The organism is Lentilactobacillus farraginis DSM 18382 = JCM 14108 (genome assembly GCF_000583655.1).
Taxonomy (GTDB): Bacteria; Bacillota; Bacilli; order Lactobacillales; family Lactobacillaceae; genus Lentilactobacillus; species Lentilactobacillus farraginis.
Genome location: NZ_BAKI01000020.1, coordinates 1 through 45,664 on the forward strand (window position 1 = coordinate 1; position 45,664 = coordinate 45,664).

Here is a 45,664-nt window from a genome sequence, read left to right on the forward strand (position 1 = left end):
TTTACTTAAATTCTTTGCTAATATCAAGTTTATATATAAAAAATCGGCCAATTTTAGAATATTTATTATACTCATTATTAATAATTTAAAACCGGTAATTCATTATTTTAACCACGCTTAAATCAAAAATCAGTAAGGCCGGTTTATGAAATTATCATTGGAAAAACGAGACTTTTTCATCAAAATATCATTTTTACTTTCAAAAGTAGTTGACACAATCTTCCAAGTTATGTATATTAAGAACAACAAAAATTTCGGAGGTGTCACTATGACTCAATCAATGTTTCATGCGATTAATTGTTGCTGTCGAACAACGCGTTTTTGGCGATGTTCGGCCTGTTAGCATTGACATTTTTTGAGGAATAATGACCTTAAAGAGTTCAATGTCCACCTGGCTGGAGTTGAACTAAGGGCGCGAAAATTCTGTTTTTTCAGGATTTCGCGCCCTTTTTATATCTTCAATAATCAAAGTTGCTTTTTTTAAATGCTGGCAGTCGAACCAAATCCCAATTGCTACAGAAAGGATCCTGATTTTTCTATGCTAATCAAGTCAGTTTCACAGCTAATTGGTCACACGCCGTTGATCGATTTGCAAATTGATGTCCCAAATCACAGCCATATCTACGCTAAACTGGAAATGTTCAATCCAGGCGGCAGTATTAAAGACCGTCTCGGTCAGTACATGATTCAAGATGCCATTAACCACGGCGATGTAATCGAAGGAACCACCACTATCATTGAGCCAACCGCCGGCAATACCGGCATTGGCGTCGCACTTGCTGCTCAACAGCACCATTTGCCAGCTATCTTGGTGGTGCCCGAAAAATTCAGCTTCGAAAAACAACAGTTGATGAAAGCTTTGGGCGCAAAACTAATCAATACCCAAGTGACCAAGGCATCAAGGGTGCGATTAAAGAAGCATACCGGCTCCATGAACAAACGCCTGACAGTTTTGTTCCAATGCAGTTTAAAAATCCGGCAAATCCGGCTGCTTATTACCACACATTGGCACCGGAACTGGTAAAAGAAATCGACGGCCCCATTGATGCCTTCGTTGCCGGTGCCGGAAGCGGCGGTACATTTGCCGGGATTGCCCGCTACCTCAAAGAACAGAACCCGGCGACCCGAACAATCGTGGTTGAACCCGAGGGCTCAATCTTAAACGGTGGGCCTGCTCACGCCCACCGAACTGAAGGAATCGGCGTCGAATTTATCCCACCTTTCTTCGAGAATGTTCAAATTGATCAAACACTAACCATCTCAGACGCAGATGCATTTGACCAAGTCAAAAAAATGGCCCGGACCCAGGGCCTATTCATAGGCAGTTCCAGTGGTGCGGCCTTGGCAGCCAGTTTAAAGGTTGCCGCTCAACTTCCAGAAAACAGCCGAATCGCAACAGTTTTCCCGGACAGCAGTGAACGCTATATGAGTGAAAATATTTACGACTAAAAATTCAATCAAAAACAGAAAGAGGTTATTCATTATGGAATTCGATACAAAATTAATTCATGGCGGCATCAGCGAAGACAAGACAACGGGTGCGGTTTCCGTTCCGATTTACATGGCTTCCACTTTCCATCAGCAAAAAATCGGTGAAAACAAGTATGAATATTCACGTTCAGGTAACCCAACCAGAGAGGCGGTTGAAAAATTAATTGCCGAGCTCGAAGGCGGGACTGCCGGTTTTGCCTTTGCATCCGGGTCAGCTGCCATTGACACGGTGTTCTCGATGTTTTCTGCCGGCGATCATTTCGTTATCGGTAACGATGTCTACGGTGGCACCTTCCGGCTGATCGACGCGGTTTTAAAACGCTTTGGCATGACATTTACAGTTGTTGACACCCGAGACCTGGCAGCCGTTCAAGCCGCCATCACTCCCGAAACCAAAGCCATTTATCTCGAAACACCGACCAACCCGCTGCTAAGGGTCACCGACATCGCTGCTGTCGCCAAAATTGCCAAGGCCCATCATATTCTAAGTATCATTGACAATACATTCTCCTCACCTTATGTTCAGCGGCCCTTAGAGCAGGGCGTCGACATTGTCCTTCACAGCGCTTCCAAGTATCTCGGTGGCCATAGTGACGTCATCGCCGGCCTGGTTGTTACAAAAGACGAAGCATTGGGTGAAAAAATCGGTTATCTGCAAAACGCAATTGGTGGTATTTTAGCTCCTCAAGAAAGCTGGTTACTTCAACGCGGCATCAAAACGCTTTCACTTCGCATGCGAGCCCATCTGGCAAACGCGGAAGCCGTCTTCGACTACCTCGCCAACCAACCACTGGTAAGCAAAATTTACTATCCCGGCGATCCGGATAATCCCGATTACGAAGTTGCCAAGAAACAAATGCACGGCTTCGGTGCCATGATCTCATTTGAACTTCAAGACGGTCTCGATCCAAAACAATTCGTTGAGCAGCTTCACGTTATTACGTTGGCAGAAAGTTTGGGAGCCTTAGAAAGCCTGATTGAAATTCCTGCTCTGATGACCCATGGCTCCATTCCCCGCGATATCCGGCTAAAAAACGGCATCAAAGATGAATTAATCCGGCTTTCCGTTGGTGTTGAAGATCAAAAAGACCTGCTGGCAGATTTGGCACGCGGTTTCAATCAGCTTAAGGGGAGTCAAAAAAATGTTTCAGACAGCAAGATCCATTCTAAAGCGTGATCCGGCAGCCCATAGCCTTTTAGAAGTTATTCTAACCTATCCTGGTATTCGTGCGCTGTTTTGGCATCGAATTGCCCATTTCTTGGCCTTTCACCGTTTCTATACGCTGGCAGCTCTTTTAAGTCAACACGCCGCTAAAGTCACCGGAATCGCCATTTCGCCCGAAGCCCAAATCGGCAGGCGGGTGTTTATCGACCACGGCATTGGCGTTGTGATCGGTGCCACCGCAATTATTGAAGATGACGTTACCATTCTACACGGCGTTACCTTGGGTGCCAGGCGGGCCGTTACCGGCCGCCGGCATCCCTATGTTAAAAAAGGGGCGTTTATTGGTGCCAACGCACAATTATTGGGTGCTATTACCATCGGTGCATCGAGTAAAGTCGGTGCCGGGGCCATTGTTTTACACGATGTCGCCGACCGGACAACGGTTGTCGGTAACCCGGCCCGAAGCGTTGAGAAGCCAACTAAAGTCATTAACGTTACTTTTGCCGAGTTAAATACCGGCAACAAAAATCACTAACCAAAAACATCTTGGCAGTTTCCATTAATTAATTGGAAACTGCCAAGATGTTTTTTCGTACATAAATTATAAGAGCAGTGATTATCAGTTTACCGCGGCTTTTCGCGGCAGTTCTTCAATTAATCGTGCCACGTAATCACCAAAGCCACTGGTAGTCAGTACCGTGGCGTCCGCATTTTTGGCAAAGTCGACGGTCACGTGATGCGACTTGATGGCTTGAGAGATTCCCGCCCGGATTAAATCGGCAGCGGCCGACCAGCCAGATAGTCAAACATCATTGCACCGGATAGAATAATCGACGTCGGATTAAGTTTGTTTTGACCGGCAAACTGAGGCGCCGTGCCATGCGTTGCTTCGAAAATCGCATGTCCGGTTTGATAATTAATATTGCCGCCGGGAGCAATTCCGATACCACCGACTTGAGCAGCCAACGCGTCCGAAATATAATCGCCGTTTAAATTCATCGTTGCCACAACTTCAAAATGTTCCGGATAAAGCAGTGCTTGTTGAAAAAAGTTATCCGTAATGACGTCATTGACAATCAATTTCTTGGCTGCCCGGGCTGCTTGATAGGCCCTTTCAGCAGCTTCAGTGCCTTGGTCAGCTTTAATTTGATTATATTGATTCCAAGTAAATACCTTATCACCATATTCTTCAGCTGCTTCATAACCCCACTTTTTAAAGCCGCCTTCAGTTTTTTTCATAATATTTCCCTTGTGAACCAGCGTCAAGGTATGCCGATTGTTAGCAAACGCATAGTCAATGGCGGCCTTTACCAACCGGGTCGAACCCTGCTTGGAAATCGGTTTAATCGCAAACGCGGACGTATCGGGAAAACGAACTTTGCCCAGCTTACCCTGCTTGGCGAGTAACGCTTTCCAAGCTTTCGCATCATCAGTATCAACATCGCTTTCAATCCCCGCATAAATGTCTTCGGTATTTTCCCGAAAGACATCAATATTAACGTTTTCCGGGTGAACAACCGGTGACGGGGTACCGGCATAATAAGTTACCGGTCGAAAGCAGGCATATAAATCAAGCTTTTGTCGCAACGTGACATTAATGGAGCGATGGCCAACGCCAATCGGAGTCGTCAAAGGTCCCTTAATCCCGACTAAATAGTCTCGTAAAGCGGTCAGTGTTTTATCCGGCAGCCACTGTCCCGTTTGCTTATAAGCTGTTTCACCGGCCAATAATGGCAGCCATTTAACCTGCTTTTGACCATCAAAAGCCTTTTTAACTGCTTCATCAAAAACGGTTCGCGCTGCCCGCCAAATTTCGGGGCCAATCCCATCGCCTTCAATGAAAGGAATTGTCGGTTGATCGGGAACCTGAAGCCGGCCATTATTCATTGTTATTTTTTCTTCAGTCAATAATTTTTTCCTCCTTATCGGCAAAATAATGTCGATTGGTTTCACCCACGTATTCAGACGACGGCCTAATTAAACAGCCTTCCGACTGCTGTTCAATGATATGCGCCAACCAGCCAGCCGTTCGACAGGCCGCAAACATTGTGGTGAATGTCTGCCTGTCAAGGTTAAAGCAATGATAAATCAATGCCGTATAGTAATCAACATTTGGGTGCAGACGCGTTGTTTTAAACATATAATCTTTGATTTCTTCCTGAAGCGCAAAATAATCGTCGTTGCCCGTTTCATGAGCGGCTTGCCGGGCAATTTCCCGCAGAATTGCTGCCCGCGGATCACCGTTTTTATAAACACGATGACCGAAGCCCATTATCTTATGACCACCAGCCATTCTTTGGGCAACATATTGAATCGGATCCTGACCCGTTTGCCGGATCTTTTCGAGCATCTTGAAAACCTGCTCATTGGCACCGCCATGTAAGGACCTTTCAATGCACAAATCGCAGCGGTCAGGCACGAATAATCATCCGATTTGGTTGATGCAACCACGCGGGCAGTGAATGTCGATGCATTAAACTCATGATCGGCATGCAGCACCATAACCGTATTAAACTGAGCTACCTGCTCAGGTGTCGGCCGGTTACCCGAAAACATATAAATAAAATTTTCAACAACGCCCCATGCTTTATGAACGTGCTTAATTGGCTGATCGTTTCGAATTCGAATAATGGCGGCAATTGCCGTTAACATCTTGGCTAAAATCCGAGGTGGGTCATCTCTTTCGATATCATTGGTTGTCCCAAGCAGCGAGACTGTCGTTCGCAAAATACTCATGGGGTGCTGCGGTTCCCTGGCAATTCGTGCCATCAACTGAACCGTTTCGTACGGCAGCACCATTTTAGAAACCAGCAGCTTTTTAAAATCATTCAACTCTTCTGCGCTTGGCAGCCGCGCGTGCCACAGTAGAAAAACCACCTCTTCAAACGGTGCATTTTTTAGTTCTTTAATCGAATAACCTGCATACGTTAAAACAGCGCCCTGAGTCGAGCTGACCTTTGTCTGGTCAACCACCACGCCTGCAAGTCCTTTTGGTAGTGTCATGGGTCACCTCCGAGTATTAAACTCATTCTTTTTGAGCAGCATCTTTAGCCGATGCCAGCTTATTTTCAACAATCATTGGCATAATGCCGCCATCTTTGTAGTAGGTCCAATCCACCGGCGTATCAAAACGAACAATCGTATCGAATTTTATCTGTCGACCAGACTTTTCAGCCGTCACATGAGCAATTGGCCCATCCAAGTCAATCGAAAAAGTTTCGGTGCCATCTAATCCCAACGTTTCCGCGGTTTGGCCGTCACGGTACTGAAGCGGCACAACGCCCATCATTGCCAGATTAGCCCGATGAATTCGTTCAAAGCTTTCAGCAATAATTGCCTTTACACCTAATAACTTAACGCCTTTAGCTGCCCAGTCACGCGAAGATCCCATACCATAATCCTTACCAGCCAGAATAACCAAACCGGTCTGATCAGCTTGGTATCGCTGGGCGGCTTCAAAAATAGTTGTTTCTTCACCCGTTGGCAGGTATTTGGTAAAACCACCTGTTTTATCGGGTGTCAATTGATTTTTTAATCGGATATTAGCCAAAGTTCCCCGCATCATCACTTCATGATTACCCCGGCGGGAACCATAAGAGTTGAAGTCTTTAATGGCGACACCTTTAGACTTTAAATAACGACCAGCCGGTGTCTGTGAACCGATATAGCCGGCCGGTGAAATATGATCGGTCGTAATCGAATCCCCCAGTTTGGCAAGCACGCGAAGCCCCGATAAGTGTTGACTGCCGGCAATGCCGTCAAAAAATGGCGGAGACGCGATATACGTGGAATTCGGATCCCACTCATAAGTTGCTGATTCGGGGGCAGGAAGTGCGTCCCAAGTAGCGTTTTGGTTCAAAATCGATTGATAATTCTTTTTAAATTCTGCTGGTTTTAAATATTTTCGACTTAGCTTGGCAACCGCTTCATCTGTCGGCCACAGATCCTTTAGATAAACCGGCTGACCATCTTGGCTTTTTCCGACTGGTTGGGTTGTTAAATCAATATCGCAAGTTCCAGCCAATGCATAAAGAACAACCAACGGTGGGGACGCTAAATAAGTATCTTTAATTAACGGATTAACCCGGCCCTCAAAGTTTCGGTTACCGCTCTCAACTGCCGCAATCGGATAAGGGTCTTCAGTCAAGCGGGTCTGCAGGTCTTCCTTCAGCTGACCGGAGTTGCCGATACATGTCGTGCAACCATAACCAACCAGATTAAAGCCCAGCTTATCCAGATATGGCTGAAGTCCGGCCGCCGCCAAATACTGAGTCACAACCCGTGACCCGGGTGCCAACGATGTTTTCACATAGTCCGGTACTTTTAGTCCCAACTCAACGGCTTTTTTAGCGATTAGACCGGCTGCCAGCAACACTTCTGGATTAGAGGTATTCGTACAACTTGTAATGGCTGCGATTCCTAATGAGCCTACCCGGATATTAAATTTCTTACCATTGACTTTGATTGGATAATCCGGTATTTGCCGACGATCATCAAACTGTTTTGGCATATCTTTTAAAAAGACAGTATCCTGAGGACGGTTGGGGCCCGCTAAACTACTTTGAACCGTTGTCAAATCAAGCAAAACCGTTTCTGTATAGTGACGGGCTGCCTTATCGTCGTAGAACAGATGATTAGCCTTGGCGTATGCCTCAACCAACTCAATTTGTTCAGCAGGTCGGTTTGTTAATTGCAAGTAATCAATGGTTTGCTGATCAATTGGAAAGAACCCGCAGGTAGCACCATATTCCGGGGCCATATTGGCAATGGTTGCCCGATAAGCCAACGGTAGATTCTGCGCGCCACCGCCGTAAAATTCAACAAACTTTCCAACCACATCGTGCTCTCGCAATAAATGGGTTAACGTTAGTGCCAGATCCGTTGCTGTAATCCCTTCCCTTAGCTTTCCGGTCAGTTTTACACCAACTACTTTTGGCATTGGCATATAAGTTGCCGCTCCAAGCATACTGGATTCAGCCTCGATTCCGCCGACACCCCAGCCAAGAACCCCCAACCCATTAATCATCGTGGTATGGGAATCTGTACCGACCAATGTGTCCGGAAATGCTTCATAGCTACCGTCCGTTAATTTTTTAGCATGAATGACGTCTGCCAGATATTCCAAATTTACCTGATGAATAATCCCGGTATCAGGTGGGATCACCGTTAGATTTTCAAAGCTGTTTTGAGCCCACTTTAAAAACGTATAACGTTCACTATTTCGTTTAAATTCCTGCTGGATATTATACGAAAAGGCATCCTCATTTCCAGAATGATCGACTTGAACCGAGTGGTCGATTACAAGATGAACCGGCACTTCCGGATTGATCGAATCAACGTCTCCGCCTCGCCTGGCAACAGCATCACGAATTGCCGCTAAATCAACCAACGCCGGTACGCCCGTGAGGTCTTGGAGAATGACCCGTTCCGGTTGATGGGGAATATCTTTATCATGCTGATGGTCCCAATCGTTAAAAGCGGAAAGGACCTGTTCTCTTTCGGGGGTTTCGCTCGCGTGCCGCAGCGCTTCTTCCAGCAAAACTCGGATGCTGTAGGGAAGTGTTTCAACGTCCTGTCCCTGATCTTTTAAATAAGCATCAATATTATAAAACTGGTAGGTACCGCCCGTTAGCTTGAGTTGTTGCCGGTACGAATTGTTCATAAAAAGTCCACCATCCTTCAAAGGTGCCGGCGAATAATGCCTTTAATGTTGATCAAAAGCGAACAATCTGTGCTCTTGTCAATTAAATCGTCAATGATTCGCCTAATTTTAATGTTATTTTCATGTATATTTAATCTAACCGTAAGAACAGGACGATGTCAAGGCCACTTTGTATATTTATGTATTAATCAAGACAAAAATAGAAATAAATCCACTATTGCAAATTGTCTGCTGAAAACAGGACCTTAACCTAAAAAGGCATCTAGACCAATTATGATCCAGACGCCTAAAAATAATATTTAATTTTTTGCTCAATTACCATTTATAATCTTAGTGTTTATAGCCATCGACCGAAAAATACCAGTGAACATGATCACCCGGCTTAACGCGCTTTTCACCGGCCGACTTGTCAACATATTTACCGTTGACAGAATACATCCAGCCACTTCCTACCCGGACATCATTTTCTTTTAAGCCGTTAATCGCACTGACATAGATGTCGGGATTCCGGGTATACGTGACTTTTAAATGGGCCTGCATTAAAAGCGAAAAGGCAGTTGTTTTGCCGGTAATTTTTTGCCAGCCGGCATAAAATTGCTTTTTATAACCGGAAACCTTGAGATAGGCTTTCTTGGTCGACGTAGCGTGCCAATTTTTTTTAGCCGGCTTGGTGGTAGCCTGTTGCGCGGTTGCCTTGGCTTTTTTAACCGACTGCTTTTTTCGAGTCGGCTGCTTGGCAGTGCCACTGGTTTCATGGTTCTGCCGGGTGGATTTAGTCGCCGGCCGGCGAGCCGACCGCTTTGGCTTATTTTTTGATGCATCACTAGCAGTCGGTTGTTTAGCCTTTTTAGTCGCGCTAACCGTCGTTTTGCCGGTTGCTGCCCGAGACTTTTTCTGTGATTGATGACTGCCGGCCCGCTTATTAGCCGTTGACGTAGCTGAACTGGCTTTGCCCGCCTTTGAGGACGAAGCTGGTTTTGCGGTTTTCTTAACCGTGGCGGTTGATGGCTGATCAGCGGCTCGATTGGCAACAACTTCCCGAATGCCCACCGCCAATCCCACTACTAATACAACCGCGATGATGAGCCCGACGATTTTTTTCATTTAAACCACCCTGGCCGCTTAATTTAGTGTATAAACCGACCGCTTTTGCTGCGCCTGTCGGTAAGCCGCATTTGCCAGGTTAACCTGCCCCACGCCCAGTGTTTGACTGGCGGCACCCTTAATGGAACCGGTTCGGTTGACATAGCTTAACATTGCCCGCAACGGTGAAGCGGTTTGGCCGACTTTAAAACTGCCGTTAACGTATTTCAATGTGTTTAATTTGGTTGAAAAGGCAATTACGGCTTCGGCGGTTGAGTTGGCATTCGGAATCTGCTTGCCGTTATAAGTGTAACCATAGGCGCCGTTTGAGTAAGCCGCGTTCTTTAAGTAAGCCTGACCGGTCTGCAGCGCCGTCTTTACCGTAGTGGTATTGGCTTTCCCACGGGCCAAACTGATAATGGCCATTGCCGTGGTGTCACTGTCAACGGCCGCCGCGGTATTGTTATACGCCCACCCGTGATTACTTTGCTGGTGCTGCACAATCAACTTACTCAAACTGCTCTTGGAGAATTTGGCAGCTGCCGGGCGCTTAAAGTGGCGGCTCATGGAAACCGCAATTAACGCCTGACTTTGAACGTTGACGGTTTGCTTGGTCATGGTCTTTTGATACAGGGCACGCACCAGGTTGACCTTTTTTCGCGAACCGGCCAGTGTGAAACGCTGCGGATTATAGCCCACTGCTTTTAATCCCATAATGGCATTAGCCAAGTCGGCCGGCGTACTCTTTTTATTTAACACCAGGTTTTTCGCCACTCGCTGGCGTTGGGTCTTGGTAAAATGATAGCCTAATCCCTTTAGCCCCAACAAGAAATCCGAGTACCCCGCCGCAGCCCCGGTGGCTGGATAGGCTTTCCGGCTAAACAGCGCGGTGGTCTTCCCGGACAAACCGGTCTTATTTTTCACCAGCATCTGCTTGGCATAGCGATAACTGGCCTTAACCTTGGCCTTCTGATAGGCCGTTGAGGCTGTTTGAACACTTGCCGCCTGCACCTGCGTCACCGGTGCCGCAGTACTCAGGCTAATAGGCCCACTGCCGATAATAACAACGTTTTCTTAAAATGTTTCATTCTTCAAAACTCCCTTTTATTTTTGAGTCGGTAAAAAATCATACTTATCATTTAAGCGTTGAAACAGCTGCTGCCATAAGTTCGCAAACAGGATTAAAAATATGACGTTGGCCGCCGCGTGATAAGCGTCAAACTTAACGCTTACCAAAGCCGCCGTTAAAAAGGCCTTTCCGGTTAACGGCTGGACATATGCCAAAACATACCAGGCATCCATGAGCCAGCCGAAGCCAAATCCCCAAAGACCGCCAAAAATTGCCAGGGGCAGGCGGCGCTTTCCAATCACCGTATGGGCAATCAACGCCGCGGTAAAGCCCATTAAACCCCAGGCAAACATCTGCCAGGCGTCCAAGGTCCCTGCCCCAGAAATAAATTAGAGACCAGCGCGGTGGTTGCACCGACCACAAAGCCCAATTCCGGTCCCAAGGCCATGCCGCCCATGATAATCACAAAACTGGCCGCCTGGAAACTGGGAATGGCAGCGAAGATCAGTCGACCGATTACCGCCAACGCAATCAGCGTTGCCATAAACATTAAGGTGGTCGTCTTGATGGCTGGTGTTCAAATCGCCAGTAAACCAAGAGCAACGCCGAAAATAAAATCATGAAACTAAACATAAAATAATGCTTGCCATGCAATTGTAACGCCAGTGTCAAAAATATTCCCATGATGGCCAATCCCAGCAGCCAGCGAAAAATCATTAATTTGGAAAATCGTCGTTTCAAGTGGTCGCCTCCTTGGTTGCCCGCACATCACTGACCAACACGGCTGATGGAACCTGATCACCGACCAAACGATTAACCGCCGTCGTGAAGAAAGAATTCTGTGCAAAAAATTGTCGCCGCGGTAAAATCGTTTCCACGCGATGATCAAACATAAAGCTGCAGGTCGTGGAAAAGTTTGCGGCAAAGGCCATGTCATGAGTCGCCATGACGATGGTGCCCCCACGTTGCTGATAGGTCTTTAATAATCGGCCGACATAAAATTTAGTGTTGGGATCCAACCCATTGGTCGGCTCATCCAAAATCAATACCTTGGGCCGGGCCAGCAACGCGATCGCCAGGCCCAACAACCGTTGTTGGCCACCACTCAAATCAAACGGGTTATGATCCTTCAGTTGGGTTAAATGAAACGTCCGCAACAGTTCCTCGGCTCGACCGGTCGGATCGGTTAATCCCAACTGATCGCCCTGCGCGGTTAACTCCTGAAGAACGGTCGGATTACCAAACTGCAGGCTGGGATCCTGTGAAAGAAATGATAATTGCTGAATCCGTTTCAAATTCGGCAACCGCCACAGAATCTGACCGGCCAACCTGATTTTGCCATGTGGCGGTTTACGCAGCCGGCCAGCAGGCTGAGTAAAGTCGACTTGCCGGAACCGTTTTTCCCGACAATCGTCAGCCAATCCCCTTTGGCCAGCGTTAAGTTCTGATGGTCAACGATGAGTGACTGCTGATCAAATGAAAAGGATACGTGCCGCATCGTTAAGATTGGCGGGGCTGCCGGAGCCGCTTCATTTGGCGAGGTCAGGTCCCCGGCAGCCCGAAACTGAAGCTGCCGCGCTTGAATTTGCCGTTTGCCCGTGCCAACTGCCAACGGTACCGGTTTTAATTGCGGATAGCAGCTCAGGAAAAGTGCCGGAACTTCCGGGACAAACCGGCTTAATGCCGGCTGGTCAAACATCTTGGCCACCACCTGATCGACCGGGCCGTCAGTCGCAATTGTCTGCTGTGCTAACAGGATCATCCGGCTGGCCAGTGTTAACGGTCCGGCCAGGTTATGCTCCGTCATAATAATCGTCAAGCCCAGCTCGTCATGCAGCCGTGCCAAGATAGCCATAAAAGTTTGCGTCATTAAGGGATCCAGTTGGGCCGTCGGTTCATCCAGTAAAATAACCTGCGGCCGCAGCGTCAGGACCGCGGCTAAATTGACAATCTGCAGCTGGCCGCCCGACAATTCACGCAATGGTTGATGCAGCCACTGATCCAGCCCCAGGTAATTGGAAAGCTCGGCCAAGCGGCGGTTAATTTCCGCGCTGGGGCAGCCGATATTTTCCAGTGAAAAGGCCAGTTCCTCAATAACGGTCGCCATTACCGGCTGATTTCGCGGATTTTGGCTGACATACCCAATGGTTTGGGCGCTTTGCAGCTGCGCCATTTGAAAAATGTCCTGCTGGTTGACCAGTACCCGTCCCTGGCGCTGCCCATGCGGTGCCAATTCTTTTTTTAAATGGCTCAACAGTGTGGTCTTACCGCTGCCACTGGCACCCGCGATCACCAGGAAGTCCCCAGGATAAATTTTCAGATTAATATCCCGCAGGTCGGCGCCGACGCATGCGGATAGGTAAACGTCAGGTGCGTGACGTTGATTAATTCGTCCATAAAGCAGCCACCCCTTCAAAAATCAATGGTAAGCCTAAAAATAAGCCCACTAAGCCGAGAATCCAACTATCCATCAGCGAAATCGACCCGTTAAACGTTAAAGCTGAGCCGGTCCAACCATATGAGCCGACCCGCAAGCCGACCAAGCAAAAAAAGAGGATTGCTGAGCTGCCCAAAAACCAACTATCGGCAATCTGCCAGCGAAAGGCCCGGTACTGACTGCGTTTAGTTGCGCCAAATCCGCGGGCATCCATGCTGCGGGCTCTTTCCATCCCGGCAGCCAATGCTTTTTCCAATAGAATATTCATGAACCGCATGCCGACTTTTAAGCGGTGTTTTACCGACCCGCTGGCCGGATCAATGTTGCGGGTCTTTTGAAATAACGCCAACTGCCGAAACGTCTGCTTTAACGTTCCGACCAAGTTCATCGACAACACCACCAGCAAAGCCAGTCGGGGACTGAGCGGTGAAAGCACCGCTAATAATTTATTGGCAGTCAAAATTGCGTTAAATAACGCAAACGCCAGCAGCATCGCTACCAGCATCAATCCCATGACACTGCCGTATAGGAGGGCCGGCATTGATAATTTCCAAGTAACTCCCAGCAGCTTAACCTGCCAGAGATATGGCCCGCCGCTCTGATTTAACAACACGTTAAAGATAACAATGGTGATAAACAGCCAGCCGCTATATTTCAACTGCCAACCAACTTGTTTAAATCCCAAGTACCACCCGTCCAAAAGAATCAAACCGCCAAAAGCCGTCCCAACAATGCCCACGTGATTAAACATCAGCAGTAACGCCATGAGCGCCACAAAATAACCGGTTGCGGCCAGCGGGTGAACATGAAAAAGAAAGCGGCTTTCAATCGGTATCCGGTTCATGATATGACGCCCCTTTCCCAAATTCATCTTCGCACAATTTATAGTATATCATCAGTTTTACAGTCCATTAATATATTGCAAGGAATTAGTTTCTATATAAATTCGGCATTTATTCAACCACAACTTTTAAACTAATTAGTCTTTAACCGCCACACCTAACAAACCAATTAATAGACTTGCTTGCAATGGATTGATTATCAAACCTTTAAGTAACGTTGGATTCACCACCAGTGTTTCAAATCTTGCTTGAGATAAATCAACGTTTTTTAATTTAGTATCAAGAAAGTCAATCTGATCAAGATCACTTTGGTAAAAAGAGATGGCTTTCTTAAATGTCACTGCTTGAAAACTGGCCTCTCTTAAGTTAGCGTGATTAAATTGCACATTTTCAATCTTGGTTTCACTGAAATTAGCGTATTGCAAATTAGAGTCCATTACTTTGACATTGACAATTTTGCTTCCAATTGAAAAATCGGCGCCCATTAACTGGCTGCCGATAAACTGACTATTTGAAAAATAGCTTTGGTGAAAGCTGGCGTTGAGAAAGTGACAGCCCTTAAACACCACAAAATTCCAATCACTTTGATCAAAATTATCCTGCTCAAATTTACAATGATCAAACGTGACATCACTAATGCGCAGCGGCTTATTTGAAACCCGAAACGTACAATCCAGATACATATTCTCCGGCTCAACATCATCCAAGCCCAATGTCTGTCTCTGAATAACTGTCATCTTATGCCTCCTGGTAATTCCGTCGAATCAATTTGCTTAAAACAATGTAAATAATAGCCGCAATCAGCATTGAAACAAAAGTGGCACCAATACTATCCGCTATGATTGCAACCGTTTTAAGATAGCCATATGCCGCAACTGCAACTATCCACGAAATGATCGCAATCCAGTTAATGCCACCCGTATACCAATACTTACCTTCACGAATCGCAAAATGAGCAACATCGTAATCCTGCTTGGTTACAATATAATAATCAACGAGAAAGATGGCAATTTCCGGTCCTAAGAACATCCCAATTCCATCTAAGAAGGCTGTAAAAACATCCAGAAAAGTTGCGTAAAAAATTGGAATAAACGTGACAACTACCGCAACCAACGTCACCAAAACAATGCTGACGGTTAATGATAACCGCTTTGTCATATTGGTAAGCGCCGAACCGGCGGACATTAAGTTAACTGCATTGGCGGTAGTACTCGTAATAATAATGACCAACATTGCCAAAACGCCCAATCCTAACTTACTGGCAATTGTCGAAGGGTCCGAATTATTTGCATCAAAGTGATTCAACGTAATCGCAGTTGCAATTGTCGAAATCACACCGATCATCGCAAACCAAATCAAGCCAAGATTGGCACCCCAAAAAGGCGCTCGGGTTGCACTACGCTTCTTCTTGGCAAAGCGGGTAAAGTCGCTGGCGGCCGTAACCCAAGCCAAATTAAAAGCAGCCAAGACATCTACCGCCTGACCAGAACTCATTTGCAACCGGTGCGGTGGCCGCCAGGCAATAATTTGAGAAAAGGAAACGTGCTGAAAAACAACAACACACTCCCAAATAACCAACACAAAGACCAGAATAATCCCAATCCGTTCAATAATTTGAACCGAACGTTCACCCATTGAAATACTCAATAAATGAAGAATACTCATGACAATGATCCCTAAAATTAAGCCTTTCAAACCGCCCGCCTTTCCATATACCGGCCAATTGAGGATATCGTGAAGAATATAACTGATTGAAGTCGCCGCAATAAATGTATTGACAGCGGCCCAGCCGATAAACTGAACAACGTTAATGATCGATGGCAGGAAACTCCCCTTCAAACCAAACGATGCCCGGGTCAAAGCCATTGCCGGCAATCCGGTTTGATAGCCCATATACCCGGAAAGAGCTAACAATAAATATGTAATAATACCAACTACAATTAAGGCTGTTGAAGCGGTCGCAAATCCACAGGCAGCAATCACGCCACCCACATACCAAGTACCGTTGTTGGCATTAGCGCCAACCCACGTCGCAAACATATCCCAGTATGATTGATGCCGGTGCTCCTTTGAGATTGCAACAACCCGCCCAAATGTTTTGTCTGCCATAATTTTATTTCCTCCAATGCCTCCAAAAAAGACGCCTTGGCTCATAGCAAGTCAAGGCATCTCTTACCAGATGTATTCTGGAAGAACAATGTTCATTAATGGCATTCCTTGACAGGCTCGCTGGACTGTTTTTAAAGGAGTAATATTTTACTGGCTTTAATTATACGGGAGCCTGTATCAAAATGCAATTTGATGTAAAAGTGTGTGAGGCTAACCGGGATAAACCGGCGTGTAAGGCGTCCTTTTCGGAAATCCCGGGCTTGGATTTTTGAAAGGGATCCCTTACATGCAGGTTTGTGGTTAGCGGAACAGTCCTAATAAAAGTGTGTGAGGCAAAGCGGTATAGACAGTCATCATTGAGCCGTGTAGCCACCGTCAACCGTAAATTCCGACCCTGTCGCAAATTTAGATTCATCCGAAGCTAAATAAACACAAATCCAAGCAATATCATCCGGTTCACCAATGTGACCCATCGGCGTTTTGGTACGAGCAGACATCGCTTCTTCAGCTCCGGGCAAATCATCAACCAATGGTGTCTTAATGTAACCGGGGTGTACTGTATTAACCCGAACACCGTAATCTTTCAAAGCGCAATCAACAGCCGCTGATTTCGACATAATTCGAACGGCACCTTTGGAAGCGTTGTAAGCACCTAAATTAGGATCACCCACAAATCCTTCGATTGAAGACATGTTGATAATTGAAGCACCAAGATGTTTATTTTTCATTCGCTGAATTCCAAGTCGGGTACCAAAGAAAACCCCGTCCAAATTAACGGAAAGCAGTTTCCGCCATTCTTCGGTAGTCGTATTTTCAACACTCTTGTTAACGGCAATCCCGGCATTGTTGACAACCGTGGTAACCGGTCCAAAAGCTTGTTCAGTCTCATCCCAGGTTTTAACCCAACCAGCTTCATCAGATGCGTCCTGTTGAATAAAGCGAATCACATCCGGTCCGCCGATCGACTTGGCAGCTTTTTCACCAACATCCGCGTGCCGACCGGTAATGACAACCTTGGCACCTTCGTCAACAAACCGATGGGCAACTGCCAATCCAATTCCCAACGTTCCACCGGTTACGATTGCGACTTTTCCCTTTAAACGATTACTCATAGTGACAACCTGCTTTCCTTATTAAAATTATTTACATGTGAATCGTATCACATTTATGTATTAATTGAAAGCGTTTTAATTGGAATGACAGCCCATTTGTTAACCACGATAACTACATTTTTGGCGAACTATCCGCTGCCAATTGAAAATTACTTACGCTTAAATTTATTTCACAAAATTATCTCTTACGTTATTCACAAGAAAATAATTTTCAATATTGGCATCTTGACATCCTTGAATTTTCATTCTAAACTGCATGATATTGAAAATAAATGAAAAAGCTATGAGAAGATAAGTAACAGTTTTAATCGTCCCCAGAGAGTTTGTGTCGCTGAAAACAAATGTCGATTAGCTGTGAAGATGGTCTTTGAGCAAAAATATAACCGAGCTTTAAATAAAGCTAAGTTATATTGGTAGGCGCCCATTAACGTGCTGAGATAAGGTTTTCAAATTAAGTTACCCAACTTAAAAACCTTACCTCCGGAGTTGATCAATGTGAATTGATCAAAAATTAAGGTGGCACCGCGATTAATCGTCCTTGGAATTCATTTTCCAAGGATTTTTTTGTAACTAAAGCAAACAAAATAACGTTAAGGAGTGTTGTATGATGACAGTTGAAACCACTACGATGTACCCGAACCGCTTTGATATCGTCGGCAGTTTCCTAAGACCGGCAAAGCTCAAACAGGCAAGAGCCGAGTTTCAAGCAAATAAAATCAGTCGCCAAGCACTGACCGAAGTTGAAAATGCTGAAATTAATCGCCTCGTAAAAAAAGAAGTCGAGGTAGGATTAACCGATGTTACTTCCGGCGAGTTTCGCCGCAGCTGGTGGCATTTGGACTTTTTCGACGGCTTAAACGGTGCCCGTTTTTTCACACCCGAACACGGCTTTATTTTTAACGGGCAGGAAACTCGCAAAGGTGGGATTAAAATCACCAATAAGCTCACTTATAACCCGAACCATCCATTTTTTGACGATTTTAATTATTTAAAGAAGATTGTCCCGGAAGGCATCACACCAAAACAAACCATCCCAAGTCCCTCAGTCTTTTTCCCTAATAAAGAAGCTGAGGTTTACGATAACTACTACCATAATGATCTTGACGCTTTCTTAGAAGATGAAATCAAAGCTTATCAAGAAACTGTTCAACATTTTTACGACTTGGGGTGCCGTTATCTCCAGCTTGACGACACGTCATGGGGCATGTGGGCTTCTTTCTCCAAAAATACTATTAAACCGGAATTAAAACCACTTTGTGAAGCAGCTGTTAAAGCAATCAATGCGATCGCTGATAACAAGCCTAATGACCTGACATTAACCATGCACGTTTGCCGAGGAAATTACGATTCCAATTGGGCAGGTGCCGGTGCTTATGATCCGGTCGCCGATTATCTTGCCCAATTGCACATCGATGGGTATTTTCTTGAATATGACGACGAACGTTCCGGCGGTTTTGAACCATTGAAAAAGATTGCCGATAATGGCCGCCATCAGCGAATCGTCTTGGGACTGGTTACGACCAAACGTCCTGAGCTGGAAGACCCGGCTCTTTTACAAAAGCGGATTCAATTAGCCAGCCAGTATGTCCCCTTAGCTGATCTTTGCCTTTCACCGCAATGTGGGTTCGCCTCGACTGAAGAAGGCAATCACTTAACCGAAGCTGATCAGTGGAATAAATTAAAATTAGTAATTGATACAGCCAAAGAAGTCTGGTCTGACTAGGATTTACAGATAGTCTTCACCAACATTTAAAACTTAAGTGTTGACAATCATTAAAGAGACGTCTATTATTATCATTAAATTTTAATGCTAATCCGAAAAGAAAAAAGCTCCGAAGAGAAGAGTAACTGATTTTATAAGGTTCAAAGAGAATCCGGTTGGTGAAAAAGGATGCCTGAACAGTCAGCGAATATGAACTCTGAATAGCATAATCAAGTTAACGCTTGATTGTCGGCTGCAACCGTTACATTGCAGAGTCTCAAAAATAATATTGGTTATTTTTGGCACTTTCAGAGGTATTGCTTGTGAGAGTAATACGAATTCAGGGTGGTACAGCGACGCATTCGCCCCTCCGTCAGATTATTCTGATGTGTGGGGCGAATGCTTTTTAATTGCCGTACCTCCAAAAGGATTTTATTATTTAGCAGTGACTGTTAAGATAGTAACTGTATAAAATAATTTTTAAGGAGATTTGATATTTTATGGCAAAAGTTGAAAGTTTTACATTAGATCACACAAAGGTTAAAGCACCTTACGTTCGTCTCATCACTGAAGAAACTGGAAAAAAGGGCGACGTCATTTCTAATTACGACTTGCGACTTGTTCAACCAAACACCAACGCCATTCCTACCGGTGGCCTGCACACGATTGAACATCTCTTAGCCGGCCTGCTTAGAGATCGTCTTGACGGTGTTATTGACTGCTCACCGTTTGGATGCCGAACCGGATTTCATTTGATTACCTGGGGTGAACACAGTACAACCGAGGTTGCAAAGGCTTTAAAGAGTTCTCTTGAAGCCATCGCAAATGATATCGAATGGAAAGACGTTCAGGGTACCGACAAGTACAGCTGCGGAAATTACCGCGACCACTCTTTGTTCTCTGCTAAGGAATGGAGCAAAGAAATCTTGTCGCAAGGCATCTCAGACAAGCCTTTTGAACGTCACGTTATCTAGTTTCTGAAAGTCACACATCTAACTGCGTTTTTAATACGCCGCGATAATCTGAAAGGGTTATCGCGGCTTTTTCATTTTCGGGGCACTTTATCGGATTAGCCTATCAAGACCAGCTTAAAACTTGGCTGGCAGTATTCGGGTTTTTATATTTGAGGAGGATTTTACTTATGACAACGACAATTATTGGCTTTCCAAGAATCGGCCATCATCGAGAATTAAAATTTGCGACCGAGCATTACTGGAAGAATAAAATTAATCAAGAAGAACTGCAGCAAACCGCCTATCAAATCAGAAAGAACCACTGGCAGGCCCAGCAAAAAGCCGGCATTGACTTAATTCCGGTCGGCGACTTTTCATTTTTCGATGGTGTTTTGGACACTGCCAATCTGTTAAACATCGTTCCCGCCCGCTACAAAGAACTTAACCTCTCAGAATTGGATGAGTATTTTGCCCAGGCCCGGGGTTATCAAAAGGGTACGGAAACCGTAAAGGCACTGCCAATGAAAAAATGGTTCAACACAAACTACCATTACATTGTTCCTGAATTTTCAAAAACCACTGAGGTTAAACTAGTTGGTAATAAACTTTTCAATGAAGTAAACGAGGCCCTTGAACTTGGCGTTAATGCCAAAGCAGTGATTACCGGCCCTTATACGTTACTAAAATTGAGTCGTTTTCTTGACGGCACCAAGCCCCGTGATTACGTTGACAGCTTAATTACCGCCTACCAGCAAGTGATCGCCCGCTTGGGAGAAAAAGGCGTAAAGTGGCTGCAAATTGATGAACCAGCTCTAAGCTTTGATGTCGACGCGGCTGAAAAACAGCTTTTTGATGATCTTTATGATGGTATTTTAGCTGAAAAACATACCACCAAGATCTTACTTCAAAACTACTTTGGCGATATTCGTGATATTTATAACGACGTTGTTTCAAAAGATTTTGATGGAATTGGCTTGGACTTTGTTGAAGGTAAGTACAACAACCAATTGCTTCAACAAAACGGCTTCCCGGATGATAAGGTCTTATTTGCCGGTGTTGTCAACGGTAAAAATATCTGGCGCAACCACTACGCAAATACAATCAAGTTCTTAAATCAACTCAACACCAAAGCCGACGTTGTTTTAAGCAGTTCCGCATCCCTGCTTCACGTACCGTACACAGCAGAAGACGAAACCAAATTGCCCGCTGATGTCAAACAACATTTGGCATTCGCCCTTCAAAAATTAGACGAAATCAAGGAACTCGATAATATTTATCGTGACGAAGCAGATGGCAAGGCCGCATTGGAAAAGAACGATGCGCTGTTCCACAATGTAAAGCATCCCGTCAACCCTGCCGTTCACAATCGAATTGCCAACCTGACAGACGCCGATTACACCCGTTTACCAGCCCGGGCCGAACGTGAAAAGGTTCAGAAGAAAGAATTCAAGCTGCCGATTCTGCCAACAACCACCATTGGATCCTTCCCGCAAACCAAAGATGTCCGCCAAAACCGTTCCAAGCTGCGAAAAGGTGAAATCACCCGCGAACAATATGACAAATTCAACGAAGATAAAATCGTTCGCATTCTTAGGAAACAGGAAGAAATCGGCCTTGACGTTCTTGTCCATGGTGAATACGAACGAAACGACATGGTTGAGTACTTTGGTGAAAAACTGGACGGCTTTGTCTTCACCCAAAACGGCTGGGTTCAATCATACGGTACTCGAGGTGTTAAGCCGCCAATTATCTGGGGTGACATTTCCAGAACCGCACCAATTACCGTTAAAGCTTCTGTTTTTGCCAAGAACCACACCGACAAGCTGATCAAAGGCATGCTGACGGGACCGGTTACCATCTTCAACTGGTCATTCCCACGTGAGGATGTTACGCCTAAGGAATCAGTTACTCAGATTGCATTGGCCCTTCAAGACGAAGTTCTGGATCTCGAAAAACACGACATTAAGATTATCCAAATCGATGAACCGGCTTTACGGGAAAACCTGCCATTGCGTAAGTCAAACTGGTATTCCGAATACCTTGACTGGGCTGTGCCGGCATTCCGGTTGGTTCACAGTAAAGTTCAGGCTTCTACCCAGATTCATACGCATATGTGTTACAGCGAGTTTGGCGATATTATCAAAGCCATCGACGACTTGGATGCCGATGTCATTTCCTTTGAAGCATCTCGAGCTGACTTTACTTTGATTGATCAATTGGTTGCCGCCAACTTTCAAACCGAAGTTGGTCCCGGTGTTTACGACATTCACTCGCCACGAATCCCATCAGAGCAGGAAATCGAAGACCTGATCAAGCAATTGGTTCACAAATTACCAATCGACAAAATTTGGATCAACCCCGACTGTGGTTTGAAGACCCGAACCGAGGAAGAATCCTTTAAGAGTTTGCAAAATATTGTTGATGCGACGAAGAAAGTAAGAAGTGAGATTAATGAGCCTAACAGCGTTATTTAATGACAAAACCGTTTTTTCACTCGAGGTCTTTCCACCTAAGAAAGACTCTCCCAAAGAAGCCATTCTGCCCACACTTCAACAGTTGCAGGCTATCAATCCGGATTTCATTTCAGTAACATTGGGGGCCGGTGGTTCCGATCATTACACCGGTACGGTATCAATTGCTGATTTAATTCAAAATCAATTAAATATCCCGGCAGTTGCCCACGTCCCCGGTTTATATCAAACCGAAAGCCAAGTCCTTAATTTACTGGATCATCTCTCTGAAATCAATGTCAAAAATATTTTGGCACTTCGCGGCGACAAAATTCCCGGTAAGGAACCGGTAGGCGTCTTCAATCATGCTAACGAACTAGTTTCCTTTGTTCATAAAAACCGGCCTGATTTCAGCATCGCCAGTGCCTGTTATCCGGACTGTCATGCCGAAGCAACGGGCTTTGTAGATGACATCGCGCATTTAAAGGAAAAAGTTGATGCCGGTGCCGATCATCTGATCAGTCAGCTTTTCTTTGACAACCAGTCATTTTACGACTTTAAAGAAAAAACTGAAATTGCCGGCATCCATGTACCAATCGAGGCTGGCATCATGCCCTGCACCAATAAAAAGCAGATTGAACGGATTACCCAAATTACCGGTGTCCCATTACCGAAAAAATTCAGTGCGATTCTTGACCGATATCAAGATAGCAAACTGGCCATGAAAGATGCCGGGATTGCTTTTGCCGTTGATCAAATTATCGATTTAGTTTCCGAAGGTGTTGATGGGATTCATCTTTACACAATGAACCACGCCGACATTGCGGAACGCATTTGGGAAGCTACTAAATCTGTCTTTGAGGCCGCTAGTCAGAAAAAAGCCGAAAAGGCTGAAAAAGCGAGTAATCACTAATCGTTAAACTGCCAAATTAAAAAGTACCGACCAGCATGTTTTTTCATGTTGGTCGGCACTTTTTTGAATGGACCCGATTAGTTATTCTAACGCTCACGGTTCATCAACCGTAATTTAGGAATGGCTGCCGCAGCTGTTGCCATAATAATCACAACCGCCCAGCCAGTCAGATGATAAACATTTTTTCCGGTCATACCGGCCCTCCTTTCTTTGACTTCATCTGTTTCAACTCGATTTATATTTGGCCGAATATATTAAGAAAAGTTTGAAATTCCGACAAAGCTTGTTTCAACACGAATCGGTTTCAGTTCGCTGACTGAGATTAACCGTTTTTATAATAAAGTCACGCGGCTCCTCCTTTCTTTTTGAATTAACCATAGACTACCGGCAACAGCTTAATCAAAGCTTAAATCAGCGGTTCTGCTCTGAGTTCGACCGATTCTTTAGAAAATCACAACCTTTATTTTCCATTCAGGAACCATAATTAAAATCAAAGGACATCACAAAGGCCCCCACCAAATCAGTCGTTTTAACTGATCTGATGGGGGCCAATGAATTAATCATATTGGCGTAAGAAAGCTGATAAACGTTTAAGACCCGCTCTTAAAGTCTGCTCATCCGCGCAATATCCCAATCGAACATGTCCTGGCATATCAAACCGGGTTCCAGGCACCAGCAACACACCCTGTTCCTTCAAAAGGCGCACACAGAACGTTTCAATATCCTCTGGAATATCCAATTTGGGAAACGACGTTGAGACACCCTGAGGCATCACAACGCTTGCCCGCGGTTCTGAATCCAGCCAATCTTTATAAATCTTTAAATTGGTTAGCACCAGCTTTTTATTTCGTGCCAGCACCCGCTGACGATTTTTAAGCAGGTAAACGGCCATCGCGTCATTAAAGACACCGCAGCAAATCATCGTATAATCACGATATTTTCGAAAAAGATCGGCAACTTCAGCATTTGATGCCGTCCAGCCCACCCGGATTCCCGGCATGGAGTAGGTCTTTGAAAGCGAGTTGGTCGCAATCCCCCTATCATATAAATCGACGATCGATACAAATTCATCAGAGCGAACCAGCGGCAAATAAACCTCATCTACCAGAACATAGGCCCCTGACTGCTTGGCTAATGCAACCACCTGTTTTAAAAAGTCTTCATCCAGCAGCGTCCCCGTTGGATTATTCGCATTGTTTAAACAAATCATTTTTGTATCAGGCCGCATCAGCGATTTTAATTCTTCAATATCCGGATACCAATTTCGATCCTCATGAATATGCCAGTAATCAACTTCGGCACCCAATGACTTGGGAATATCATATAATTGCTGATAAGATGGATACTCGGAAATAACGTGATCACCAGGCTCAATTAACGCATATAATGCTAAATGATTGGCACCCGTCGCACCGTTGGTTTGGAGAATGTTGTCCGGATCAATATGCCGATATAGTTTTGAAACTTCTTTCTTGAACTCTGGGGAGCCTTCGATCCACCCGTAATTCATTTTTTGCCGATCCAATATTTTGTAGAATTCTTCACCATCTTTACCATCTAAAGAAAGGGCTTCATTCATTGTCATAGAAGCAATCGTACTCTGAGAAATGTCATAAGTTGCTGATTTTTCCCATTTATTAAGCCATTCTTCAACACCAAATCCTGCTATTTTCAATCGAAAACACTCCTTTTTCTAAAAAATAGTAATGCCAAAAACATAATATGCATCAATCATAATGATTGTGAACAATTTAATTATCTGAAATTCTTACGGATAAATCCAATACAAATTTTACAAAACGCTTTAAAATAGCCGTTGACAAACCAGACAAATATGATATGATAAATATATCAAATCGTTAGCGATTCAAATCGCATAACTCATGTATTATTGTTGGCTGGTTACAAAGGGGGAGAAGTAACTATGTTAAACTTATATGTTGCACCAAGTAGCGCTTCTAGTCGAAAAGCCCGCAAATGGCTTGTTGATCACGGTATTGAATTCAAGGAACGAAACATTTCACGGATTCCATTAAATGCCGATGAGATTAAGCGAATTCTCCGATTGACGGAAAACGGCAGCGAAGATATCATTTCAACCCGTTCAAACGCCTTTCAGAAGCTGCACGTTGATTTGGATAATTTAACTGTATCACAATTAATCGATTTGATGGTTAAACACCCTGATTTAATCAGGCGACCATTAATCTTTAATGATGAACAGCTTCAGGTTGGCTTTAGCGAAGAAGATATCCGCAGCTTCCTGCCAAGAAATGTCCGTGAAGCCAGCTTAAAACAATTGATGGATAAAATTAGCTAAATAAAACTTAAGCTTCATAAAGGGGACCCAACCAGTTTTGATCTGGTTGGGTCCCCTTTGTTTTGAAATGAACTTAATCCCCCGCCGGGTGGTTAAGTTCATTTGCCAATCTATGTTTTCTGATCATCAAATACCAGCCACACAATGTAACCACAACTGAAGCGAGGATGGCCAGCCAAAACATGTGTTGGTAAGCCTCTTGAGCTGTTGCATAAAAGGATTGTAATAGTTGGTGGCGCCCGCTGCCGGTCATTCGCTGAAGTCCCCGATAATATTGTTCGATAGAGGTATTCATTTGAATGCTGCTAAAACCATTTTGAATTACTGTCGCATAAACGATAGGAGCAATTGTAATACCGACTTGCCGGCTGACCGACAACGTACCAAGTGCAACCCCATTATCTTTTTTGCTGGCGACTTCAGCCATCAATACAGACAGCGGGGCACCCATTAGCATGCCAAAGCCAATCCCGGCAATTGTTGAAGAGACAGCAAACCAAAACAGGTTGGGGCTTAAATAGGCAATTAGTGCAAAGCCAAAAGTAGCTAAAAGACCCGAAACAACAATCGTTTTGGTTGAACCAAGTTTGGAAGTCAGCGATCCGCCAACTGCTGCTCCAACAATCGAACCCAAACCAATCCCACTCATCCAAACACCACTATTGTCAGCTGAAATTCCATACCGTTGTTCAACAAAACTTGGAATGAAAACAAAAATACCAATTAAGGCGCCGGATAGCAGTCCCATTAATAATGTCAAAACAAATCCCCGACTCCGTAATAGTTGGTACGGCAAAAATGGATCCACTTGATGTGGAACCCGTTTTTCAATTTGAATAAACATCATAAATAAGATAATCCCCAGCCCAATCAGGCCCCAAACCTGGATCCGTAAGAAGCTATTGACCAAACTGCGACTTTGCAAATTAGTAATGGCCAGCATGAAGCTTAAAATTCCTAAACTTAATAAAACCAGTCCCTTAAAATCAATTGTTTTAATATCCCCGGTTCTTGTTTCCGGAATTACCAAATAACCGCTGATAATCACAAATAAGGCAATCGGCAGATTAATCAAAAAAAGCCAATTCCAGCGGCCGGTCAGGTTTAAAATTAGACTTCCAAGATTTGGGCCGACTACTGAAGCAATCCCATTAACTGCTCCCAAGGCGCCCAGTAACCCGCCCTGCTTCTCCTTAGGGTATGTCGATAAAACATGACTGGAGCAATAATAAAAATACCGCCACCACCAACTGATTGAATTAACCGAGCTGCTAAAAAGAGGCTAAAGGACGGGCTAAGCGCTACTAAAAGTGAGCCCAGTGCAAAAATACCAATTTCAATTAGAAATAATTTTCGCCGCCCAAACTTATCAGCCAACTTACCAATAATCGGCGTCGTAATTGCCATTCCCAGTGTATATCCTGTAATTCCCCATGTTCCCTGGACCTCGCTCACTTTAAACGAATAGTTGATTGTTGAAAGGGCACTGGCAATAATACCGTTATCCAACGCAGACATAAACACCCCAATAATCAGAATAATCATTGCAAATGTTGTATTCTTTTTTCCCATATCATCATCCCTCGTAGAATTATAATAATAAAACCCAATTGCTTTATGCACCAATTCAAATAGATTGTTTGAAAACTTACTCGCCACACTAGAAATATCAGTGCCCTTGAATTTGGTCCTTTGCGTTATGACACGGTGTCACTAATTTACTCTAAGAGCATATCACAAAAATAACGCAATGTCATCTACCAACGTATTCAGTAACTTTTTTAGCTGCACTTTTAATCAAAAAAAGAGTGCCAGGCAAAGGCACCCTTCAAAAAACGCGTAATGATCCTTAATTCAATTAAATTTTAAATAACCTTTTTCACTTTGTTAAGCTATCCCATTCCCGTCTTTTTAAAATCATCCAACAGTCGATCAGTATATTTCTTTAACGGTTTCTTTGTCGAAAGTCCAACCGTCAGCATTATAAGAGACATACAAATCAGAACGAAAAAGTCAATGACCACGGTTCCCATATTAGCGCCACCAATTGCTTCCCGAAAGCCGCCAACACTATAGGCAAACGGAAACAGTGGTTGAAAGATTCTAAAGAGCAATGGATTCAACTGAACCGGGTACATAGCTCCGCTCCCAGCCAATTGAACCGCCATCAGCATCACAATAAACGCTTTCCCTAAATTACCAAACAAGGCTGCCATGGTGTAAACAATAATTGTAAATGTCATTGAAGACAGCAAGCCAACCATTAAAAGCAGAAAAAAGCTGGCTACGTGAATCCGTAAGATCAAGACTGCCGACAACAGGATAACCAACGTCTGAACCAACGATAACGTCCCAAATGTCAATAATTTACCCAAATACTCTTCTCGCACGGATAGTCCCCTGAACTTAGCTAGTTTAGGAACTTTTGTTTTTAAAACTGCTACCAACATCGTACAGCCAACCCAGATCGAAAGTGCGATATAAGTCGGCGCAAACGCCGCACCAAAACTGTTTACTTTATAGATGTCCTCATTTTTTACCGTAAACGGCTGTGCCAATGCGCTGCCCATTAAATCAGGATTACTCTGCAGAACCGTAATAATATCCGCAATATTATCATCACTGGTTAATTTTAGTTTATTACTAATGGCAACAATATCATTTTTATACGCCAGCAGCTGGTTCTCCAGCTTTCCAGAAGTAGTTGCGACCAGCCGGTTTCCTTGAATCGCCGTATCCAAAGATTGGTTATTAAGCTGTTTAACCTTTTTCAAATTCCCCAAAACATCCTGAGATGAATCGACAGTCGAAATCAGGTTGCTGCCAATGCCGGCCATCTGTTTTTTAACAGCCTGATTATATTGAATCAAGGCTGTACTTAAACCTGTAACCGTTTCAGACATACTGCTAATCATCTGGCGTCTCACGGCCGCACCCAGGCGACTATTTTGACTTGTTGTTTTTTTTAACTGCTTCAACTGCTGTTTTTGAGACGCTGTCAATTGCTGAACGCTGGCTAATGCTTGATTAGATCATAGCTTTGCCGGGAGTGACTGATTTTATTAAATGATCTTGCAAATTCCAATAATGGTTGAACTTGACCGCTCAATAAATCTACCTGCAGCGTTAAATTATCGATTTTATTTTTAAAGTCACTCTGTGTTGCAGTAGTAGAGACATCGTCAAGCTGGTTGGCCAACGCTCTGATTTGCTTGGCAGTTGCGTTAACCCCTGCCAGATTTTGACCAAAATTAGTGAATGACCGGTTTATTGCCTGCCTAACCAGTGGCCGCATATTAGCAGTCGATGAACCCGATTGACTATCTAAATTAACATTCTGGGAGGCATTAATCACTGGTTTAAATTCGGTAAACGCCAGTGCCAGCGTATTTGACGTATCACTAATTGCCCCCAGAGAATTGGACGCCAAGCTCATACTATCACCAAGTGTAATAATAAAATCCTTCAAGTTTAAAATCTGAGTTTGATGTTCATCCGCTTTTCTCCCCGCAATGTTTAAATACGAAAAAATCGTTCGATTAACCTCGTAAATAAACTTTTGTCGAATTTTGGTAACCAATGTCTTGGCAGCCATTGCCGTAATTTTGGCTCCCATTGGGCTGTTCTTCGTGTTTGTCCGATACACAATCTGGGCTTTTTGCGGGTTAGCCGTCGCAATGCTGGTTAATTCTTTCGAAAAATCTGCCGGAATTTCAATTTCCGCATAATATTTCCCTTTTCGCAGCTTTTGGGCAGCTTCAGCGGCAGTGGTAAATTTCCAGCCGATTTGATTATTTTTATGTAAATTGGCAATCACTTGGTTCCCCAGATTAATTTTCTGGCCGCGAAGATTAGTCCCTAAGTCCTTATTAACCACCGCTACGGAAATATTGTCCACTGCGGCCGGCTTATAGGGATCCCAAATTGCCCGGACATTAATTAGTGTATATAGACTCGGTAATAGGCACAGAACCGTTATGGTGACAAAGGCTGCCCGATAATTAAAAATTGCATGAAGATCTCGATGATAAATACTTCTAATATTAGCCATCCAACTAACTACCTTTCAAATCGCAAATTCCCCCTTTAAATTCAAATACAAAAAAGGCCACAACAAAATATTCCGTTTTGTTTCGGCCCCAATAATGCCTATGTAATTATTAACGTCCCCATTACTTTCAGTTACTTTTATTGTTCACAGTCAGTTAAAGCAATTTCTTTTTTCTTCAAAATATGACTGTTTTCTCACTCAGAATGCACTATAATAATTGTAATGCATTCGTTAATTATTAACAAGTTACAATTATCCTGCCCATTAATCATTCTGGGCATATCGTACTTGTTAATGGTTAAGATCAGCGGGCAACCATTCTTATTAATTTAATACTGGAGGATTTTACTTTGAAAAAAATACTGATAATAATTTTAGGAACTCTAAGCAGCTTTTTCATTTTGATAACCCTCTTTACTTCCGCAAGCACTAGCGCAGCAGCCGTTGTTACATCAACTACAACGCTAACCAAAGCCCCATATCGCGCCGTCAGCGGTTATATTTACAGTTCTGCTGCACTTACTAAAAAAATTCATAACGCCGACCATTATCCCCTTACAACTTTCTATGCGACCCGCTCGGCAACCATTACCCGGTCAAACGGTAATAAAGCTGTCTACTACTATATCAAAAACGGTAACAACAAGATTCGCGGCTGGATTTGGCGCGGCTATCTGGTCAGAATCATTAACATTCAGAAGCAAAAGGCGGCCATTAACAGGTTGGTTTCAACTATTGACTCGTTAACTACTGCCAATAAAACCAATATAACCACGCTTTTAAAAAAGATTCATAAAGCCGATCCACTGACAACACTACTAAAAGACATTCAATCTTTGTCGGCGACGATTACGAATCATTCGGATCTCAAAAAATAGCGACCATCTACCGGTTACTAAAAACAGATGGTCAAACCTTAGCAGCGATTTTCCAAAACGGACTGGATAAATTATACACTGGTGTTATCGCACTTCACAATTTCAATAATCACGTCTTTGCATTAGCCCGGGGATTATTGGCGCTCACTCCTTCATAAACGAAATTTAACAAGGCGAGGTTATTTATGCATACAATATTTAGACTTTTGATCAGAGATTTTAAAAATATCTTTCGCAGCCGACCAGTGTTGATCACACTGATCGCTTTTTGTGTTATTCCGGCACTCTATGCCTTACTCAACATTAAAGCTTCTTGGAATCCATATGCCCAAGCCAACACCCGGCGGCTGCCAATTGCCGTTATTAATAATGATGAGGGCAGTATCGTCAATGGAAAAAGCCTCAACGTTGGCGATCAGGTCATTGGCGAACTCAAAAAGAACCATGAAATTAACTGGGTAATCACTAACGATTGGCAGGGAAACAATGGCTTGGATCAGGGAAAATATTATGCATTAATTGAAATTCCCAATGATTTTTCGAGCCGGTTGGCAACGCTGGCCAGCGGCAATCCTCAAAAGCCCAAAGTTATTTACAAATCCAATGAAAAGTTAAATCCTGCTGCAACCATTATTTCCGGACAGGCCCGCGACACGCTAACGCAAAGAATTCGAACTAATTTTACAAAGATTACCGGTCGCGAAATCCTTCAGGAAATGAATGCCGTTGGTGACAAGCTGAACACCAAAAAGCCCCAAATTCTTCAAATCAGAACCTCGCTGCTTAACGCAATCACAACGATTAATAAGACTAAAACCTATTTAAACCACCTAAGCAATAATTCAAATGATGTTCAGGATTATCTCAAAAATATTAATCAGGACATCCCTAAAATTTCAGCTCAAATCACGCATCTCCAAGCCATCGTCAACCACGGCAGAAGTCTTAATCAGGCGACCAATCGAACCATTGATTCCGCCCGAAGCACCCTTTCAAACGGCTTTGACAGTCTCCGTTCACAAAATGACCGGGTTCAGTCAATTCTAACCAACCTGGCCACAATGCTTAACGCAAAAAGCAACTCGTCGCTCTTAAAAGCCGAAGTCGTTCAGGTAACGGCATTAAACGATGCCATGGTAGATCAGATTAATACGCTGCTGAGGGCCTTGGATGTTATCAACAACCTCCTTCCAAATAATGGGGCAACTTCGTTAATTCGATCATTGGCAACGCTCAAATCAAGCCTTAAGGGCCAGCAAACAACCATTTCAAAATTAAATCAGCTTATCAGCCAACGCCATCGGGCAACATCAAAAACTCGGACACTTATCAACCATTTAACAAGCAAAGATGATCAGCTTTCAACCAATATCGATAAGGCCGCTAATACATTTAACGCCACAACCACCCAATCCTTGGACAATCTCGACAGCATCAACAGTAACAGCCTTAATAACGACAATTCGGTAACCCAGACCCTACAAAATCTGGTTACCGAACTGCAAGCCCTGCAAAGTGCCGGCAGTTCGGCAAGTAAGCTCTCGTCAGGTAGAATCGATAAAGTAAATGACCGACTTGATAATGTTCAAGACACCCTTCGTGATTTGGACCAAAAAGCGCATTTTATCAACAATAAAAATCTTACTGAGTTGACCAACCTTTTGGAAAAGGATCCCGACCTTTCCAACTTATTATCTTCACCTATCAGCCTTAAAAGTACTGAGCTTTATAACCTTGGAAAATTCGGTTACGCGGCAATGCCTTTCTATGCCGTGCTCTCAATCTGGGTCGGAATTGTGCTTTTAACAGCCATCGTCACTTGGCATTACAAATTGCCCAAAAACAGTCGATTGCCGCGGCCATCGCTTCTACAACAGTACATTGGCAAACTGCTGCTTTTTATGACTTTTTCATTTTCGCAGACTACTTTTGCACTCTTAGGTGAACTACTCATTCTGGGAATTCGCCCCAGCAGCCTTTGGGCATTGCTGATTGTTGCCTACACAACGACGTTTATTTTTTCAGTTATCCTGTTCTCACTGGTATTTTTATTTGGCAATGCCGGCAAAGTCTTTGGCGTTTTAATGCTGATCGTTCAAATTTTTGGAACGGGCGGGATTTATCCACTGGAGACTATCCCGCATGATTTGGCAGCGCTGGCACCACTACTGCCATTTACGTATGCCATTCGCGCCTTTCGAGAAGCCATTGCCGGCCCCGACTGGGGGGTACTTGGCCACCTTCTTTTGGCGCTGGCTGTTTTTGGTAGTATTTTCCTGTTACTGACACCACTAAAACGTTTCTTTATTCGGCCGGTTAAAATGCTCGAGGAGGGCATGCGTCGTTCAAAATTATAAACAAGTAAAAACAGCGGCACTTTTGAGTCGGATTAACATTACTCAAAAATGCCGCTGTTTTTATTATTCAGTTTAAATTAGTTTTTTTGCTACGTTTTCTTTCAAAATATCGTGCAGTCGCTCAAATAAAATCCCCTCTCTTAAACCACTGGTTGAAAACGTAATTTTATCCGAATCCAAGTAATTCATTAGAAAAATGACCGGAATCAAACCACCAACAATAATATCGGCCCGATCCTTACTAATTCCCGGCACCTGTTTTCGACCGGCCAAATCATGGCTGACAATGTTCTCAAAGGTTTTGTTAACTTGGGTGTCTTTTAATTGGTAACCGTGAATATCATCAATATCCAAAAAATTGTTCAGCCGGCGATTGATTTTTGCCAGCGTTCGATTACTGCCACCCAATCCAATAATCGGTAGGTTAAGGCCGTTTTTAAGCCACCAGACACTTTGGAAAATCTCGTTCACAAAAATAACGGCCTTAAAAAGCTGTTCCGGTAAAATCTTGTCTCCCAAATCAAATTTAGAGGAAAGGGTTACCGAGCCAATTGGAATGCTAATCAAATTAGTTACTTTACCGTTTTGAACCAGGATAATTTCGGCACTGGCGCCCCCTGTATCAATAATAACCTCATTGGTTGCCGGCAATGTCTCACTGACACCAATATAATCATAGTAGGCTTCTTGAGCACCAGAAATAACTTCCAGCTTGATACCGATTTCTGACTTAACCTTTTTTAAAAATTCCTTTTGATTAGCTGCCTGACGCACTGCTGCCGTTGCAACCGCCTTTAACTTTAAGTTTTCCAATTTGGAATAAACTTCCTTGAACGAACGAAGTGCCGCCAGTGTTCGTTCAATTGCATCCGGCTGAAGGATTTTTTCAGGCCCCATATTTTCTGAAAGTCGCACGTATTCCTTCATCTGCGTCACATTATCATACGTTCCATCCTCGTTGATTCGGCTAACCGTCATTCGAACCGAATTGGATCCCAAATCAATTACGGCAAAATTTTCCATTACGCTTCATTTCCCCCATCCTGGTCTTCATCACTTAACGGGTCAGGCTGATTTTCAGGCTCATCATCGGCTGAAATTGATTAGGATTCTGCTTATGAGATTCCGACTGCTGCTTTTTCGCCAATTTTGTTGCTTGATCCGCAAAAAATTCTTGAGAATTAAGCGGTGCCCGTCCCCGGCGGTCAACACGCTTATAAGTTCCGTCCGCGTCAAGCACCCGTGTTTTGACATTATCATCCCACATTGCGCGATAAATATCTAATACCTTTGTGTTAAATCAGGCTGCTCAACTGGGAATAACTGTTCAACCCGACGGTTTAAGTTACGCGTCATCAAATCAGCAGACGACAGGTAAACCTGTTTTTCACCGTCAAAATCAAAAATATAAATCCGGCTGTGTTCCAAAAATCGGCCAACAATTGAATGAACCTGAATCGTGTCACTGATGCCCTTAATGCCCGTCTTTAAACAACAGATTCCCCGGACAATCAAATTGATCTCGACACCAGCATGAGAAGCTTCATACATTTTGGCAATCATATCTTTGTCAGAAAGTGAGTTCATCTTCATTTGAACGCGCACCGGACGCCCTGCTTTGGCATACTCAATTGCCTGATCCAATCTGTCGGTAATAAATTCTCGAATACCTTTAGGTGAAATATGCAGTTTATGGAAATACGGTGGTCGCGAATAACCTGACAGCATGTTGAAAATGTTTGTCACATCAATACCAATGTCGTTATTTGCCGTCAATAAACCAATATCAGTATAGAAATGGGCAGTGACATCATTATAATTTCCCGTTCCCAAATGAACATAACGCCGAATACCGCTTTCCTCACGGCGAACAACCAACGACAGCTTGGAATGGGTTTTTAAACCAACCAGGCCATAGATTACGTGACAGCCCATTCGCTCAAGTTGACGTGCCCAATGAACATTGTTTTCCTCATCAAATCGGGCTTTAACTTCGACTAAAACCGTTACCTGTTTACCATTTTGAGCAGCCCGGCCCAGATATTTGATAATCGGTGAATTTCCGGAAACCCGGTAAAGCGTCATCTTAATCGCTAAGACTTCTTTGTCAATTGATGCTTGGCGAATAAATTCAACAACGGAATCGAATTTATCGTAGGGATGCTGCATTAACCAATCGTGTTTTTGAATAGCTTCAAAAATATTATGGTCCGAATTAAGTGCTTCAGGTTGATAAGGCTTAAATGGTGGATACTTCAGATCATCATGACCCGTAACCGCACTGGCCAACTTACCTAAGAAGGTCAAATCAATCGGGCCATTCACTTCATAAACGGAATCTTCATCGGTTTCCAGTTCGCGAACCAATCGTTTCCGCAATTTCTTACTGATATCGGAGTCAACTTCCAACCGGATAACTTTCCCGTGTTCACGAAGTTTCAATTGCTGCTGGACTTTCTTTAAAAGATCCGAAGTATCCTCTTCGGCCACATCCAGATCCATGTCCCGAATAACCCGAAAAGTGGAAACCTCTTGAATATCATAGTTAACAAATAATTGATCCACAAACTGTTTAACAATCTCTTCCAACAGTATAAAATCATTCTCCGCACCCGGCAGCTTAACTACCCGCGGGAAGATACTCGGTACTTGTAGCGTCGCGTACAATGACTTATCATCGCCTTTTTTATTAAGCCGCAACGATAAGTTCAACGTATCATTACTAATAAATGGAAACGGTCGTGAACTGTCGTCTGCCATTGGTGTCAAGACCGGATACAATTCATCATGAAAATAGCTCTTAATAAATTGATATTGTTCCTCGCTTAAATCAGTCACTTTCAAAAGTCGAATGCCAACCTGTCGAATTGCCGGCAGAATAATTCGATTCAAAGTCGTATACTGCTTAACCAATTGTTCATGCGACTTGTCGTTAACTGCTTTTAACTGCTGAGCTGCTGATAATCCAGAAGCATCTCGGCCATCCCATTTTACCTCGGTCAACTTGGCAAGTGAGGCCACCCGAACCATTACAAACTCATCCATATTACTTTGGGTAATCCCCAAGAACTTCACCCGTTCCAATAACGGATTACTTTTATCCCGCGATTCTTCAAGAACCCGGTCATTAAAATTAAGCCAACTTAACTCACGGTTTGTGTAGTAATGTGGATCTTCATAATCAATCTTTGCCATTAATCTTTCACCCCTCTTTGTTTTAATACTGCTTTTAATCCGTAAGTTTCTTGGAAGAAATGACTCTTGGAATTAAAAATCCAGTTTTCATAAGCCAGGTTGGCATTACTATATACGGTAATGACCACACTGTGACTCTTGATGGATACCGAAATCTTTTTGATTTTCTGTTGTCGATCGTCATCCAATGCATCCGCCAACCTTAAAATAGCTGCCAACTTGGATATCAACCGTCTGTTCTCTGCCGAAATTTGACTAAAATGGCTTAAATCTTCGCTGGGCGTTGTTGAACTGTGGTACCGGGCAATTGCCGCTATAACCGCCCGCTCTTCACGTGATAAGCCAATAATGTCAGAGTGTCGAATAATATATTCAGAATGAATATAATGTGCATGAATGCCAACATAGTTACCAACATCGTGTAAGATTGAAGCAACTTGTAATAAAACCCGTTCACGACCGCCCAACATGTGCAACGGTTTCAACTGGTCAAATAAGTGAAGCGCAAATTTAGTAACCAAATCTCTATGAACCGGCTCGACATCATAATGGTCCGCCAAATTAATCGCCATTGTAATTGTCTGATACGTAAAATCATGTTTTGAAAATCCCAAGGCTACTTCTTCATTGTTAACCAGCCCGTCAACAATTCCCGAATCTGAAAAACTTAGTTCCTTGGCTCCCGTCAACTGGATAACCCGACGAATTAGTAACAATTCCGGTAAAATTAGTGGAACCGCATCTTCACTAACCAAAAGCTGTTCAATCAGATACTGATCCGATGCATCCACAATATCATCAACCAAATCATTAAAAGCTGAAACTGGCAGAGATGTCAACGAATCATCTTTTTCATAATGACTAACCAAACCTCTGATTGGTGATGTGCCGAGTAAAACAATTTTTGTGGGACTTGGATTCGAAACCAAGCTGGCTAAATCACCCATATCAAAATCATTTAATTTACTGTCAATATAATCATTTAAAACGCCGGTTGAATTTGGTGCCGACTGCCGCAAGCTTTGCAAATCTTCGGCAATTTTAATCGGTCCCAAAGCAAAATTGGTCGATGTAACAAATTTGCCACCGTCAAAGCGGGTTACCGAAGTATTTCCGGAAGTAATCCCAACCAGGTAGACAATCCCATGACTAGCTTTCTTTTTATCTTTAAGTTCCAACGAAATATTCTGGTTACGGTAATAAGCTTCCTCACTCATTGACAGCCAGCGAACCTCAAGCCCGGTATGCAGAAAGAACTGATCCGCCATAAAGTCTGCATTAACTGCCTGCGATAATGCCTGACTACCCCACAATTGATAATTTTCAACTCCGTAATCGTGCAGAATTTGAACAAATCCCGTTAATGCTTCAACAACTTTACTAACCGTTTCAAATTGCACGGGCTGATCACGATAAACATCGTCACCGAGGTTAATTTCCTTTGTTACCCGTTCAAGTGATTTATGAGTCTTCAAGTTAACAATCAACAGCTCAACACCTGTCACGTTAACCATCATTACTCCAAAATATTTTTGAGCCATGTGATACTCTCCCATTTTGACATTGTTTTTATCAATTATTATTCTTTTATGCTAGTATACAATAGTTTCCCGGTCATTGATTCATAGTTGCGATAAAATATATGCAACTTTTACATAGTAAATTTAAAATTTCCAATCTATGTATTTATCGTTCGGACTTAAATCGTTTAAAATAGAGTTGCACCAAATAAACAAGAAAGAAGTGGCTTTAATGACAGATTTAAATGCAGCCAATTCCGGCACATACAAGTTTGACGATACTTTTAAAATTAATCGTCTCGGATACGGCACCATGCAGTTAACCGGTCCAGGCACTTGGGGACCTTATAAGGACCCCAAGCAGGCTGAGTCCGTCATTGTCAGAGCAACCGAACTGGGAATCAATTTCTTCGATACCGCTGATTCATACGGTCCGTGGTTTGCCGACCGCTATTTGGCAGCCGGTTTAAAGAAAGCCGCCAATCGCGAGCAAATCTTCATTTCCGATAAAGTCGGTCAAACTCGTCAAGGACCGGGAATTTGGACACCGCATGGTGAACCCAACTATCTGCGTCAACAAGTAGAAGTTTCCATGATGGCGCTCGGCATCGACCACGAAGACCTTTTGTTCCTTCACCGGATCGACAGCCATTTCTCAGTAGCCGATCAAGTTGGTGAGCTAAAAAAGATGCAGGACGAAGGCAAAATTAAGCATATCGGCTTAAGCCAAGTTACCGTCGATCAAATTAAAGAGGCCCAGAAGTATGCCAAAATCGACGCCATCGAAAATCTCTACAACGTTGCCAATCATAAAGATGATGATGTTGTTGATTACGCAGAATCACAGCACATGGCCTTTGTTCCCTGGTTCCCATTAAATACCGGTAAGCTAACGGGGGCTGACAGCCCGCTAAGTGCGCTGGCAAAGAAATACAATGTTTCGGACGCCAAATTGCCTTGGCCTGGTTATTGAAACGTTCGCCAAATATCTTGCCAATTCCAGGAACCTCTTCCATTCAGCACTTGGAGGATAATGTTGCCGCGGCCAATGTTAACTTAAGCGATGAAGACTTTGAACAATTAAGTCACTTGGCAAACTAACTTACTAAAAAGTGCAAACCGGTTTTCGATTATCAATCAAAAAAGTTATAAAAATCAAATAAGGGGTTGAGAGTATTAGGCTCTCAGCCTCTTATTTAATATTATAGATACGGATGCATCGGCATCTTTTTTTGTTTGATTTTAAGAAATTTGACGGTTCCATCAACTAAAACAAGTAACATCCCACCAGCCAGCAGCAACAGATTAGGTGATAGCAACTGACCGGCCATCCACATTCGAATAAATTCAATTATTCCCAAAACCAGTAAAATATAATGACTGGTTAATTTCTTATAACGTTGCGCAAATTCAGGCCTGTATTTGGTTAACATATTTTTCAATTAAGCTGTTATCATGATACAGCCTAAATCTGCCTCCATTCTTCATAATGTTTCTTCAACTAACTAACACCCATACCATACCCTTTAAAATTATATACGTGCATCTTCATCTTTATTTTTGCTTAAATTGGTTTTTGACAAAAATTCATTCAGACGTTTAATTCTTGCGGCTTATTTTCACCATTCAGACCAACTTTTTCGGCAAACCAGAGCAATCCGCCAATTACCACAATTTCGGCAGCAACGATTAACACTTCATCTAAAGCTGAAAGCGAAAGAAAGAAACCAAACGTTGCCAAAAGGTTGTTAGCCATATGTACCAAAATCGAGGTTAACAATCGCCCCGTTTTCATATAGGCATACCCTAAGATTATCCCAATCACTAAATATACCAAGTATTGGGGAATGTTGGCCGTAGCGTGAAACCAGGCAAAAAAAGCGGCGCTTACAACAATCGGCAGCCAAAAGAGATTATCTTTAAAAATCAGATTGATCAAAAGTCCGCGAAAAATCAGCTCCTCAAGGATTGGTGCAACAATAACAGCCATAACAACAAAGCCGACAGCCGTATTCACATTGATACTTTTTTCCAAAAATGTCTGATTCTCAGTTGTTGACACAACCAAATGTGAAAGAAGACTAAACCCAAAGACAGCAATCAACGATACCGCGAAAACTTTAAATACCTGTTTGAAGTTCACGTGGCGACTGCCAATTCGAACATTGGGTGTCATAATTTCTTGATAAGACTTGTAAGCAAATCTAATTGCAATTGTGGCAAATATGCCCACAAATAAAATGAAAAAGATTATAAATGTCAGTGACCTACCATGAATGTACTCGCCAAACGGGAGTGGCACTGACACAAGTTGATACAATAAAAATGAAATTAAAAGATAGTATATGGTGTGTGAAATTGGCGTTGATTTAAAAAAGCGCTTTTCCTTTTGACGATTGGCTTTTGATAATTCCGGTTTGTTAAGCGGCGCTGTTGTTTGCTGTTCTTCCTGCATCTTTTACGTCTCCTCATATTTTTTAGCTAAGTTTATTATTCTACCCTACAATTTGACCATTATATTTAAATCTCCTGCTTGATCGGTTATTTAAACGTCCGGTTAAATCCTTTCATAAACTGATGAACCCAATCTTCCATTCTACGATGCATTCTGGGAACCCCACCTTGAATGTATGACAGTTCGCTGCCGAATAATTCTTGGATATTCTTAATTGAACCCAAACTATTAAAACCTTCACTGAAATTTTTCTTTTTCGAATTAAGCATAAAAATCGCTCCTTTTGTTTTGATGTTTACAGGTTAACCATCTGGGCACCGACAAGTCAATGAAATCACTGTCTCTAATTAACAGACAATGTCTAATAACCATGGCCTTTGTTGATTTACCGGTAACAGGGATGTGCTTTAATCAGCATATTTAAGTTCAAAATATCGATCGCAAACTAAAACGTAACCACCATTTTAAAGTGGTTACCGTTTTATTAAATCAGTATTCTCGAGGTAACTGAAAGCCGGAATCAATCTGCTCAAAGCCCATTTTCTCATCAGTTGCCAATGAATCCGGAATGACTGCCGAAACCAGCGATATACCAGAGCCCAGCTCACGATGGATCTTATTAATAAGTTTTCGACTGATTTCCAGTTGTGGGTAATCATCCCTGACAACCAATTCGGATAAATAACAACACGTTGCTTCATCACTAAAGCCACGAACCACGCCTACCAGCCGGTCATCATCCCAGGCACTGTACAACAGGTTGGCATTTCGAATCATTCGAGTCAGTCTGCCAAGGTCATTAGTCGGCCGTTGACTTTTCGAATGTGCGATCAGGTTGGCCAGTTGCTTACTACTAATTTTCGCCGTTGCCGAATAAATAATCATTTGCTACGCCTCCCGTCGAATCCGAACTAACTTTGACAACTTCTGATATCCCAAAGCCTTATAAAACCCAATCGCTTCTGGGTCAGCTCGCAAAACAATTGTTACCCGACTGCCCAAATAAGCCTGAATGGTTTTCAAAAGTTGTTTGCCAAGCCCTTTTCTCTGATAAGCCGGCAAAATTACAATTTCACTCAAATAACAGCTGTCCTCATAATCTGTCAGACAACGGGCCATGCCGATCAATTGCCCATTTTCCCACATAGTAGCTGTTAATTGTGTGTGATCCAACATCGTCTGAAGCCGCTTGGAGTCATACGACCACTTTTCTTCAACAAAGCCAGCTGATTTGTATAAAGTCAGCAACTGATTAACCGTTATTCGCTTATTAACCTTAATTTCTACCATAATTATTAACAGTCTCCCAAAATTATAAAAATTCGTCTTTTGATAAAAGCAGACCTGGCTAACCCAACAACCGTCATCAAAACGATCCATGCATAAAGCCCATTTTAGCCATCAACTCTTTTTGCATCTTTTCCTGAAATTGTTTAATCGACTTGGCGTTCCGGGTGAGAAAGTCAGTAAAACTTTGACGATCAATATCAAATGTTTGATCATCAAAACTACCGGTAGTCTGAAATCGGCCATCATTAACCCAGCGCTGTAACAAATTCTTGTCGACATAGATTCCCTGCTTTTTGGCCAGACTAATCGCTTCTTTCGCTGTCATTGCTATCATCCTCTCTTCAAGAAACCATTCAAACTTTACATGCAGTTTAAGCCAATCTGATTTTCAAAACAAGTCTGGCGCAAAGTCATTTTACGCCTTGTTCACCAGTGAGCGTTATTGTCGACTACCTACTTTAGAATTGTTATAATGTAGATAGAAATAAACCGTTTTGGAATGGAGGAAAATTATGAAAACACAGTTAACCAACTATCGACGTTTAATCGGTGTGCTTATCGTAAGTGCACTGGCATTAGTGCTTCAGTTTGTACTTGGATTACCGCAATACGCCCAAATTACGATTTCGATTCTCGGCTCACTGATTGCACTGCTCATGTTTATTGACATGGTTCAAACCCTTCGTTCTGGTAAATTCGGTGTTGATTTATTAGCAATTACTGCTGTTATCGCCACTATTGTTGTTGGCGAATATTGGGCGGCTATGATCGTCCTGTTAATGTTAACGGGTGGTGATGCCTTGGAAGACTACGCAGCTAATAAAGCCAATTCCGAGCTTAAGTCATTAATTGAAAATTCACCGACTGCCGCACACCTTGTTAGCGGCGATACGATTCAAGATATCAAAATTGATGTGGTTAAAATTGGCGACCGGCTGCTTGTTAAACCAGGTGAAATTATTCCGGTTGACGGCACCATTACAGAAGGCTGCGTTACGGTCGATGAAGCATCATTAACCGGTGAATCACGACCAATCGATAAGCAAACCGGTGATAACGTCATGTCCGGGGCCGTCAATGGTGACGCTTCTTTTTATATGATTGCCGACAAAACGGCTGATGATAGTCAGTATCAAAACATTATCCGATTGGTTAAACAGGCCGAGTCCCAACCGGCTCACTTTGTTCGGTTGGCAGACCGGTACGCCGTTCCATTTACGCTAGCCGCCTATGTTATCGCCGGAGTCGCTTGGTATCTTTCCGGTGATCCGGTCCGATTTGCGGAGGTTCTGGTTGTCGCCTCCCCCTGCCCACTAATCCTAGCCGCACCAATCGCGCTGGTTTCCGGTATGAGCCGGGGCAGCCGAAACGGGATTATTGTTAAGAGTGGAACGATAATTGAAAAGTTGGCCGGCGCAAAAACATTTGCGTTCGATAAAACAGGAACCATTACCAAGGGACATTTAACCGTTGATGATGTTTTTGGAACCAATGGTTATACGCCTGATCAGGTTCTTCAATTGGCCGCCGGTGCTGAACAACAATCCAGCCATATTCTGGCCCGCTCATTGGTAGCGGCCATCCCCGACCGAATTCCAACTGCCCAAGATGTTAGGGAAACAACTGCCGAAGGGGTTTCTGCAATAATTGACGGTCAGTTGGTTAAAGTCGGAAAAGCCGCATTTGTTACACCTGACCCCATTAAAAAAATTGACAAAACAACCGTCTATGTATCCGTTGACGGCACTTATGCCGCTACGTCAGTTTTGCTGACGAACTGCGCCCCGAAGCTAAGCGTGTAATGGAACGACTACATCAACTCGGCGTTAAGCAAATTATGATGATTTCCGGCGACCGTCAACCAATCGCACAGCAAATCGCCGATAAGGTCGGCATCGATAAAGTGTATGCCGAAAAACTGCCAAAGGAAAAAATTGCTGTTTTGGATCAGCTTGATAATACTGAACGACCCGTTTGTATGGTTGGCGATGGTGTAAATGACGCACCTTCCCTGGCTACAGCAGATGTCGGTATCGCGATGGGGCTCATGGTTCCACCGCTGCCAGTGAATCGGCAGATGCCGTAGTCTTAAAAGACGATTTGAGTCTGGTTGGTAAAGCTGTGGCCATCTCCAAGGAAACCATGAGTGTGGCCCGCCAATCAGTTTTAATCGGCATTGCTATTTGTTTAGTCCTAATGCTAATTGCCAGCTTCGGCGTTATTCCGGCAATTATTGGCGCACTTTTCCAGGAAGTTGTCGATACCGTTACTATTTTATGGGCCCTGAGAGCTCGAATTGACAAAACTGAGGTAACCTCAATTTCTTCTGGAAATGGGAAAAAGCATCCTGCCAAAGCTTAAAAACCAGTAATTACAGAAATCAATAATAAAAAGGCTATTAGTCGGGGAAATCCCTCAATTAATGGCTCTTTTTTAACTACGATTCCTGACTTTTTTCATATTCCAAATACTGATACAACAGCAATTCCATAATAATAATTAATGAGACATGTGAGGTCATATCAACCTGATTAATCTTTAATTCATCGGTAAATAAATACAAATTTTCATCACTCATATTTTGAATCGTATTATTATTAGCCCCCGTTATAGAAACTAACGCAGCGTAATTTTTATGCCGTTTTAGATTTTGAATAATTGAAATCAGTTCATCATCCTCACCGGCATAATCAAACACAAAGATGAGATCGTTTTGGTCAACGTTACGGTAAGCTAATTTTCGCTGTTCAAAGTTTTTGGGGAAAACGACAATAAAATCATTTAACGTATACAAATATTCGATATAATCAGTCGCATACTTGCTGAAACCCTTGGCATAAAAATAAAGCTTGGGATGATGCGCCATTTGCCGACAAATTTTTAAAAGTTTGCGTTCATCGAGAACCCGAATCGTTTCTTCAATATTTTTAAGGTATTCGCCCCGATACTGAGATTGCTTCTCGACAAAGTTAACATCTGGATCTGTTTTCTTGTCACTATTTAAAACAGTATATTTGATCACCGTACTAAATTCACTATACCCGGAAAAGCCGATTTTACGGACAAACCTTAAAAACGTCGTTGTTGAGACAAAGCAAGCTGCCGCGACCTCCCGGATACTTTTATTCTGAATTTCGGCCATATGTTTAATCACATAATCAAGCAGTGTATATTCATTTTTAGTCAATTTTTCCACATATGGCTTAATAATTTCAAAAAAATTCATTAAAATCCCTCTAGTCCGGAACGCCTAATACGATTGAATGGATATTACCGCCGCCAAGCAGCAATTCACGCGCGTATACGGGTTCGATTTTTCGATCAGGAAACAGCTGCTGATACTGATCAATAGCCGCTTGATCGTGTTCATCCCCAAAAACAGGTAAAATTACGGCGCCGTTCGTTAAGTAACAGTTAATGTAGGAAGCCGTCAATCGATCACCGGCATACCTTGGCAGTAAACCGTTCACCGGGTCGACGCCTTCACTTTCTGCTGCCGTTGCCAACAGCGGCTTGGGTAACGTGACCTTGTGAATTTTTAACTTGCGCCCCTTGGCATCAACAGCCCCGTTTAAAACTTTAAAGGCTTTATGCGTGATTGCAAACATCGGATCAGACCGGTCTTCCGTCCAATTTAATGCGACTTCCCCAGGTCGAATAAAAGTCACCAGGTTATCAACATCCCCATTGGTTTCGTCCATAAAGTACCCCTGTTCCAACCAAATAATTTTGGTAACATCGAGATACTTTTTTAAAACTGTCTCAACGGCAGCTTTGGAAACCTGACCGTTTCGCCCCTCCGAGAGAACCGATTCTTCAACTGCCATCAAGGTTCCCTCACCGTCAGTCTGGTAACCGCAGCCTTCCAGCACAAAATCAACGCTGTAATAATTCAGCCGGTCTAAATCAGCCAATTTTCCAGCTACCAGGTTATCCTGGTCCCACGGAAAATATAAACCGTCAAACAAGCCACCCCACGCATTAAACTGCCAATTAGCCAGCCGGACCCGGTGATCATGATTAATAAGATAAGCCGGCCCAATATCCCGTATCCAGGCATCGTTATAACTCATTTCAACGACTCGGATTTTCTCGGAAAGGACGTGTCGGGCGTGTTGATACTGTTCCCGTGAGACCAACATCGTTACTGGTTCATATTGACTGACCTTAGCAGCCACTTCAGCAAACGTTTTTTGAGCCGGCTTGGCACCTTCCCGCCAGTTATCCGTTCTTTGGGGCCACATCATGTAAGATTGTCGGTGATGCTGCCACTCGGGTGCCAAATAATAGCCATCCCGCTGTGGATTTGAATTTCTAATTTCCATTTTTTTACCTCGACTCGTTTCTAAATCAATTCTATCATGTTCCCCAATTTAATAGCCAGTGAACTACTCGGCCATGAATGACCGAGCTTCTGGGAACACGAAGTAGTATTTAGGCTGTTACATCGGTATGCCGAACACCTAACTTACAGAACCCCGCTCTTTTACCATGGCTAGTCCCTAACCAGTAGCTTTTAATCCGCGCTTCAGGATATTAACTGCCGCATTAATATCCCGATCGTGATGGGTCTGACACTCAGAACACGTCCATTCCCGAATTACTAAGGG

General features: G+C 43.4%; 29 protein-coding genes, 10 pseudogenes and 1 other annotated feature. Of the genes and pseudogenes, 12 read left to right on the forward strand and 27 right to left on the reverse strand.

The features are described 5' to 3' along the window. Nucleotides 1-538 precede the first annotated feature (538 nt). The 3 genes and pseudogenes from JCM14108_RS07885 (at nucleotide 539) to epsC (ending at nucleotide 3,191) form a co-directional block, all read left to right on the forward strand. Nucleotides 539-1,449: pseudogene (locus JCM14108_RS07885) on the forward strand (PLP-dependent cysteine synthase family protein). Between the two features lie 34 nt (nucleotides 1,450-1,483). After that, nucleotides 1,484-2,668, forward strand: coding sequence for a trans-sulfuration enzyme family protein (locus JCM14108_RS07890; RefSeq protein WP_035179975.1), 1,185 nt, complete (start codon nucleotides 1,484-1,486; stop codon nucleotides 2,666-2,668). Then, nucleotides 2,634-3,191 (forward strand): serine O-acetyltransferase EpsC, encoded by a 558-nt coding sequence (gene epsC, locus JCM14108_RS07895; protein WP_035179979.1) that lies wholly within the window; start codon nucleotides 2,634-2,636, stop codon nucleotides 3,189-3,191. Before JCM14108_RS07890 ends, epsC begins: the two co-directional genes overlap by 35 nt. An 84-nt stretch (nucleotides 3,192-3,275) precedes the next feature. On the opposite strand, the pseudogene icd reads toward epsC, so the two are convergent. The 11 genes and pseudogenes from icd to JCM14108_RS07950 form a co-directional block, all read right to left on the reverse strand. After that, nucleotides 3,276-4,543: pseudogene (icd, locus tag JCM14108_RS07900) on the reverse strand (NADP-dependent isocitrate dehydrogenase). Between the two features lie 13 nt (nucleotides 4,544-4,556). Then, nucleotides 4,557-5,659: pseudogene (locus JCM14108_RS07905) on the reverse strand (citrate/2-methylcitrate synthase). Between the two features lie 22 nt (nucleotides 5,660-5,681). Continuing rightward, nucleotides 5,682-8,318: an aconitate hydratase AcnA gene (gene acnA, locus JCM14108_RS07910; RefSeq protein ID WP_035179982.1), complete on the reverse strand. Its 2,637-nt coding sequence runs from the start codon at nucleotides 8,316-8,318 to the stop codon at nucleotides 5,682-5,684. A 330-nt stretch (nucleotides 8,319-8,648) separates the two neighbouring features. Then, nucleotides 8,649-9,422 (reverse strand): DUF4430 domain-containing protein, encoded by a 774-nt coding sequence (locus tag JCM14108_RS07915; protein WP_035179985.1) that lies wholly within the window; start codon nucleotides 9,420-9,422, stop codon nucleotides 8,649-8,651. Nucleotides 9,423-9,440: 18 nt separating this feature from the next. Further along, nucleotides 9,441-10,489, reverse strand: a pseudogene (locus tag JCM14108_RS07920) (fucose-binding lectin II). 16 nt (nucleotides 10,490-10,505) lie between these two features. Beyond that, nucleotides 10,506-11,187: pseudogene (locus JCM14108_RS16230) on the reverse strand (ECF transporter S component). A 20-nt stretch (nucleotides 11,188-11,207) separates the two neighbouring features. Then, a pseudogene (locus JCM14108_RS07930) lies at nucleotides 11,208-12,763 on the reverse strand (AAA family ATPase); the annotation flags it as partial. Nucleotides 12,764-12,854: 91 nt separating this feature from the next. Further along, nucleotides 12,855-13,751, reverse strand: a complete 897-nt coding sequence (locus JCM14108_RS07935) for an energy-coupling factor transporter transmembrane component T (protein ID WP_035179988.1) — start codon at nucleotides 13,749-13,751, stop codon at nucleotides 12,855-12,857. 135 nt (nucleotides 13,752-13,886) lie between these two features. Continuing rightward, nucleotides 13,887-14,486, reverse strand: coding sequence for a pentapeptide repeat-containing protein (locus tag JCM14108_RS07940; protein ID WP_035179992.1), 600 nt, complete (start codon nucleotides 14,484-14,486; stop codon nucleotides 13,887-13,889). A 1-nt stretch (nucleotide 14,487) separates the two neighbouring features. Next, on the reverse strand, nucleotides 14,488-15,858 hold the full coding sequence (locus JCM14108_RS07945) for a cytosine permease (RefSeq protein ID WP_035179996.1): 1,371 nt from the start codon (nucleotides 15,856-15,858) through the stop codon (nucleotides 14,488-14,490). A 353-nt stretch (nucleotides 15,859-16,211) separates the two neighbouring features. Next, nucleotides 16,212-16,970 carry an NADP-dependent (R)-specific alcohol dehydrogenase gene (locus JCM14108_RS07950; protein WP_035179998.1) on the reverse strand — a complete coding sequence of 253 codons (759 nt, stop codon included), beginning with the start codon at nucleotides 16,968-16,970 and terminating at the stop codon, nucleotides 16,212-16,214. 274 nt (nucleotides 16,971-17,244) lie between these two features. Then, nucleotides 17,245-17,513, forward strand: a binding site (T-box leader). 64 nt (nucleotides 17,514-17,577) lie between these two features. On the opposite strand from JCM14108_RS07950, the gene JCM14108_RS07960 reads away from it, so the two are divergent. The 4 genes from JCM14108_RS07960 to metF all read left to right on the forward strand — a co-directional run bounded on the left by JCM14108_RS07960 (nucleotide 17,578) and on the right by metF (nucleotide 22,988). Next, a complete protein-coding gene (locus JCM14108_RS07960; protein WP_035180002.1) occupies nucleotides 17,578-18,693 on the forward strand; it encodes a 5-methyltetrahydropteroyltriglutamate--homocysteine S-methyltransferase in 1,116 nt (371 codons plus the stop codon). 479 nt (nucleotides 18,694-19,172) lie between these two features. Beyond that, nucleotides 19,173-19,646, forward strand: coding sequence for an S-ribosylhomocysteine lyase (locus JCM14108_RS07965; RefSeq protein WP_035180004.1), 474 nt, complete (start codon nucleotides 19,173-19,175; stop codon nucleotides 19,644-19,646). Between the two features lie 167 nt (nucleotides 19,647-19,813). Next, on the forward strand, nucleotides 19,814-22,099 hold the full coding sequence (gene metE, locus JCM14108_RS07970) for a 5-methyltetrahydropteroyltriglutamate--homocysteine S-methyltransferase (protein ID WP_035180007.1): 2,286 nt from the start codon (nucleotides 19,814-19,816) through the stop codon (nucleotides 22,097-22,099). Further along, nucleotides 22,077-22,988 (forward strand): methylenetetrahydrofolate reductase [NAD(P)H], encoded by a 912-nt coding sequence (metF, locus tag JCM14108_RS07975; protein ID WP_035180009.1) that lies wholly within the window; start codon nucleotides 22,077-22,079, stop codon nucleotides 22,986-22,988. Before metE ends, metF begins: the two co-directional genes overlap by 23 nt. A 556-nt stretch (nucleotides 22,989-23,544) precedes the next feature. Here the strand turns inward: metF and JCM14108_RS07980 are convergent. After that, nucleotides 23,545-24,663: an aminotransferase gene (locus tag JCM14108_RS07980; RefSeq protein ID WP_035180012.1), complete on the reverse strand. Its 1,119-nt coding sequence runs from the start codon at nucleotides 24,661-24,663 to the stop codon at nucleotides 23,545-23,547. A 249-nt stretch (nucleotides 24,664-24,912) separates the two neighbouring features. Here JCM14108_RS07980 and spx point away from each other — a divergent pair, with 249 nt between their 5' ends. Next, on the forward strand, nucleotides 24,913-25,308 hold the full coding sequence (gene spx / locus JCM14108_RS07985) for a transcriptional regulator Spx (RefSeq protein WP_035180014.1): 396 nt from the start codon (nucleotides 24,913-24,915) through the stop codon (nucleotides 25,306-25,308). A gap of 73 nt (nucleotides 25,309-25,381) precedes the next feature. On the opposite strand, the pseudogene JCM14108_RS07990 reads toward spx, so the two are convergent. From JCM14108_RS07990 to JCM14108_RS15285, 3 genes and pseudogenes are all read right to left on the reverse strand, one after another. After that, nucleotides 25,382-26,880, reverse strand: a pseudogene (locus tag JCM14108_RS07990) (MFS transporter). 320 nt (nucleotides 26,881-27,200) lie between these two features. After that, nucleotides 27,201-28,310 (reverse strand): YhgE/Pip family protein, encoded by a 1,110-nt coding sequence (locus JCM14108_RS15280; RefSeq protein WP_237745762.1) that lies wholly within the window; start codon nucleotides 28,308-28,310, stop codon nucleotides 27,201-27,203. A 14-nt stretch (nucleotides 28,311-28,324) separates the two neighbouring features. Next, the gene (locus JCM14108_RS15285) at nucleotides 28,325-29,359 is read right to left on the reverse strand and encodes a YhgE/Pip domain-containing protein (protein WP_237745763.1); all 1,035 of its coding nucleotides are present in this window, start codon (nucleotides 29,357-29,359) and stop codon (nucleotides 28,325-28,327) included. A gap of 350 nt (nucleotides 29,360-29,709) precedes the next feature. On the opposite strand from JCM14108_RS15285, the gene JCM14108_RS08000 reads away from it, so the two are divergent. After that, a complete protein-coding gene (locus JCM14108_RS08000; RefSeq protein WP_237745764.1) occupies nucleotides 29,710-30,237 on the forward strand; it encodes a D-alanyl-D-alanine carboxypeptidase in 528 nt (175 codons plus the stop codon). Between the two features lie 185 nt (nucleotides 30,238-30,422). Then, on the forward strand, nucleotides 30,423-32,594 hold the full coding sequence (locus tag JCM14108_RS08005) for a YhgE/Pip domain-containing protein (protein WP_035180016.1): 2,172 nt from the start codon (nucleotides 30,423-30,425) through the stop codon (nucleotides 32,592-32,594). Between the two features lie 72 nt (nucleotides 32,595-32,666). Here the strand turns inward: JCM14108_RS08005 and ppx are convergent, their stop codons facing one another. From ppx to JCM14108_RS08020, 3 genes and pseudogenes are all read right to left on the reverse strand, one after another. Further along, complete coding sequence (gene ppx, locus JCM14108_RS08010) at nucleotides 32,667-33,617, reverse strand: exopolyphosphatase (RefSeq protein WP_035180019.1); 951 nt, start codon at nucleotides 33,615-33,617, stop codon at nucleotides 32,667-32,669. Next, nucleotides 33,617-35,789, reverse strand: a pseudogene (locus JCM14108_RS08015) (RNA degradosome polyphosphate kinase). Before JCM14108_RS08015 ends, ppx begins: the two are co-directional and overlap by 1 nt. Then, entirely contained in the window at nucleotides 35,789-37,330 is a 1,542-nt protein-coding gene (locus JCM14108_RS08020) for a Ppx/GppA phosphatase family protein (protein WP_035180022.1), read from the reverse strand. Before JCM14108_RS08020 ends, JCM14108_RS08015 begins: the two are co-directional and overlap by 1 nt. Nucleotides 37,331-37,541: 211 nt before the next feature. Here JCM14108_RS08020 and JCM14108_RS08025 point away from each other — a divergent pair. Then, nucleotides 37,542-38,410 (forward strand): annotated as a pseudogene (locus JCM14108_RS08025) (aldo/keto reductase). A 101-nt stretch (nucleotides 38,411-38,511) separates the two neighbouring features. Here the strand turns inward: JCM14108_RS08025 and JCM14108_RS08030 are convergent. The 6 genes from JCM14108_RS08030 to JCM14108_RS08055 form a co-directional block, all read right to left on the reverse strand. Beyond that, nucleotides 38,512-38,742 (reverse strand): hypothetical protein, encoded by a 231-nt coding sequence (locus JCM14108_RS08030; protein ID WP_035180029.1) that lies wholly within the window; start codon nucleotides 38,740-38,742, stop codon nucleotides 38,512-38,514. A gap of 158 nt (nucleotides 38,743-38,900) precedes the next feature. Continuing rightward, on the reverse strand, nucleotides 38,901-39,764 hold the full coding sequence (locus tag JCM14108_RS08035; RefSeq protein ID WP_081759877.1) for a CPBP family intramembrane glutamic endopeptidase: 864 nt from the start codon (nucleotides 39,762-39,764) through the stop codon (nucleotides 38,901-38,903). Between the two features lie 86 nt (nucleotides 39,765-39,850). Beyond that, nucleotides 39,851-40,033, reverse strand: coding sequence for a hypothetical protein (locus tag JCM14108_RS08040; protein WP_035180024.1), 183 nt, complete (start codon nucleotides 40,031-40,033; stop codon nucleotides 39,851-39,853). 220 nt (nucleotides 40,034-40,253) lie between these two features. Beyond that, a complete protein-coding gene (locus JCM14108_RS08045) occupies nucleotides 40,254-40,649 on the reverse strand; it encodes a GNAT family N-acetyltransferase (RefSeq protein WP_035180025.1) in 396 nt (131 codons plus the stop codon). Nucleotides 40,650-40,652: 3 nt separating this feature from the next. Continuing rightward, a complete protein-coding gene (locus tag JCM14108_RS08050) occupies nucleotides 40,653-41,054 on the reverse strand; it encodes a GNAT family N-acetyltransferase (protein WP_035180031.1) in 402 nt (133 codons plus the stop codon). Between the two features lie 76 nt (nucleotides 41,055-41,130). Further along, nucleotides 41,131-41,379: a hypothetical protein gene (locus JCM14108_RS08055; RefSeq protein ID WP_035180026.1), complete on the reverse strand. Its 249-nt coding sequence runs from the start codon at nucleotides 41,377-41,379 to the stop codon at nucleotides 41,131-41,133. 187 nt (nucleotides 41,380-41,566) lie between these two features. Here JCM14108_RS08055 and JCM14108_RS08060 point away from each other — a divergent pair. After that, nucleotides 41,567-43,415: pseudogene (locus tag JCM14108_RS08060) on the forward strand (heavy metal translocating P-type ATPase). Nucleotides 43,416-43,491: 76 nt separating this feature from the next. Here the strand turns inward: JCM14108_RS08060 and JCM14108_RS08065 are convergent. The 3 genes from JCM14108_RS08065 to JCM14108_RS14330 all read right to left on the reverse strand — a co-directional run. Further along, nucleotides 43,492-44,280: a MurR/RpiR family transcriptional regulator gene (locus JCM14108_RS08065; RefSeq protein WP_035180027.1), complete on the reverse strand. Its 789-nt coding sequence runs from the start codon at nucleotides 44,278-44,280 to the stop codon at nucleotides 43,492-43,494. A gap of 10 nt (nucleotides 44,281-44,290) precedes the next feature. Next, nucleotides 44,291-45,379, reverse strand: a complete 1,089-nt coding sequence (gene aguA / locus JCM14108_RS08070; protein WP_035180028.1) for an agmatine deiminase — start codon at nucleotides 45,377-45,379, stop codon at nucleotides 44,291-44,293. A gap of 177 nt (nucleotides 45,380-45,556) precedes the next feature. Next, nucleotides 45,557-45,664: zinc ribbon domain-containing protein (locus JCM14108_RS14330; protein ID WP_152536923.1), on the reverse strand; the 108-nt coding region annotated here is incomplete at its 5' end.

Bases quoted from the DNA above. Each gene is read 5' to 3' on its own strand.
- JCM14108_RS07890 (WP_035179975.1), top strand. From the start codon at position 1,484: ATGGAATTCGATACAAAATTAATTCATGGCGGCATCAGCGAAGACAAG.
- epsC (WP_035179979.1), top strand. From the start codon at position 2,634: ATGTTTCAGACAGCAAGATCCATTCTAAAGCGTGATCCGGCAGCCCAT.
- acnA (WP_035179982.1), bottom strand. From the start codon at position 8,318: ATGAACAATTCGTACCGGCAACAACTCAAGCTAACGGGCGGTACCTAC.
- JCM14108_RS07915 (WP_035179985.1), bottom strand. From the start codon at position 9,422: ATGAAAAAAATCGTCGGGCTCATCATCGCGGTTGTATTAGTAGTGGGA.
- JCM14108_RS07935 (WP_035179988.1), bottom strand. From the start codon at position 13,751: ATGAACCGGATACCGATTGAAAGCCGCTTTCTTTTTCATGTTCACCCG.
- JCM14108_RS07940 (WP_035179992.1), bottom strand. From the start codon at position 14,486: ATGACAGTTATTCAGAGACAGACATTGGGCTTGGATGATGTTGAGCCG.
- JCM14108_RS07945 (WP_035179996.1), bottom strand. From the start codon at position 15,858: ATGGCAGACAAAACATTTGGGCGGGTTGTTGCAATCTCAAAGGAGCAC.
- JCM14108_RS07950 (WP_035179998.1), bottom strand. From the start codon at position 16,970: ATGAGTAATCGTTTAAAGGGAAAAGTCGCAATCGTAACCGGTGGAACG.
- JCM14108_RS07960 (WP_035180002.1), top strand. From the start codon at position 17,578: ATGACAGTTGAAACCACTACGATGTACCCGAACCGCTTTGATATCGTC.
- JCM14108_RS07965 (WP_035180004.1), top strand. From the start codon at position 19,173: ATGGCAAAAGTTGAAAGTTTTACATTAGATCACACAAAGGTTAAAGCA.
- metE (WP_035180007.1), top strand. From the start codon at position 19,814: ATGACAACGACAATTATTGGCTTTCCAAGAATCGGCCATCATCGAGAA.
- metF (WP_035180009.1), top strand. From the start codon at position 22,077: ATGAGCCTAACAGCGTTATTTAATGACAAAACCGTTTTTTCACTCGAG.
- spx (WP_035180014.1), top strand. From the start codon at position 24,913: ATGTTAAACTTATATGTTGCACCAAGTAGCGCTTCTAGTCGAAAAGCC.
- JCM14108_RS15285 (WP_237745763.1), bottom strand. From the start codon at position 29,359: ATGGCTAATATTAGAAGTATTTATCATCGAGATCTTCATGCAATTTTT.
- JCM14108_RS08005 (WP_035180016.1), top strand. From the start codon at position 30,423: ATGCATACAATATTTAGACTTTTGATCAGAGATTTTAAAAATATCTTT.
- ppx (WP_035180019.1), bottom strand. From the start codon at position 33,617: ATGGAAAATTTTGCCGTAATTGATTTGGGATCCAATTCGGTTCGAATG.
- JCM14108_RS08020 (WP_035180022.1), bottom strand. From the start codon at position 37,330: ATGGCTCAAAAATATTTTGGAGTAATGATGGTTAACGTGACAGGTGTT.
- JCM14108_RS08030 (WP_035180029.1), bottom strand. From the start codon at position 38,742: ATGTTAACCAAATACAGGCCTGAATTTGCGCAACGTTATAAGAAATTA.
- JCM14108_RS08035 (WP_081759877.1), bottom strand. From the start codon at position 39,764: ATGCAGGAAGAACAGCAAACAACAGCGCCGCTTAACAAACCGGAATTA.
- JCM14108_RS08040 (WP_035180024.1), bottom strand. From the start codon at position 40,033: ATGCTTAATTCGAAAAAGAAAAATTTCAGTGAAGGTTTTAATAGTTTG.
- JCM14108_RS08045 (WP_035180025.1), bottom strand. From the start codon at position 40,649: ATGATTATTTATTCGGCAACGGCGAAAATTAGTAGTAAGCAACTGGCC.
- JCM14108_RS08050 (WP_035180031.1), bottom strand. From the start codon at position 41,054: ATGGTAGAAATTAAGGTTAATAAGCGAATAACGGTTAATCAGTTGCTG.
- JCM14108_RS08055 (WP_035180026.1), bottom strand. From the start codon at position 41,379: ATGACAGCGAAAGAAGCGATTAGTCTGGCCAAAAAGCAGGGAATCTAT.
- JCM14108_RS08065 (WP_035180027.1), bottom strand. From the start codon at position 44,280: ATGAATTTTTTTGAAATTATTAAGCCATATGTGGAAAAATTGACTAAA.
- aguA (WP_035180028.1), bottom strand. From the start codon at position 45,379: ATGGAAATTAGAAATTCAAATCCACAGCGGGATGGCTATTATTTGGCA.